At 71.2% G+C, this 57,085-nt stretch carries 50 protein-coding genes; 21 read left to right on the plus strand and 29 right to left on the minus strand.

Going from position 1 to position 57,085, the window contains the following annotated elements:
• Positions 1 to 45: 45 nt before the first annotated feature.
• The 6 genes from HKK74_RS16585 to HKK74_RS16610 form a co-directional block, all read right to left on the minus strand.
• Positions 46 to 1,206 carry a branched-chain amino acid ABC transporter substrate-binding protein gene (locus HKK74_RS16585; protein ID WP_187244122.1) on the minus strand — a complete coding sequence of 387 codons (1,161 nt, stop codon included), beginning with the start codon at positions 1,204 to 1,206 and terminating at the stop codon, positions 46 to 48.
• A 147-nt stretch (positions 1,207 to 1,353) separates the two neighbouring features.
• Complete coding sequence (locus HKK74_RS16590; protein ID WP_187244123.1) at positions 1,354 to 2,355, minus strand: proline racemase family protein; 1,002 nt, start codon at positions 2,353 to 2,355, stop codon at positions 1,354 to 1,356.
• Entirely contained in the window at positions 2,355 to 3,248 is an 894-nt protein-coding gene (locus tag HKK74_RS16595) for a dihydrodipicolinate synthase family protein (RefSeq protein ID WP_187244229.1), read from the minus strand. Before HKK74_RS16595 ends, HKK74_RS16590 begins: the two co-directional genes overlap by 1 nt.
• Positions 3,249 to 3,381: 133 nt before the next feature.
• The gene (locus HKK74_RS16600; RefSeq protein WP_187244124.1) at positions 3,382 to 4,875 is read right to left on the minus strand and encodes an FAD/NAD(P)-dependent oxidoreductase; all 1,494 of its coding nucleotides are present in this window, start codon (positions 4,873 to 4,875) and stop codon (positions 3,382 to 3,384) included.
• Entirely contained in the window at positions 4,865 to 5,179 is a 315-nt protein-coding gene (locus HKK74_RS16605; protein WP_312881534.1) for a (2Fe-2S)-binding protein, read from the minus strand. The genes HKK74_RS16600 and HKK74_RS16605 overlap by 11 nt, the downstream gene beginning before the upstream one ends.
• Positions 5,176 to 6,327: an NAD(P)/FAD-dependent oxidoreductase gene (locus HKK74_RS16610; RefSeq protein ID WP_312881535.1), complete on the minus strand. Its 1,152-nt coding sequence runs from the start codon at positions 6,325 to 6,327 to the stop codon at positions 5,176 to 5,178. Before HKK74_RS16610 ends, HKK74_RS16605 begins: the two co-directional genes overlap by 4 nt.
• Positions 6,328 to 6,399: 72 nt before the next feature.
• Here HKK74_RS16610 and xseA point away from each other — a divergent pair, with 72 nt between their 5' ends.
• Both xseA and HKK74_RS16620 read left to right on the plus strand, forming a co-directional pair.
• A complete protein-coding gene (gene xseA, locus HKK74_RS16615; RefSeq protein ID WP_187244125.1) occupies positions 6,400 to 7,608 on the plus strand; it encodes an exodeoxyribonuclease VII large subunit in 1,209 nt (402 codons plus the stop codon).
• Between the two features lie 9 nt (positions 7,609 to 7,617).
• The gene (locus HKK74_RS16620; RefSeq protein WP_187244126.1) at positions 7,618 to 7,848 is read left to right on the plus strand and encodes an exodeoxyribonuclease VII small subunit; all 231 of its coding nucleotides are present in this window, start codon (positions 7,618 to 7,620) and stop codon (positions 7,846 to 7,848) included.
• A 27-nt stretch (positions 7,849 to 7,875) separates the two neighbouring features.
• Here HKK74_RS16620 and HKK74_RS16625 read toward each other — a convergent pair whose 3' ends face one another.
• Together HKK74_RS16625 and HKK74_RS16630 are read right to left on the minus strand one after the other, a co-directional pair.
• Positions 7,876 to 8,523 carry a DUF4245 domain-containing protein gene (locus HKK74_RS16625; protein ID WP_312881536.1) on the minus strand — a complete coding sequence of 216 codons (648 nt, stop codon included), beginning with the start codon at positions 8,521 to 8,523 and terminating at the stop codon, positions 7,876 to 7,878.
• The gene (locus tag HKK74_RS16630) at positions 8,520 to 9,134 is read right to left on the minus strand and encodes a TetR/AcrR family transcriptional regulator (RefSeq protein ID WP_187244127.1); all 615 of its coding nucleotides are present in this window, start codon (positions 9,132 to 9,134) and stop codon (positions 8,520 to 8,522) included. The genes HKK74_RS16625 and HKK74_RS16630 overlap by 4 nt, the downstream gene beginning before the upstream one ends.
• 206 nt (positions 9,135 to 9,340) lie before the next feature.
• Between HKK74_RS16630 and glpX the strand changes: the two genes are divergently transcribed.
• Positions 9,341 to 10,375, plus strand: a complete 1,035-nt coding sequence (glpX, locus tag HKK74_RS16635) for a class II fructose-bisphosphatase (protein ID WP_187244128.1) — start codon at positions 9,341 to 9,343, stop codon at positions 10,373 to 10,375.
• A gap of 16 nt (positions 10,376 to 10,391) precedes the next feature.
• Here the strand turns inward: glpX and HKK74_RS16640 are convergent, their stop codons facing one another.
• Positions 10,392 to 11,000 (minus strand): DUF1707 SHOCT-like domain-containing protein, encoded by a 609-nt coding sequence (locus HKK74_RS16640; RefSeq protein WP_312881537.1) that lies wholly within the window; start codon positions 10,998 to 11,000, stop codon positions 10,392 to 10,394.
• Positions 11,001 to 11,077: 77 nt separating this feature from the next.
• Between HKK74_RS16640 and HKK74_RS16645 the strand changes: the two genes are divergently transcribed.
• The 3 genes from HKK74_RS16645 (at position 11,078) to HKK74_RS16655 (ending at position 14,141) form a co-directional block, all read left to right on the plus strand.
• Positions 11,078 to 12,037, plus strand: a complete 960-nt coding sequence (locus HKK74_RS16645) for an ABC transporter ATP-binding protein (protein WP_187244129.1) — start codon at positions 11,078 to 11,080, stop codon at positions 12,035 to 12,037.
• Positions 12,034 to 12,846 carry an ABC transporter permease gene (locus tag HKK74_RS16650; protein ID WP_187244130.1) on the plus strand — a complete coding sequence of 271 codons (813 nt, stop codon included), beginning with the start codon at positions 12,034 to 12,036 and terminating at the stop codon, positions 12,844 to 12,846. The genes HKK74_RS16645 and HKK74_RS16650 overlap by 4 nt, the downstream gene beginning before the upstream one ends.
• A 77-nt stretch (positions 12,847 to 12,923) precedes the next feature.
• The gene (locus HKK74_RS16655) at positions 12,924 to 14,141 is read left to right on the plus strand and encodes an MFS transporter (protein ID WP_187244131.1); all 1,218 of its coding nucleotides are present in this window, start codon (positions 12,924 to 12,926) and stop codon (positions 14,139 to 14,141) included.
• A 108-nt stretch (positions 14,142 to 14,249) separates the two neighbouring features.
• Here the strand turns inward: HKK74_RS16655 and HKK74_RS16660 are convergent, their stop codons facing one another.
• Together HKK74_RS16660 and pdxR are read right to left on the minus strand one after the other, a co-directional pair.
• Positions 14,250 to 14,477: a hypothetical protein gene (locus HKK74_RS16660; RefSeq protein WP_187244132.1), complete on the minus strand. Its 228-nt coding sequence runs from the start codon at positions 14,475 to 14,477 to the stop codon at positions 14,250 to 14,252.
• Between the two features lie 30 nt (positions 14,478 to 14,507).
• Positions 14,508 to 15,911: a MocR-like pyridoxine biosynthesis transcription factor PdxR gene (gene pdxR, locus HKK74_RS16665; RefSeq protein WP_187244133.1), complete on the minus strand. Its 1,404-nt coding sequence runs from the start codon at positions 15,909 to 15,911 to the stop codon at positions 14,508 to 14,510.
• A 132-nt stretch (positions 15,912 to 16,043) separates the two neighbouring features.
• On the opposite strand from pdxR, the gene HKK74_RS16670 reads away from it, so the two are divergent.
• On the plus strand, positions 16,044 to 17,057 hold the full coding sequence (locus HKK74_RS16670) for a DMT family transporter (protein ID WP_187244134.1): 1,014 nt from the start codon (positions 16,044 to 16,046) through the stop codon (positions 17,055 to 17,057).
• A gap of 267 nt (positions 17,058 to 17,324) precedes the next feature.
• Positions 17,325 to 18,983: a fumarate hydratase gene (locus HKK74_RS16675; RefSeq protein ID WP_187244135.1), complete on the plus strand. Its 1,659-nt coding sequence runs from the start codon at positions 17,325 to 17,327 to the stop codon at positions 18,981 to 18,983.
• 27 nt (positions 18,984 to 19,010) lie between these two features.
• Here HKK74_RS16675 and HKK74_RS16680 read toward each other — a convergent pair whose 3' ends face one another.
• Positions 19,011 to 20,447, minus strand: coding sequence for a serine/threonine-protein kinase (locus HKK74_RS16680; RefSeq protein WP_187244136.1), 1,437 nt, complete (start codon positions 20,445 to 20,447; stop codon positions 19,011 to 19,013).
• Positions 20,448 to 20,592: 145 nt separating this feature from the next.
• On the opposite strand from HKK74_RS16680, the gene HKK74_RS16685 reads away from it, so the two are divergent.
• Both HKK74_RS16685 and HKK74_RS16690 read left to right on the plus strand, forming a co-directional pair.
• Positions 20,593 to 21,873: a serine/threonine-protein kinase gene (locus tag HKK74_RS16685; protein ID WP_187244137.1), complete on the plus strand. Its 1,281-nt coding sequence runs from the start codon at positions 20,593 to 20,595 to the stop codon at positions 21,871 to 21,873.
• An 80-nt stretch (positions 21,874 to 21,953) separates the two neighbouring features.
• Positions 21,954 to 23,354 carry a class II fumarate hydratase gene (locus HKK74_RS16690; protein ID WP_187244138.1) on the plus strand — a complete coding sequence of 467 codons (1,401 nt, stop codon included), beginning with the start codon at positions 21,954 to 21,956 and terminating at the stop codon, positions 23,352 to 23,354.
• 76 nt (positions 23,355 to 23,430) lie between these two features.
• Here HKK74_RS16690 and HKK74_RS41430 read toward each other — a convergent pair whose 3' ends face one another.
• From HKK74_RS41430 to HKK74_RS16720, 6 genes are all read right to left on the minus strand, one after another.
• Positions 23,431 to 24,195, minus strand: coding sequence for an aggregation-promoting factor C-terminal-like domain-containing protein (locus tag HKK74_RS41430; RefSeq protein ID WP_187244139.1), 765 nt, complete (start codon positions 24,193 to 24,195; stop codon positions 23,431 to 23,433).
• A gap of 571 nt (positions 24,196 to 24,766) precedes the next feature.
• Entirely contained in the window at positions 24,767 to 26,122 is a 1,356-nt protein-coding gene (gene phoH2 / locus HKK74_RS16700; protein ID WP_187244140.1) for an RNA 5'-3' helicase PhoH2, read from the minus strand.
• A gap of 132 nt (positions 26,123 to 26,254) precedes the next feature.
• The gene (locus HKK74_RS16705; protein ID WP_187244141.1) at positions 26,255 to 27,058 is read right to left on the minus strand and encodes an isoprenyl transferase; all 804 of its coding nucleotides are present in this window, start codon (positions 27,056 to 27,058) and stop codon (positions 26,255 to 26,257) included.
• A gap of 146 nt (positions 27,059 to 27,204) precedes the next feature.
• Positions 27,205 to 27,726 carry an ATP-binding transcription factor AbmR gene (gene abmR / locus HKK74_RS16710; protein WP_187244142.1) on the minus strand — a complete coding sequence of 174 codons (522 nt, stop codon included), beginning with the start codon at positions 27,724 to 27,726 and terminating at the stop codon, positions 27,205 to 27,207.
• Between the two features lie 151 nt (positions 27,727 to 27,877).
• On the minus strand, positions 27,878 to 29,044 hold the full coding sequence (locus tag HKK74_RS41435; RefSeq protein WP_187244143.1) for a C40 family peptidase: 1,167 nt from the start codon (positions 29,042 to 29,044) through the stop codon (positions 27,878 to 27,880).
• A gap of 214 nt (positions 29,045 to 29,258) precedes the next feature.
• Entirely contained in the window at positions 29,259 to 31,253 is a 1,995-nt protein-coding gene (locus HKK74_RS16720; protein ID WP_187244144.1) for a thioredoxin domain-containing protein, read from the minus strand.
• A 92-nt stretch (positions 31,254 to 31,345) separates the two neighbouring features.
• Between HKK74_RS16720 and HKK74_RS16725 the strand changes: the two genes are divergently transcribed.
• On the plus strand, positions 31,346 to 32,533 hold the full coding sequence (locus HKK74_RS16725; protein WP_187244145.1) for an RNA-guided endonuclease InsQ/TnpB family protein: 1,188 nt from the start codon (positions 31,346 to 31,348) through the stop codon (positions 32,531 to 32,533).
• A gap of 46 nt (positions 32,534 to 32,579) precedes the next feature.
• On the opposite strand, the gene HKK74_RS16730 is transcribed toward HKK74_RS16725, so the two are convergent.
• Together HKK74_RS16730 and HKK74_RS16735 are read right to left on the minus strand one after the other, a co-directional pair.
• Complete coding sequence (locus HKK74_RS16730) at positions 32,580 to 33,458, minus strand: glycoside hydrolase family 16 protein (RefSeq protein ID WP_187244146.1); 879 nt, start codon at positions 33,456 to 33,458, stop codon at positions 32,580 to 32,582.
• Between the two features lie 122 nt (positions 33,459 to 33,580).
• Positions 33,581 to 34,519 (minus strand): ribonuclease Z, encoded by a 939-nt coding sequence (locus HKK74_RS16735; protein WP_187244147.1) that lies wholly within the window; start codon positions 34,517 to 34,519, stop codon positions 33,581 to 33,583.
• 144 nt (positions 34,520 to 34,663) lie between these two features.
• Between HKK74_RS16735 and HKK74_RS16740 the strand changes: the two genes are divergently transcribed.
• A complete protein-coding gene (locus HKK74_RS16740; protein ID WP_187244148.1) occupies positions 34,664 to 35,059 on the plus strand; it encodes a Het-E N-terminal domain-containing protein in 396 nt (131 codons plus the stop codon).
• 219 nt (positions 35,060 to 35,278) lie between these two features.
• Here the strand turns inward: HKK74_RS16740 and greA are convergent, their stop codons facing one another.
• Positions 35,279 to 35,779 (minus strand): transcription elongation factor GreA, encoded by a 501-nt coding sequence (gene greA, locus HKK74_RS16745; protein WP_187244149.1) that lies wholly within the window; start codon positions 35,777 to 35,779, stop codon positions 35,279 to 35,281.
• 112 nt (positions 35,780 to 35,891) lie between these two features.
• Positions 35,892 to 36,275 carry a DUF4307 domain-containing protein gene (locus HKK74_RS16750; protein WP_187244150.1) on the minus strand — a complete coding sequence of 128 codons (384 nt, stop codon included), beginning with the start codon at positions 36,273 to 36,275 and terminating at the stop codon, positions 35,892 to 35,894.
• A 282-nt stretch (positions 36,276 to 36,557) separates the two neighbouring features.
• Between HKK74_RS16750 and mca the strand changes: the two genes are divergently transcribed.
• Positions 36,558 to 37,412: a mycothiol conjugate amidase Mca gene (mca, locus tag HKK74_RS16755; protein ID WP_187244233.1), complete on the plus strand. Its 855-nt coding sequence runs from the start codon at positions 36,558 to 36,560 to the stop codon at positions 37,410 to 37,412.
• A complete protein-coding gene (locus HKK74_RS16760; RefSeq protein WP_312881539.1) occupies positions 37,412 to 37,699 on the plus strand; it encodes a hypothetical protein in 288 nt (95 codons plus the stop codon). The genes mca and HKK74_RS16760 overlap by 1 nt, the downstream gene beginning before the upstream one ends.
• A 28-nt stretch (positions 37,700 to 37,727) precedes the next feature.
• Here the strand turns inward: HKK74_RS16760 and HKK74_RS16765 are convergent, their stop codons facing one another.
• Positions 37,728 to 38,225, minus strand: coding sequence for an Lrp/AsnC family transcriptional regulator (locus HKK74_RS16765; RefSeq protein ID WP_246491640.1), 498 nt, complete (start codon positions 38,223 to 38,225; stop codon positions 37,728 to 37,730).
• Positions 38,226 to 38,453: 228 nt separating this feature from the next.
• Here HKK74_RS16765 and hppD point away from each other — a divergent pair, with 228 nt between their 5' ends.
• The 3 genes from hppD to HKK74_RS16780 all read left to right on the plus strand — a co-directional run bounded on the left by hppD (position 38,454) and on the right by HKK74_RS16780 (position 42,885).
• Positions 38,454 to 39,551 carry a 4-hydroxyphenylpyruvate dioxygenase gene (gene hppD, locus HKK74_RS16770; RefSeq protein ID WP_187244152.1) on the plus strand — a complete coding sequence of 366 codons (1,098 nt, stop codon included), beginning with the start codon at positions 38,454 to 38,456 and terminating at the stop codon, positions 39,549 to 39,551.
• 109 nt (positions 39,552 to 39,660) lie between these two features.
• Entirely contained in the window at positions 39,661 to 41,172 is a 1,512-nt protein-coding gene (locus HKK74_RS16775; protein ID WP_187244235.1) for a M1 family metallopeptidase, read from the plus strand.
• A gap of 159 nt (positions 41,173 to 41,331) precedes the next feature.
• Positions 41,332 to 42,885, plus strand: a complete 1,554-nt coding sequence (locus HKK74_RS16780) for a M1 family metallopeptidase (RefSeq protein WP_246491641.1) — start codon at positions 41,332 to 41,334, stop codon at positions 42,883 to 42,885.
• A 115-nt stretch (positions 42,886 to 43,000) separates the two neighbouring features.
• On the opposite strand, the gene ilvA is transcribed toward HKK74_RS16780, so the two are convergent.
• From ilvA to HKK74_RS16795, 3 genes are all read right to left on the minus strand, one after another.
• Entirely contained in the window at positions 43,001 to 44,215 is a 1,215-nt protein-coding gene (gene ilvA, locus HKK74_RS16785) for a threonine ammonia-lyase (protein ID WP_187244153.1), read from the minus strand.
• Positions 44,216 to 44,302: 87 nt separating this feature from the next.
• Complete coding sequence (locus tag HKK74_RS16790; protein WP_187244154.1) at positions 44,303 to 45,274, minus strand: ROK family protein; 972 nt, start codon at positions 45,272 to 45,274, stop codon at positions 44,303 to 44,305.
• Complete coding sequence (locus HKK74_RS16795) at positions 45,264 to 46,424, minus strand: FIST signal transduction protein (RefSeq protein ID WP_187244155.1); 1,161 nt, start codon at positions 46,422 to 46,424, stop codon at positions 45,264 to 45,266. Before HKK74_RS16795 ends, HKK74_RS16790 begins: the two co-directional genes overlap by 11 nt.
• A gap of 145 nt (positions 46,425 to 46,569) precedes the next feature.
• On the opposite strand from HKK74_RS16795, the gene HKK74_RS16800 reads away from it, so the two are divergent.
• From HKK74_RS16800 to HKK74_RS16810, 3 genes are all read left to right on the plus strand, one after another.
• Positions 46,570 to 47,982 carry a sigma 54-interacting transcriptional regulator gene (locus HKK74_RS16800; RefSeq protein ID WP_187244156.1) on the plus strand — a complete coding sequence of 471 codons (1,413 nt, stop codon included), beginning with the start codon at positions 46,570 to 46,572 and terminating at the stop codon, positions 47,980 to 47,982.
• A 49-nt stretch (positions 47,983 to 48,031) separates the two neighbouring features.
• Positions 48,032 to 49,981 (plus strand): vWA domain-containing protein, encoded by a 1,950-nt coding sequence (locus HKK74_RS16805; protein ID WP_187244157.1) that lies wholly within the window; start codon positions 48,032 to 48,034, stop codon positions 49,979 to 49,981.
• A gap of 95 nt (positions 49,982 to 50,076) precedes the next feature.
• Complete coding sequence (locus HKK74_RS16810) at positions 50,077 to 50,697, plus strand: hypothetical protein (protein WP_187244244.1); 621 nt, start codon at positions 50,077 to 50,079, stop codon at positions 50,695 to 50,697.
• A 9-nt stretch (positions 50,698 to 50,706) separates the two neighbouring features.
• Here HKK74_RS16810 and HKK74_RS39975 read toward each other — a convergent pair whose 3' ends face one another.
• Positions 50,707 to 51,732 carry an alpha/beta hydrolase gene (locus tag HKK74_RS39975; RefSeq protein ID WP_312881543.1) on the minus strand — a complete coding sequence of 342 codons (1,026 nt, stop codon included), beginning with the start codon at positions 51,730 to 51,732 and terminating at the stop codon, positions 50,707 to 50,709.
• Positions 51,733 to 51,916: 184 nt separating this feature from the next.
• The gene (locus HKK74_RS16820; RefSeq protein ID WP_187244158.1) at positions 51,917 to 53,071 is read right to left on the minus strand and encodes a cystathionine gamma-synthase; all 1,155 of its coding nucleotides are present in this window, start codon (positions 53,069 to 53,071) and stop codon (positions 51,917 to 51,919) included.
• A 153-nt stretch (positions 53,072 to 53,224) separates the two neighbouring features.
• Here HKK74_RS16820 and HKK74_RS16825 point away from each other — a divergent pair, with 153 nt between their 5' ends.
• The gene (locus tag HKK74_RS16825; protein WP_187244159.1) at positions 53,225 to 55,384 is read left to right on the plus strand and encodes an MMPL family transporter; all 2,160 of its coding nucleotides are present in this window, start codon (positions 53,225 to 53,227) and stop codon (positions 55,382 to 55,384) included.
• A gap of 94 nt (positions 55,385 to 55,478) precedes the next feature.
• On the opposite strand, the gene HKK74_RS16830 is transcribed toward HKK74_RS16825, so the two are convergent.
• Positions 55,479 to 56,858, minus strand: a complete 1,380-nt coding sequence (locus tag HKK74_RS16830) for a cystathionine beta-synthase (RefSeq protein WP_187244160.1) — start codon at positions 56,856 to 56,858, stop codon at positions 55,479 to 55,481.
• Positions 56,859 to 57,085: the final 227 nt, after the last annotated feature.

Genomic DNA, 57,085 nt, shown 5'->3' on the forward strand with positions numbered 1-57,085 from the left:
CGCCCGTGCGGGCGACCGCGAGGTCATGCGAGGAGTCGTGGACGGTTACTTGAGGGAGTCCTGCAGGGCGAACTTGCCGTCCTTCACCACGAGGATCACGAAGCCGCCCTCGGACAGACGGTGGTCGGGGGTGAACTTCAGCGGTCCGGAGAAGATCTGGAAGCCGTTGATCCCCTCCAGGGCCGTCACCACCTTGGCGCCGTCGGTGCTGCCGGCCTTGGTCATCGCCTCGGCGACGACGCGGACCGCGTCATAGGACTGCGGGGAGTAGGGGCCCGGGTCCGCGCTGAACTTCTGCTTGTACTTCGCGACCCAGTTCTGCGCCCCCTGGATGGTGTCGGGCATCTGGGTCATGGTCGCGTACAGGCCGTCGGCGTTCTCGCCCTGCGCGATCGAGATGATCTTCGGGTCGACGGCCCCGTCCGCGACCATGATCTTGCCTTTGTAGCCGGCCTGGCGGAGCTGGCGGGTGAGCAGCCCGCCCTCCTGGTAGTAGCCGGTCCAGTAGATGAAGTCGGGGCTCGTCTTGAGCACGGCCGTGACGTTGGCGCTGTAGTCGCTCTCACCCGGGTTGACCGTCTCGATACCGGCCTTGTCCGGGCCGCCCGGCTTGTCGAGCTCGGCCGCGGTGCGCACCGCGATGTCCTTGGCGTAGCTGGTGTTGTCGTGCATCACGGCGACCTTCTTGGCACCGCTCTTGACCAGCCAGGCCATCGCCGCGGTGGTCTGCTGGTCGCCGGTGCCGTTGATGAGGAAGACGTGCTTCAGCTTCTGCGCGACCAGGTCGGTCGAGTTCGCCGCCGGGATGACCATGGGGATCTTGGCCTTGTCGAACACCGGCAGGGTGGGCAGCGTGGCGCCGGAGCAGTATCCGCCGACCGACGCCTTCACCCCGGCCGCGACGAGCTTGTTGGCGGCGGCCGTCGCCATCTTCGGATCGCAGCCGTCGTCCTCGGCGCGCAGCTGCAGCTTGCGGCCGAGCACTCCGCCCTTGGCGTTGATCTCCTCGATCGCGAGCTGGGCGCCGTTCTCCATGTACGGGCCGATCTCGGCGCTGCTGCCCGACTTCGGCACGTTCATTCCGAGGACGATCGGGCCCTTGTCGTCGCCGCCCTCATCATCGCCGCCCAGTACACCCTGGCCGCATGCCGATGTGGCGGCGACGGCGGCCAGGGCGACGCCGAGAATGATCTTGGGACTCTTCATGCTGGGGGCTCGCTTTCTCGCGCACGACCCACGGGAGTGGCTCGGGGGACTCGATGGGCTTCGCCGTGACGGCGCTGGGCTCGGGGGGCTCGGATACGCGGATCGGATACGCGGACGGGGATCGGGAAGGCTTCCGGACATAGGGGACTACAACAGAAACCCCTCAGGGAACGGATCGTCCGGATCGAGAAGGTATTGTGCGGTGCCCGTGACCCAGGCACGGCCGGTGATGTCGGGCACGATCGCGGGCCGGCCGGCGACGGTCGTCTCCTCGGCGATCCGGCCGATGAACCGGGTGCCGATGAAGGACTCGTTGACGAACTCCTCGCCGGGGGCCGATTCGCCCCGCGCGTGCAGCTGGGCCAGCCGGGCCGACGTCCCGGTGCCGCATGGCGAGCGGTCGAACCAGCCGGGGTGGATGGCCATCGCGTGGCGGGAGTGCCGGGCCGTCGACCCGGGGGCGACGAACTGCACGTGGTGGCAGCCGCCGATGTCGGGGTTGCCCGGATGGACCGGGCGGTTCCGATCGTTGATCGCTTCCATGATCGCCAGCCCGGCGTCCAGGATGCGCTGCTTCTCGGCGCGGTCGAAGGCGATCCCCACCCGCTCGATCGGCAGGATCGCGTAGAAGTTGCCGCCGTAGGCCATGTCGTAGCCGACCTCGCCGAAACCGGGCACCGTCACGCTCTGGTCGAGGGCGTGCGAGAAGGACGGCACGTTGCGGATCGTCACCGACCTCGCGGCTCCCCCGGACACCGCCACCTCGGCCACCACCAGCCCGGCGGGCGTGTCCAGCCGGATCGTCGTGACCGGCTCGGTGACCTCGACCATCCCGGTCTCGACGAGTACGGTCGCCACGCCGATGGTGCCGTGCCCGCACATCGGCAGGCAGCCCGAGACCTCGATGTACAGCACGCCGTAGTCGGCGTCCGGCCGGGTCGGCGGCTGCAGGATCGCGCCGCTCATGGCGCTGTGCCCGCGCGGCTCGTACATCAGCAGGGTGCGGATGTGGTCCAGATGCTCGATGAAGTGCCGCCGGCGCTCGAACATCGTGGCACCCGGGATGACGCCGATCCCGCCCGTGATCACCCGGGTCGGCATCCCCTCGGTGTGCGAGTCCACGGCGTGGAACACATGCCTGGACCGCATCAGCGGTGTCCCTCGCCGAGGGCCTTCTCAGTGGCAGCGCGGATCGTCTTCTCCCGCTCCTCGCTCAGCGGCAGGCGCGGCGCCCGGCACGGGCCGCCGTACCGTCCGGCGATGTCCATCGACAGCTTGATGGCCTGCACGAACTCGACCTTGGAGTCCCAGCGCAGCAGCGGGTGCAGCGCCCGGTAGAGGGGCAGCGCCCGGTCCAGGTCCCCGTCGACCGCCGCGCGGTAGAGCTCCACCGACGACACCGGCAGCGCGTTCGGGTATCCGGCGATCCAGCCCTTGGCGCCGGCGAGGGCCAGCTCCAGCAGTACGTCGTCGGCGCCGGCGATGAGGTCCAGGCCGGGGGCGAGCTCGGCGAGCTCGTAGCCGCGCCGGACATCGCCGCTGAACTCCTTGACCGCGACGATGTGGCCGGCACCGTGCAGCCGGGCCAGCAGCGCCGGGGTCAGGTCGACCTTGGTGTCGTGCGGGTTGTTGTACGCCACGATCGGGATGCCGGCCTTGGCGACCTCCGCGTAGTGCGCCTCGACGATCGTCTCGTCGGCCCGGTAGGCGTTCGGCGGAAGCAACAGGACGCTGCCACATCCGGCCTCGGCCGCCTGCTCCGCCCAGCGCCGCGACTCCGCGGAGCCATAGGCACCGGCCCCCGGCATGACCCGGTCGCCGCCGACCGCGTCCACGGCCGTGCGGACGACCTGCGCGCGCTCATCGTCCGTCAGCGTCTGGTATTCGCCGAGCGAGCCGTTCGGCACGACCCCGTCGCAGCCCGACTCGACGAGCCAGCGGACGTGCTCGGCGTACCGCTCGTAGTCGACCGACAGGTCGTCGCGCAGCGGCAGCGCGGTGGCCACCATCACTCCGTGCCAGGGGGTGCGCGGTGCGGTCATCATTGATCTCCTCCAAGAGATGTGACATTTCACATTGCTTCGAGCCGCGACGTCAAGACCAGCGAATCGCCGCAATGTGACCGTTATGGATGACGAAGTACGAAGGATCGGCGCACCGATGAACGCTTCGGAATCAGCACGGCCCGCCCCCACCGGGGTCGGCGCCATCTGCGTCCTCGGCGCCGCCCGCCGCCGGATCCTCCGCGAGGTCGCCCAGGCGGACGGGCTGCGCGAGTGGGCGCCGGGCGAGACCGGTGAGGTCGGCGACGTCGGGGGCGCGCTTGCGGATCCGCGCGGTGAGGCAGGCCGTGGGGTAACCGCAGATCCGGCCCTGGCACCAGCCCATCCCGGCCCTGCTGATCAGCTTGGCCGCGCGCGGATCGATGGCGCCGAGTTCGCGTACGGCCTCGTCGAGCCGCCCGTACGGCACCTCCTCGCACCGGCAGACGAGGGTGTCCGGCCGCAGCCAGCCGGCCCAGCCCGGCCGTACGGCATAGGCGTCGTGCAACGTCGCGGCGAACGCCCGCAGGCGGGCGCGGCGCGCGAGCAGCCGTCGTGACGGCCTGGCCGGCGGGGCGCCCAGCGCGGCGGCCACGGCCTGCCCCGCGAGTCGGCCCTCGGTGAGGGCCAAGGGCGCTCCGCCCACGCCGGTGGTCTCCCCCGCCGCGTAGACGCCGGGCACGCTGGTGCGCTGCGCGGCGTCCACGACGACCACGAGGCTGCCGTCGGCGTCGACGCGGGTGGCGCAGCCGAGCTCGACCGGGATCTCCAGTTGCGGGGTGAAGCCGTAGCCGACCGCGACGGCATCGCACTCGATCACGCGCTCGCCACCGCGCACCGGCGTCCAGTCGCGGTCCAGCCGGGCGACGGTGACGGACTCGACCGCGTCGTCTCCGTGCGCGGCCACGATCGCGTGCCCCACCCGGTAGGGAACGCGGTGACGGAGCAGTACGGCGGCGTACCCCGCTCCTTCGGCGAGCTTCCCGGCGTTGCGGAGGACCCGGGCGCCGTGCCGGGCGAAGCGCCCTGGCCGGTTGGCCTCGAAGACGCCCTCGACCCGGGCGCCGGCCGAGGCCAGCCCGGCCGCGACCGGCAGCAGGAACGGCCCCGTCCCGGCCACGACGACGCGCCGCCCGGCCACGACCAGACTGCCCTTGAGCAGCGCCTGTGCGCCTCCGGCGGTGAGCACGCCCGGCAGGTCCCAGCCCGGGAAGGGCAGCGGCCGATCGTGCGCTCCGGCCGCGATCACCAGGGCCCGTGCCCGTACCTCTCGCACGGCGCCGGAACTCACCGCGACGGAGCCCGTCCCGCCCAGGTGCAGCGTGAACCGGGCGTCCGCCTCCTCCGAGTGCGCTTCGACGTGCCAGACGGCGTGGCCGGCCAGGTGGGTGATCCGGCCCGCCGCGACGTGCCCGGCCAGTTCGTCCCGGAGCCGCGCGAACTCGGCCCACCCGTGGCGCGCCGCGCCGCGCGGGCCCGCCAGGGTGTCCGGAGGGTGCCGGAAGTACTGCCCGCCGGGCCGGGCCCCCGCGTCGACGAGGACCACCCGCAGCCCGGTCGCCGCCGCCGTGACCGCGGCGGCGAGCCCTGCCGGACCCGCGCCGATCACCGCCAGATCACGCGTCATGGCCGCCGCCCTCCTGGGTCGTCACCACATCGCCGGGCCGTGCCTCGATCAGGCAGGCGCGCCGGGACGGGTCGCCGTTCACCGTCACGAGGCAGTCGAAGCAGACGCCGATCCCGCAGAACAGGCCGCGCGGCCGCCCGTTCTCGCGGGTCGTCCGCCAGGACCGGATACCGGAGGCGTGCAACGCCGCGCCCACGGTCTGTCCCGGCAGCACCGGAACGGGTCGCCCAGCGAAGATGATCTCGAATGGTTCCGGGTCCGGTCGCATCGCTCCGCTCGGTTCACGGCTCTGGGCGGTCGTCACGACGGGACCTCCGCGAAACGGTCGGGGCGGAACGGGGACAGGTCGAGGGCAGGGTCGGCACCGGTGAGGACCTGGGCGAGCAGGTGGCCGGTCGCCGCCGCCAGCCCGATGCCCGCCCCCTCGTGTCCGCACGCGTGCAGCAGTCCCGGCGCACGCGGGTCCGGTCCGATCACCGGCAGGTGGTCGGGACAGTACGGGCGGAACCCGCAGTACGTACGGATCGCCGCGACGTCGGCGAGCACGGGGAACAGCGCGATCGCCTGCGCGGCGAGCCTGCGCAGCACCACCGTCGACAGCGTCCGGTCGAAGCCGACCCGCTCCCGGCTCGCGCCGATGAGCACGGTGCCCGCCTTCGTCCCCTCGACGACCGGCGAGGTCTCCAGCCCGGCCGAATCGCTCGCGACGTCGCCGACGTACTCGGCCGCGTAGACCTTGTGCCGGATCATCGGCGGCAGCGGTTCGGTGACCAGGATGAAGCCCCGGCGCGGCAGCACGGGAACCCGCACTCCCGCCAGCGCGGCGATCTCACCGCCCCACGTTCCGGCGGCGTTCACGACCGCACCGGCCGCGATGTCGCCCCGGTCGGTGCGCACCCCGGTCACCCGATCTCCCGCGCGGGTGACGCCGGTGACGGTGACCCCGGTCCACAGCCGCGCGCCATGGCGGTCCCGCGCGGCCCGCAGCAGATGAGCGGCCGCCAGCATCGGCTGCACCTGGGCGTCCTGGGGGTAGAACATCCCTCCCGCGAGCCCGGGTGCGAGATGCGGCTCGAGATCGCGCAGATCGGTCGCCGCGACGACCTCGGCCCGCACTCCGGCGGCGCGCTGGTGCGCCGCGAGTCGCTCCAGCCCGGCCATGCCCGGTGCCGTCGCCGCCACGACCAGGCCGCCCTTGGCCTCGTACTCCACCTCGTCGCCGTGCTCGGCCGCCAGGTCCCGCCAGAGCCGGGCCGACAGCAGTGCCAGGTCGAGTTCGGCGCCGGGCTCCTTGTCGGAGACGAGCAGGTTGCCCTCGCCGGCACCGGTCGTACCACCGGCCACGGCACCGCGATCGACGACGGTGACGGTGAGGCCGGCCTTCGCAGCGTAGTAGGCACAGGCGGCGCCGACCACTCCCGCTCCGACGACCAGCAGGTCTCTCGTGGGCACGCGCAGTAAAATGTCACATTGCCGACGTCTCGCACAACCCCTCACCACGACGACTCCTCTAAGCTGCCCCGCATGGGGATGGAGACCTCGGCCGAGTCGCCCGTACCGGTCCGCACGGTCCTTCAGCTGGTCGGCGGGTGGATCACCCGGCTCGGCCGCATCTGGGTCGAGGGGCAGGTCACCGACCTCAACCGGCGCGGGGGCACCGTCTACCTGACGCTGCGCGACCCGGTCGCCAACATGTCCGTCCGGGTGGTCGGCCCGCGGGCGGTCTTCGACAATCCGGCGGTGGCCGACGGGGCCCGGGTGGTGATCCACGCCAAGCCGGACTTCTGGGTCAACCGCGGCACCTTCTCGCTCGCCGCCATCGAGATCCGCGCGGTCGGCCTCGGTGAGCTGCTCGCCCGGCTGGAGCACCTCAAGCGCGTGCTCTCGGCCGAGGGGCTGTTCCGCCCCGAGCGCAAGCGCCCGCTGCCCTTCCTGCCGCACCGGGTGGGGCTGATCTGCGGCCGCGACTCCGCCGCCGAGCGCGACGTCCTCGAGAACGCCCGCCGCCGTTGGCCCTCCGTCCGCTTCGCCGTCGAACCAGTCGCGGTCCAGGGCTCGTACGCCGTCGGCGAGGTCATGGCGGCACTCGAGAAGCTCGACGGCGACCCGGAGATCGACGTCATCATCGTCAGCCGCGGCGGCGGCTCGCTCGAGGACCTGCTGCCGTTCTCGGACGAGGCCCTGGTGCGTGCCGTGGCCGCGTGCCGCACGCCGGTGGTGAGCGCCATCGGGCACGAGCAGGACACCCCGATCCTGGACCTGGTCGCCGACGTGCGCGCCTCGACGCCCACCGACGCGGCCAAGCGGGTCGTCCCGGACGTACGGGAACAGCTCGAGCTCGTGCGGCAGCTGCGCGACCGCGGCCGGCGGTGCGTCGGCGGGCGGCTCGAGCGCGAGCAGGCGTGGCTCTCGGCGATTCGATCACGGCCCGCGCTGGCCGATCCGGTACGTGAGGTGGAGCGCAAGGCCGAGTCGGTCGTCGCTCTGCGCGATCGGTCCAGGCGCGCCTTGGACGGCGCGCTGACCCGGGCGGGCGGCGAGCTGGAGCACACGCGGGCCCGGCTGCTCGCGCTCTCACCGGCGGCGACGCTGAAGCGGGGCTACGCGATCGTCCAGCGCCCCGACGAGTCCGTCGTGCGTTCGGCCGATGACGTCGCCGAGAACGACACCCTCGCGATCCGGCTCTCCGACGGCCGGGTCACCGTCACGGTCACCGGCACCGGCAGCCACTAGGGTGAGCGCGTGGCCGAGGAGAAGAAGCTCTCGTACGAGCAGGCGCGAGATGAGCTCGCCGACGTCGTCCGGCGGCTGGAGACGGGCGGGCTCACCCTCGAGGAATCGCTGACCCTGTGGGAGCGCGGCGAGAAGCTCGCCGAGCTCTGCGCCGAGTGGCTCGAAGGGGCCCGCGCCCGGCTCGCCGCCTCGGTGCCCGACCGGACCGCCCCGGAGGGCGGCGACGAGACCCCCTTCTGAGCCCTTCCCCGATCCCGTTCTGGTCCCTCAGGTACTCGTGGGCCGCGGGGTCGGCGACGCCTTCTGGGGGCGCAGCGAGCCGGCCAGCACCGCGAGTTCCTCGTACGAGGCCGTGCCCGTGACGACCAGCGTGACGTCGGGCAGCCGGCGCGCCAGCGAGCGCTGCCTCTTGTCCTCGCGGAAGTATCGATCCCAACTCGCCCCGGCGATCTGCTGGGTGCCCACCCGCTGGTTCCGGTTGGTCATGCGGCCGATGAAGACGTCAGGACGCTCGTCGCTCTGCTCCAGCGCGGCGTACTCGTCAGTGGGCGTCACGAAGCCGAGATGCCAGGCGATCGGTTCCTTGCCCCGCTCTCCGGTGACCCGGGAACTGGTCGGCCGCCACCGCGCGGGCAGCCCCGACGGGACGTACGAGGTGTACGGCGCGGCGATGAGCAGGACGCGGGTGTGCGGCGCGTAGTCGACGGTCGGCAGCGTCTCCTTGTCGCTGCTGGGGGTGATCAGCACGATCACCCCGACCATCGCGAGGCAGGCAAGCATCGCCATGGAAAAGCCGCCGATCCCGGTGGTCAGCCGCTTGTACATGGCCGGACTCACCGGCGTGGGGGCCGGCTGCGGCGTCGCGCCGGGGCGCGTGCTCTGATCGGTCACCGTCTCAGGATCCCCCACGCTCACGCGCGCTCCGTACGGGGGTTCCTGATCGTTTCGATGATCGCCATGATGTCGCCCGCGAGCCTGCGGGACGCGTCGGCGTCGTCGCTGAGCGAGATCTCGGTGACCGCGGCCGCCATCGCGCCGGTGAGCACGATCACGAGCGGTTCGTCGACCCCGCCGTCGGCGGAGTGGAAGAGGGCGGCGTTGAGCCGCGCCCACCTGCGGAGCCGCTTCTGCATGACGCGGTCGAACCCGGGCGGGCCGTCGCCGGAGATGAACAGCCGGGAGACCTCGCGCTCGGCCAGGCAGCCGTCGATGTAGGCGGTGGCACCGGCGATGAAGAGCCGCATCGGATCGGACTCGCCGGCGTCCCGTACGGAGTGGATCGCCTCACGGGTGCGTTCCTGCTGGCGGTTCTGAAACTCCTCGAAGAGGGTCAGATAGAGATCGGCCTTGCCGTTGAAATGGTGGTAAAGGCTGCCGACGCTGGCCCCCGCCTTGGCGACGATGTCGGTCACCGCCGCCTGGGCGAAGCCGGCCTCGGCGAACACGTCGCGCGCGGCGGTCAGCAGCGCGCCTCTGGTGGCGGCCCCGCGATCGGACACCCGCACGGGCGGTTCGTCAATGCTCACGCTCGCGCTCCCCACTCCAAGTCACCGCTCATCTCTCACCCGGGCGTGGCGACCCGTCCGGGGCCGGAAGGAACGCCCTTCTCCTCCCTCGCAACCGTAGCCGCCCGCCCGCTGAGGCGGACAACAACACGTCCCGACGAGATTACGCCCTCCCAGGTGGGAACTACGATCCCATGCAAGTCCGACTATTGAAGGGCAGCCGCACTATGTCTGATGAAACGACCGTTTCCTCCCCACTTGCCACGGCTAAGGACGCGCCTGACCGTAACCTCGCCGTTGAGCTGGTCCGCGTCACCGAGGCCGCCGCGATGGCCGCTGCCCGGTGGGTCGGCCGCGGAGACAAGAACGGCGCGGACGGGGCCGCGGTCAACGCCATGCGCCAGCTGATCAACACCGTCTCGATGAAGGGCGTGGTGGTGATCGGCGAAGGTGAGAAGGACAACGCACCCATGCTCTACAACGGCGAGCAGGTCGGCGACGGCAGCGGAGCCGAGTGCGACGTCGCGGTCGACCCGATCGACGGGACGCGGTTGACGGCCCTCGGCATGAACAATGCGATCTCGGTGATCGCGGTGAGCGCGCGCGGGTCGATGTACGACCCGTCGGCCGTCTTCTACATGGAGAAGCTCGTCACCGGTCCCGAGGCCGCCGACGCCGTCGACATCCAGCGGCCGATCAGCGACAACATCCGCGCCGTGGCCAGGGCCAAAGGCTGTTCACCGCAGGACGTCACCGTGGTGATCCTCGACCGGCCGCGGCACGAGGACATCGTCAAGCAGATCCGCGAGGCCGGCGCACGGATCAAGTTCATCACCGACGGTGACGTGGCCGGCGCGATCATGGCCGCCCGCGAGGGCACCGGCGTCGACCTGCTCCTCGGCATCGGCGGCACCCCTGAGGGCATCATCGCGGCCTGTGCGATCAAGGCCCTCGGCGGCGTGATCCAGGGCAGGCTGTGGCCGCAGGACGACGCGGAACGGCAGAAGGCGATCGACGCGGGGCACGACCTCGGCCGGGTGCTGACCACCGACGACCTGGTGACCTCCGACGACGTGTTCTTCGCCGCCACCGGCATCACCGACGGGGAGCTCGCGAGCGGGGTGCGCTACCGCAAGGGCACGGCGTCCACCAGCTCGCTCGTCATGCGCTCGCGCAGCGGCACGATCCGCAACATCCAGAGTGAGCACCAGCTCAGCAAGCTGCGCGCCTACAGCGCGATCAACTTTGACACGGCCTCATAGCCGGCGCGCCCGGGCGTCAGCGCCCGCGGATGCGCTGACGCCACTTGCGCTTGGGCGTACGTGCCTGGATCGAGCCCAGCACCGCGGTGCCGCCGATCTCGATGACCGGCCCGGTGGGCTCGCCCGGCGGCGTCCGGATCTTGAGCTGCCGCGAGCTGATGATCATCCGGCTGGTGACGTCGACCCGTACGCCCTCGGGGATCAGCAGCCGGACCTGGCCACACACGATGTTCGCGTCGATGACGATGTGGCGGCGCGCCAGAATCGCCTCGCGCAGGTCCAGTTCCACCGTTCCGAACACGGCCGTCACCGGGAACCGCGCCGGTGCCACCCAGCGCCCGCCCCGGCGCTCGGAACCGAACAGCGCGTGCAACGGCCGGTCGTCGACGTGGATGGGCTGCTGCTCGGCCGGCAGCAGATCCAGGGTGAGCGCGGCGAGCTCCCCGAGCGTGCGGGCCGCGTAGGCCTGATGCACCCGGTCCTCGTGCTCCACCATGGTCAACCGGCCGTCGGCGAGCGCGTCGCCGAGCAGCGCCACCACCTTCTCCCGGTCGCTGTCGGATGCGCGCAGATCCCGTGGGGGAACGTCGCCCGCCCGGGTTGCGGGGCGCCAGGGGTTGTCCACACCCGCACCATAGCCGCGCTCGCGCGTGGGCGGGAAAACCCGATGAGAATGTCGTCCGTGCTGCCTATGGTGGCGCCATGACGACCGCACGCTCCCTCGCAGGCGCCTCGTCGTCGCCGAGCGGGGGCGGAGGGCCCGCGATCGCGCTGCGCGGCGTGGTCAAGCGATTCGGCGGGCTCGCGGCGGTGGACGGTCTCGACCTGGAGGTGCCGGCCGGGATCTGCCTCGGCCTGCTCGGGCCGAACGGCGCGGGCAAGTCCACCACGATGCGGATGCTGACGGCACAGGCGCTGGCCGACGAGGGCACGATCGAGGTGCTCGGGCATCCGATCCCGCGCGAGTCCAAGCGGGCCCGTGCCCAGATGGGGGTCGTGCCGCAGCAGGACAATCTCGACGAGGAGCTCACCGCCCGCGAGAACCTCGAGGTCTTCGCGCGTCTCTACCGCGTTCCGAGGGCCGGCCGCCGCGCCGCGGTCGACGCCGCGCTGGCGCTGGCCCATCTCACCGGGCGGCAGCACACCCGGGTCGACGACCTGTCCGGCGGCATGCGCCGGCGGTTGCTCATCGCGCGGGGCCTGGTGCACCGCCCCCGGCTGGTGCTTCTCGACGAGCCCACCGTGGGCCTGGATCCACAACTCCGCGCGGAGCTATGGGGGCTGATCGACGCGCTCAGGGCGGGCGGCACGACGGTGCTGATGTCGACCCACTACATCGAAGAGGCCGAGCGGCTCGCCGACGAGTGCGCCCTGATGTCGCACGGCCGGGTCACCGCCAGGGGAACCCCGGCCGATCTCATCGCGCGGCATGCCGGCAGCTCGGTGGTCGAGCACTACGGGCCGCCCGAGCGGCTCGCCGAGGTCGAGTCCCTCGCGCGCGCGGCCGGGCTGCCGACCCGCCGCACCGGGCCGTCGGTGTCGGTGCTGCGGGCCGAGTCGATCCCGGACTCGCTGGCCGACGCGCTCGGGCCGGACGGCGTCCGCCGGGCGGCCAATCTCGAGGACGTCTTCGTCGTCCTGACCGGGGAGCAGGTGGATTGACCGCCGTCGAACCCGCCGAGGCCGCCTCAGGTCCGCCTCCGCGCCACCGCATCGAGCTGGCGGCCCTGCAGGGCACGTGGCGGCACGAACTCGCGCTGTTCCGCCGGTACTGGCGCTCCCAGTCGTTCGCGTCGATGTTCGAGCCGACGTTCATGATGCTCGCGTTCGGATACGGGTTCGGCTCGCTCATGGCGGTGATCGGCGACTACCGCTACCTCGACTTCGTCGGCACGGGCATGGTCGGCACGGCCGCCCTGTTCACCTCCGTGTTCCCCGGGATGTTCAACGCCTACATCCGCCGGGTCTTCCAGCACACCTACGACGCGATGCTCGCGACCCCTCTGGACGTGCACGAGCTCGTCACCGGCGAGGTCACGTGGATCGCGGCGAAGTCGTCGGTCTACGGGTGCGCGCCATTGATCGTCGCAATGGCGTTCGGCCTCGACCCGAGCGCCGGGATGCTCCTCGTCCCCCTAATCGTGTTCGTGACCGCCCTGGGCTTCGGGCTGCTCGGCATGTGGACCTCGACGATCGTGCCGTCGATCAACTCCTTCGACTACGTGATCACCGGCGTGGTGACCCCGCTGTTCCTGGTGGCGGGGACGTTCTTCCCGATCAGCGCCCTGCCTGGATGGGTACACGTCGCCGCCCAGTTCAATCCTCTGCTGCACTGTGTCGAACTGGTCCGCCACGCCGTGTTCGGCGTCCGGCCGCTCGCCGACGCCGGTCATTTCGGCGTGCTCCTGCTCTTCGCCGCACTGATGTGGGTCCTGGCCGTTCGCGGCATGCGCCGCCGCCTGATCGGATAGTCGCCACCGGGCATTGACCCGGGCCGGCGGCCGTCCCTAGCCTGACGCGAGACTTCTTCATGTTGATGGAGATCGCCATGGCGACGGGCATCACCGATCGGAACCGTCAGGCGCGGGTCTCCGCCTATGCCGGCTTCGCGGTCCAGGGGCTGTGCTTCTCCACGCTGGTGACGCGGGTGCCCCGCATCCAGGATGCGCACGGGCTCAGCGACGGCCGGTTGGCCCTCGTGCTGCTCCTGGTGCCGGTGATCGCGGGGCTGGGCAGTGTGCTGGCCGGCGTCCTGTTCCGGCGGCGGGGCAGCGCCGCCGTGCTGCGGATCTCTCAGCCGGCGGTGTGCGTCACCATCGCGCTCGTCGGCCTGGTGGACGGCGTCATGGCACTGTACGGTGCCGTCGCGCTGTTCGGCCTGTTCATCGGTGCCGTCGACGCGTCCATGAACGCCCAGGCGGTGGCGGTGGAGCGCCGGTACGGGCTCAGCCTGGTCACGGGCTTCTACGCCGTGTGGAGCGTCGCCGGGATCGCCGGGGGGCTCTGGTCCGCGCTGGCGAACCGGCTGGAGGTGTCGCTGTTCGCCGGGTTCGCCGGGCCGGCCCTGGTGGGCGTCGCCGTGTCGCTGCTCACCGGCCCGCGGCTCCTGGGCAGATCAGAAGAGGGCCGGGCGCCCGGCTCGCGACGGCTCAAGGCCGCGGCCGAGCAGGTGCCCTGGCGGCCGGTGCTGATCGTCGGCACCGCGATGGCCTGCATGTACGTCGCGGACGCGGCGACATCGGGCTACAGCACCAAGTACCTCGAGGACGAGCTGGGCGGTTCGTCCACCGTCGCGCCGCTCGCGTACGTCGCCTACCAGGTCGCCATGGTGGCCGCACGTGCCGTCGCCGACCTGGGAGTGCGCCGGCTCGGCGCCGCCCAGGTCGTGCGGCTCGGCGGGCTGACCGGGCTGCTCGGCATGGTCGGCGTCGTCGCCGCCCCGAACGCGCCGGTCGCCATCGCCGCCTTCGCCGTGGTGGGCCTCGGCCTGTGCGTCGTGCCGCCCGTCGCGTTCTCGGCCGCGGACCGGGTCGACCCCACCGGGTTGGGGGTCGCGGTCGCCCGGGTGAACGTCTTCAACTACGTCGGATTCGTTCTGGGCGCGGCGGTCGTCGGAGCCATCGCGCCGACGAGCACCGACCACGGCCTGCGTCTCGCCTTCGCGGTGCCGGCCGTGCTCACCCTCGTGATCGTCCTGGCCGCCGGTGGATTCCAGCCCCGCCCCGTCCCGGCGGCGTCACCCGGCGATCACGCGGTCGCGCCCTGAACCGGTACGGCGCTCAAGGCAGGCGGAGCCCCCTGACCGAGCGGCTCTCCGTGGCTCACGCCGTGTGGGGCATGATCCACGGAGATTCACGCGGCTGCGCTCGAGACATCAGGGACGCAGTTCCTCGACGCTCTCGGGTTCCGCCGCCGGCACGGCTTCGCCCCGCTCCTCGGCCAGCGCGTAACGCAGCACCGTCTCGGCGGCGTCCGCCGCAGTGCGGGCCATGAGGGCGTGCGTGTGCGCACGGTCTATGTCGCCCAGCTCGACACAGTCGAACGCCACCTGGGCATCGTGGACGGCCAGTTGAAGCTGTCGGTTCGCCTCTTGCACGTTCATTTGACATGCCTCCTCATCTGACCGCGGGTCCTACCCGTCACTCCCAGGAGTAACCGCACTCCCCACCAGTGCCACGGCCCGGATCAACCGGGTGGTGGAGAGGCCGCCGTATCCCAGCACGAGCGCGGGCGTCGGCGCCGTACCCGACCACAGCGGGCTCGCGCCCTCGAGTGCCACGCCCGCCCGCGCGGCCGACTCGATGACGCTCCGCTCGCGCATGCCGGCGGGCAGCTCGACGTACACGTGCAGTCCGGCCGACACCCCGTGCACCCGGCTGCCCGGCAGGTGCGTGCGCAGTGCGTCCACCAGCGCGTCCCGGCGCAGACGGTACTGCCGGCGCATCACCCGCAGATGCCGGTCGTAACCCCCGGAGGCGATCAGCCCGGCGAGCGCGTGCTGCTCGATCACCGGGCCGCCGAGGTCGGTCCCGGCGCGGTACGACCGCACCCGCTCGGCCAGCGCCCTCGGCGCCACCACCCAGCCGAGCCGCAGTGCCGGCGCGAGGGACTTGCTGACCGAGCCGGTCAGCACGACCCGGTCGGGGGCGATGCCCTGCACGCACCCCACGGGCTCTCGGTCATAGCGGAACTCGGCGTCGTAGTCGTCCTCGATCACGATGCCGTCGACCGCGCGGGCCCACGAGACCAGCTCGGTGCGCCGCCGGGCGGACAGCACGACCCCGGTGGGGTACTGGTGGGCGGGGGTGACCAGCACGGCACGTGCCCCGGCCCGTGCCAGCGCCGCCACGTCGACGCCCTCCTCGTCCACGGGAACCCGTACGATCTCGACACCCGCCTCGGCCAGCAGCGGGAGCTGACGGGCGCTCGTCGGATCCTCCACCGCCAGCCGGCGGTGCCCGTCCTCGGCGAGCAGGCGCACGATCATCGCCAGTCCATGGGCCACCCCCTGGGTGACGACGAGCCGGTCGGGCGTGACGTGCGCTGCGCGTACGCGGCCGAGGTGGCCGGCGAGCTCGGCTCGCAGCACCGCCGCACCCGCCGGGTCCGGATAACCGAGTTCGTCGTTCGGCAGCGCGCGCAGCGCGTTGCGAACGGCGCTCATCCAGCGCGCCCGGGGAAAGGCCGCCAGATCGGGCAGCCCGGCCCGCAGGTCGTAGTCGACCGGACGCGAGCCGCCCGCGTCGCGGACGCAGCCGGGACGTGGCTCCGGCGGCGGGCTCTGGGCCACCGCCGAGGGGGCCACCCTGGTGCCGTCACCGCGCCGCGAGATGACGAAGCCCTCCGCGAGGAGCTGCTCGTAGGCCGACACCACGACGCCGCGTGACACGCCGAGATCTCGCGCCAGGTCGCGGGTGGACGGCAGCCGCGTGCCGGCCGGGAGCCGGCCGGCCCGGATCCCCGCGCGCAGTCCGGAGGCGACCTGACCGGACATCCGCCCGGTGGCCCGGTCGAAGTGAAGGTGCAGGTCGGTCATGTGATCGTCGTGAGCATGGCGGGAGGCATCGGTCCTGGGTCGGCGATCGGTCCTGGATGGCCATTGGTCCTGGTTACAGCATGTTGATTGGCTCTGTGACCGGACCAATCCGAAGCCCTAGCGTTTCACGCCATGAAGGGTTCCGCCAGCGTGAGGGGAATGGTGGGCGCCGCGAGCGCCATGTTCCTCGTCGGCACGCTCACGGGTGTGTCCGCGACGATCAACGACTATCCGATCTTCGGCGGGCAGGCTCTGCGCTATGCGCTCGCCGCGCTCGTCCTGTTCGCCGCCGCCGGCGTGCACGCCCGCCGCGCGCCGCGAGGGCGGACGATCGCGGGTCCCCACCGGGCCGGCCGGCGGCCGACCCCCCGTGAGGTCCTGCTGCTGCTCGCCCTGGCCGCGACCGGGCTCGCCGGGTTCAACGTCTTCGTCGTCATGGCCACCAGGCATGCGACCCCGTCGACCATCGGCACCGTGATCGCGACGGTTCCCGTGGTGCTGGCCCTGGTCGGACCGCTGCTCGAACGCAGGCGCCCGTCGCCGCTCACGGTGGCGGCGGCTCTCGTCGTCACGGCCGGCGCGGCGCTCGCCAACGGGCTCGGCGGTGGCGGCCTCACCGGCCTGCTGCTGTCCATGGGCGCGCTGGCGGGCGAGGTCGGGTTCTCGCTGCTGGCCCTGCCGCTACTGCCCGGACTCGGCCCGATCAGGGTGTCGGCGTACTCCGCGGCGTTCGCCGTGCCGATGCTGCTGATCGCCGGATTGGTCGCGGACGGCGCCGGGTTCTTGCGCGTTCCCACCGCGAGCGAGGCCGCGGCCCTGCTCTATCTCTCGGCGGTGGTCACCACGATCGCGTTCTTCCTGTGGTACGACGCCCTTCCCCGGCTCGGTACGGATCGGGCCGGGCTGTTCGCCGGGGTCATTCCGGTCAGCGCGGCCATCATCACGGTGGTACTGGGGCTCGGCCGGCCCGGCCCCGCCGAACTCGCCGGGGTGGGTCTCGTGGCCGTGGGGATCGTGGCGGGCCTGGCCCCGCGGCCGTTGCGGTCGCGTCCGCCGCACGCGACCCCCGCGATCCCCCCGCCTAGTGGCTGCGCCGTCGGCGCTCCTCCTCGTGGAGGTTGTGCAGCACCAACGCGATCAAGGTGACGAGGAGCGCGGTCACCACGGCCACGCCGACGATCATCAGCGCCACGTAACCCAGTTCCTGGTTCGGATCAGGCGGGGCGGAGAGATCCAATACGGAGAGATCCAATAGTTGCGATGCCCACATGACGGTCCCCGATCAGAGCGCTACCGGCTCCCCTCCACTCAATACCCGCCCGGCCGGTCGCGCAACAAACGCCCGGCCGGGGAGCCGGCACCCGGCAGGCCGTACTCTGAGCCCACCCCGCGGAATGAGGAGAGGCCTGCGCGATGCCCGAGTTCGCCCACACCGACCTGCTGCCACTCGGTCCCGACGAGACCGACTACCGCCTGCTCACCGCGGACGGAGTCAGCACTTTCGAAGCGGACGGCCGCGCCTTCCTGCGCATCGAGCCCGAGGTGCTCAGGCTGCTCACCGAGACGGCGATCCACGACATCTCCCATCAGCTGCGGCCCGCCCATCTCGCGCAGCTGCGCCGGATCCTCGACGACTCCGAGGCCTCGCCCAATGACAGGTTCGTCGCCCTCGACCTGCTCAAGAACGCCAACATCGCGGCCGCGGGCGTGCTGCCCATGTGCCAGGACACCGGCACCGCCATCGTCATGGGCAAGCGGGGGCAGCACGTCCTCACCGACGGCCGGGACGAAGAGCACATCTCCCGTGGCGTCTACGACGCCTACACCCGGCTCAACCTGCGCTACTCGCAGATGGCACCGGTGACCATGTGGGAGGAGCGCAACACCGGCAGCAACCTGCCCGCGCAGATCGAGCTGTACGCGACCGGCGGCGACCCGGCCACGAGCGGCGCCTACAAGTTCCTCTACATGGCCAAGGGCGGCGGCAGCGCCAACAAGTCCTTCCTGTACCAGGAGACCAAGGCGGTCCTGAACCCCAGGCGGATGCTCGCGTTCCTCGAGGAGAAGATCCGTTCGCTGGGCACGGCGGCCTGCCCGCCGTACCACCTGGCGATCGTGGTCGGCGGCACGAGCGCCGAGTACGCGCTGAAGACCGCCAAGTACGCCTCGGCGCACTACCTCGACGCCCTGCCGACCGCCGGATCGCCCACCGGGCACGGCTTCCGGGACCTGGAGCTCGAACAGCAGGTCTTCGAGCTCACCCAGCGGCTCGGCATCGGCGCCCAGTTCGGTGGCAAGTACTTCTGCCACGACGTCCGGGTGGTCCGGCTGCCCCGCCACGGGGCCTCGTGCCCGGTGGCCATCGCGGTGTCCTGCAGCGCCGACCGGCAGGCCCTCGCCAAGATCACTGCTGAGGGCGTTTTCCTGGAGCGGCTCGAGACCGATCCCGCGAAGTACCTGCCGGACACCACGGACGACGATCTGTCCGGCGACGTCGTGCGCGTCGATCTGAACCGGCCGATGGACGAGATCCGGGCCGAGCTGACCCGGTACCCGGTGAAGACCCGGCTGTCACTGACCGGCCCGCTCGTCGTGGCCCGCGACATCGCGCACGCCAAGATCAAGGAGCGGCTCGACGCGGGCGAGGCGATGCCCGCCTACCTGCGCGACCACGCGGTCTACTACGCGGGGCCGGCGAAGACGCCCGAGGGCTACGCGAGTGGCTCGTTCGGGCCGACCACGGCCGGGCGGATGGACTCGTACGTCGAGCAGTTCCAGGCCGCGGGCGGGTCGCTCGTGATGCTCGCGAAGGGCAACCGCTCCAAGCAGGTGACCGACGCGTGCGAGACGCACGGGGGCTTCTACCTGGGCTCCATCGGCGGTCCCGCCGCCCGGCTCGCCCAGGACTGCATCAAGAAGGTGGAGGTCCTGGAGTACGCCGAACTCGGCATGGAGGCGGTCTGGAAGATCGAGGTCGAGGACTTCCCCGCGTTCATCGTCGTCGACGACAAGGGCAACGACTTCTTCGGGGCCTCGGCGGACGGCCCGCTGCTGACCATCGGCCGCCGCTGACCGCGGCATCGGACCGCCGGCGGCCCGTCAGCGGCGGAGGGTCTTCAAGGGTACCGGCAGGGTCGGCTCGGACGTCGGGCTGACGCTGATCCCCGGTGTCCCGGTCCCCCCGAGAGACCGGCCGATCACCGATGGGCTCGACGCGGACGACGACCCGCCACCGGGGCGGCGCGGTCCCCCACGCGCCAGTGGCACGGCGTCCGGTGCCGACAGCACCGGGCCCCGCGGCACCGCGCCGGCCGGCCCGCCCGTGGCCGAGCCCGGCCGCGGGCGGCTGCGCAGGACGCGGGACGGCTGCTGCCGCTCGGTGCCGAGCGTCGGGGGCGGCGCCCCATCGGCCGGACGGTGCCCGGTTCCGCTCTCGATGCCGCCGACGACGGCGTAGACGGCGGCCGCCATGACCGCTCCGAGGGCCGTCCAGGCAACGGGCACGCCCACCCGCGCGCGAGCGGCGGCGGCCCAGGAACGGGCCCGGTCGGCGATCGGCTCAGCGACGCGGGCCGGCGGGCCGGCGCGCATGGCGTCACGGCCGGCCGTCGCCGTGCGCCCGGGCCCGCCCCGGAACGCGGCTCCGGCGCTCGCCGGGCGGGGCAGCGCGTCGTGCCGGCTCGCGAGCTCGTCGTGCCGGCCCGCGCGAAGCGCGCCGACGATCTCGATGGCGGCGGGTCGCCCGGCCGGGTCCCTGGCGAGCGCGGCGGCGACCAGTTCTCTCAGCGGCCCGGTGAGCGCGCCGAGGTCCGGCGTGCCGTTGACTATACGGTCGCCGACCTCGGCACCGGAACCGCCGCCGTACGGATGCCGGCCCGAGGCGGCGAATGCCACCAGGCAGCCCCAGCTGAAAACATCGGAGGCGGCTACAGCGGCATGGCCGAGGAGCCGTTCCGGCGCGATCCAGCCCGGACTGCCCATGACGATTCCGGCCTGGGTGTGTGCGCGGGCGGCATCGACCTCATGGGCGATGCCGAAATCGATCACTCGTGGCCCGCCGGGGCCGAGCAGCACATTTTCCGGCTTCAGGTCACGGTGCACGAGTCCGGCGCCGTGAATGGCGACCAGTGCGGTGGCGATTCCGGCGGCCACCTCGCGCAAACGGGCCTCGGGCAGCGGGCCGTCTCGCTCGACCACTCGCGACAGCGGAGGCCCCTGGATGAACTCGGTGACGATGTACGGACGCGGTCCGCCGGAGGCGTCCTCGATGACCTGCGCGGTGCCCGCCGTGACCCGGCGCGCCAACCGTGCCTCCTCGACGAAGCGCCTGCGCTGGTCGGCCACGTCGGTGTAGAGGGGGTGGAGCGTCTTGATCGCGACCGGGTCCGAGTCGCTGGAGCGCCCCAGGTAGACCACGCCCATGCCGCCGATGCCGATGCGTCCGAGCAGGCGATACCGCCCGACCATGGCCGGATCCTCGAGCGTGAGCGGCCGCACCCCGTCGGGCAGCCGAACCGGTGTGTCTCCTCCGCTCATCACGGCTCTCCCGGTAACAGACGGCTCAGTTTTCCCTGCCGCAGCAAGTCTCCCAATTTCCATGAATTTACACGCATTGATCGCTTTGTGAAGGAATTTACAGCGCATCCGGTGAGCCGCACCTCAATCCGGTATGTTTCTCGCCGTGGTGCAGTCACGAGGCGGCATTTCGGTGGCCAATCGCTATCGATTGCTGGCAGAGCTGGGCTACGGCCCCATGGGCACCGTCTGGCGCGCCCATGACGACCGCCTCGGCCGGGCTGTGGCGGTCAAGGAACTTCGGCTGCCCGTGACCGCGACCGAGGCCGATCCGGCGGTCTTCGTCGAACGCACGCTCCGCACCGCACGCGCGACGGCCCAGCTCGGGCACCCTTCGATCGCCGAGATCTACGACGTCATCGTCGAACACGGCCGGCCATGGGTCGTGATGGAGCTGGTGCCGGCCCCCAACCTGGCACAGGTGGTCGCACGGAGCGGCCCGCTCCCGCCGGACCGCGTCACCGACATCGCCCGCCGCCTGCTCGACGCACTGGGCGACGCGCACAACGCCGGGATACTGCACCGCGACATCAAGCCCAGCAACGTCCTGCTCGCCGAGGACGGCCGCGTGGTGCTGACCGACTTCGCCGTCGCCGATCCACCGGCCGTCCCCGGTGTCCCGGCGGCGTTCGGCCATATCGAGAGCCGCGTGCCGCCATCGGACCATGTCGCGCCCGAGGTCGCCCGGGGCGAGGCGTCGACCTCGAAGTCGGACCTGTGGTCGCTCGGTGCGATCCTCTACACCGCCGTCGAGGGGCACCCGCCCCACGAGCGGCGGGGCGCGGCGGCGGCTCCCCACGCGCCGTTCACCGACGAACCGCAGCCGCCGCGGCTGGCCGGGGCCACGCTCAGCTCCGTGATCATGGGGTTGCTCGAGCGGAATCCGGCGATGCGACTCACCCATGCCCGCGCGGCCGATCGGCTGGAACGCGCCACAGCCCCGCGATCACGACGGCGCGAGGCACACCGTCACCGGATGCTGGTCGCGATAGCCCTCACCGGCGCCACGTGCGCCATCGGCCTCATAGGTCTCGGCGGGCTGGTCCTCGGGATGGCGCGGGAACGCACGGACACCGTCTCGGCACCGGGCTCCGCGGCTCTCCCGCCCCCGGCGAGCGCGCCCGCTTCCGAGCCCGAAAGCGTACGGTCGAACGCCCTCGTCATCCGCGCCGACGGCGCGCCGTGCAAGATCTTCGTCGCCAGCCCGGGCAACACCGAGGTCGTCTTCGACGGCGTACTGGCCGCCGGTCAGGTCGGGCAGTACGACCTCCCCCGGCTCGACGCCGTGATCCACGACGCGGCCGCCTGTGAAGTGTGGATCCACGGCAGGCTGGAACCGAAGGGCCGCCCCGGCGAGCGCAAGAGATTCACCGTCGCCGAGGAGTGACACCGGCCACCGCTGATCGCCGGGCCTCGGCGGCCATGCTCCGATCCGTCCAGGTACGGTCGGATCAGGAGGTGTCGGCGATGGCCGAGCAGGAGTATCGGATCGAGCACGACTCGATGGGAGAGGTGCGAGTCCCGGCCGAAGCCCGATGGCGTGCGCAGACGCAGCGTGCCGTCGAGAACTTCCCCATCTCGGGCGCCACCCTGGAAAGATCGCACATAGCCGCGCTCGCGCAGATCAAGGCGGCGGCGGCGAAGGTGAACGCAGAGCTCGGCGTGCTCGACAAGGAACTCGCCGACGCGATCGCCGAGGCGGCCGGCGAGGTCGCCAACGGCACGTGGGACGGGCATTTCCCGATCGACGTGTTCCAGACCGGGTCCGGGACGTCGTCCAACATGAACGCCAACGAGGTGATCGCGACGCTCGCGGCCGAGCGGCTCGGGCGCGACGTGCATCCCAACGACCACGTCAACGCGTCCCAGTCGTCCAATGACGTGTTCCCGTCGTCGATCCACGTCGCGGCCACCGGAGGCGTGCTGCACGAGCTGATACCCGCGCTGCGCCACCTGGCGGCCGCCCTGGGCCGCAAGGCCGCCGAGTTCGGGTCGGTGGTGAAGGCCGGGCGCACCCACCTCATGGACGCCACCCCCGTGACCCTCGGCCAGGAGTTCGGCGGATACGCCGCCCAGACGCGGCTCGGAGTGGAGCGGCTCGAGGCCGCGCTGCCCCGGCTCGCGGAACTGCCGCTCGGCGGAACGGCCGTCGGCACCGGCCTCAACACCCCGCCCGGATTCGCCGCGCGGGTGATCGCAGAGCTCTCCCGGGCCACCGGGCTGCCGCTCACCGAGGCCCGTGACCACTTCGAGGCGCAGGGCGCCCGGGACGCGCTGGTCGAGACCAGCGGGGCCCTCCGCACGATCGCCGTCGGCCTGTACAAGATCGCCAATGACCTGCGGTGGATGTCCTCGGGACCGCGCGCCGGGCTCGCCGAGATCCACCTCCCCGACCTGCAGCCGGGCTCGTCGATCATGCCGGGCAAGGTGAATCCGGTGATCCCCGAGGCGGTCTGCCAGGTCGCCGGCCAGGTGATCGGCAATGACGCCGCGATCGCCTTCGGCGGCGCCGCCGGCAACTTCGAGCTGAACGTCATGCTGCCGATGCTGGGACGCAACCTGCTGGAGTCGATCCGGCTGCTGGCCAATGTGTCACGGCTGCTGGCCGACCGCTGCGTCGACGGCATCGAGGCCGACGTGGACCGCTGCCTGGAGTACGCCGCGTCGTCGCCGTCGATCGTCACGGCGCTGAACCGCTATCTGGGGTACGAGGAGGCCGCGAGCGTCGCCAAGCAGGCCCTGGCGGAGCGCAAGACGATCCGGGCGGTCGTGCTCGAGCGCGGGCACGTCGACCGCGGCACGCTCACCGACGAGCAGCTGGACGCCGCCCTGGATCTCCTGGCGATGACCCGTCCACAGCCCTCCTAGCCGACGGCACGGCTCCTCGGCCGCGGGTGGCGGCCGAGGAACGGCCGGGGCTCACGTGCCCGGGGACCGGGAGGGGTCAGTACCAGCCCTGGCGGTTGAAGGCCGCCCAGCCCCCGCACGGGGTGTCGTAGCGGGACTTGATGTAGCCGAGCCCCCACTTGATCTGGGTGGCCGCGCTGGTCCGCCAGTCGGCGCCGGCGGTCGCCATCTTGCTGCCCGGCAGGGCCTGCGGAATGCCGTACGCCCCCGAGGGGTTGGCGGCGGTCACCCGCCAGCCGCTCTCCTTGTCCCACAGCTTCACGAGGCAGCCGAACTGGGTCGCGGGGTTGAACCCGAACTCGGGCAGCATCGCCTTGGCGATCCGCTGCGCCTCGCCGGCCGGTACCGGGTTGCCGGCGGGCGGAGGGTCGCCCGCCGAGTCGCTCTCCGGTGTCTTCGACGGCAGCGGCGTGCCCTTGAGTGCCAGCGCCGGCCGCTTGACGGAGTCCTTGCGGGCGTCGCGGGAGGCGCGCTGCGCCGCGAGCTTGAGGCGCCTCTCCTCGGCGGCCTTCAACTCGGCCTCCGAGGGCTGGTTCCGCGCGGCGTCGGCGAGGGGTGCCGGGGCGACCGTGTCCTTGTCCGAGCCGCCCGTCATGGCCATGGCACCGGCGGTGCCACCGCCCACCACCACGACCGCGGCCGCGGCCACGGCGCCGATCTTTATGAGACGCCGGCGGCGCGAGCGGCCGCCGTCCGCGCCCGCCTCGGTGAGGGGCGCACCGGCGACCCGCACATCGACGTTGGGTGTGAGGTAACCCGGAGAGGCGGGGAGTTCTTCTCTGGGGCTGGACGTGAAGTCCACCTGCTGTTCGTACTGCCGACTGTCTCGCCTAGGGGATGACCCGGGATGGCCTCCGTACAAGGCGGTCCTTCCGACGGTCGAACGCGCATGGGCACGCGCACGAGTGCGGTCACCCCCGGCCGATCACACCCCGGATCCGCCGGGAGAGCGCCGTGCCTGCGATGCGGTGCGGCCCGTGGTCGCGGCGTTCTGGGGGACGGCCGCGCGGGACCACGCAACATCTAGGGGTGCTTACGGCGCCCCAGACTGCCCGACCCCTGGGGGGGCATCGCAACCGGAACATGGCGCGGAAGACAGCCGGCCGTTTTGTCAACCACCCAGGCAAACCGGCAAAACCGCAGGGAGAGCAGGGATTGGACCGCAGCAGTGGGCCTGGTGTGGCAATAGTCACATCATCGCGGACCGGGTTTGGCGCGGGACACACGGTGATCGATCAAAGAGACGGGCCGGCGGCCCCGGAGCCGGGGGAAGACGCGGAGGACCACGGACCGCGTCGGCGTGCCGCCCGAAGGCGCCCTCGCCGCTCGATCCGGCGACCCTCAGGGATCCCCGGCTCCGAGACCGCCGGCCGTCACGCCCCGACGTCGCCGAGAAGGTCGGTGACGAGAGCCGCGATGGGCGAGCGCTCGGACCGGGTCAACGTCACGTGGGCGAAGAGCGGATGCCCCTTCAGCTTCTCGACGACGGCCACGACGCCGTCATGCCGGCCGACCCTCAGGTTGTCGCGCTGCGCGACGTCGTGGGTCAGCACCACCCGTGAGCCGGCACCGATCCGGGAGAGCACCGTCAGCAGGACGCCGCGTTCGAGTGACTGCGCCTCGTCCACGATCACGAACGCGTCGTGCAGCGAGCGGCCACGGATGTGGGTCAGCGGCAGCACTTCGAGCATGCCCCGGTCGAGGACCTCCTCGATGACCTCCGGCGTCGTCACCGCCGACAGGGTGTCGAACACCGCCTGCGCCCAGGGCGACATCTTCTCGTTCTCCGAGCCGGGCAGGTAACCGAGATCCTGCCCGCCGACGGCGTAGAGCGGCCGGAAGACGACGACCTTGCGATGCTGCCGCCGTTCGAGCACCGCCTCAAGGCCCGCGCAGAGCGCCAGTGCCGACTTGCCGGTGCCCGCCCGGCCACCGAGCGACACGATGCCGACATCCTCGTCCGAGAGCAGGTCCAGCGCCACCCGCTGCTCGGCCGAACGGCCGCGCAACCCGAATACCTCACGGTCACCGCGGACGAGGCGCACCGACTTGTCGGGCATCATCCGGCCCAGCGCCGAGCCATTCGCGGACAGCAGCCGGAGACCCGTGTGGCAGGGCAGAGCACCGACGTCGGCGCCCCACGCCTCCCCCGCCTCGAGCCGCCCCGACTCGTACAGCAGCTCGACCTGCTCGGCGGTCACCTCCAGCTCGTGCATGCCGGTCCAGCCGGACTCGACGACGGCCAGTTCGGCGCGGTACTCCTCCGCGGCCAGCCCGACCGACGCGGCCTTCACCCGCAGCGGCAGATCCTTGGACACGAGCACGACATCGCGGCCCTCGACGGAGAGCCAGCGCGCCACCGACAGGATGCGGGTGTCGTTGTCACCCAGTCGGAAACCGTCGGGCAGCACACTCGGATCCGCGTGGTTGAGCTCCACCCGGACCGTGCCTCCCTGTTCGCCGACGGGAAGGGCCTCGTCGAGACGACCGTGCTCCATTCGCAGGTCGTCCAGCTTGCGCAGCGCCTCACGTGCGAAGTACCCCAGCTCGGGGTGGTGGCGCTTGGCCTCGAGTTCGGTGATGACGACGATGGGAAGTACGACCTCGTGCTCGGCGAACCGGGCTATCGCCCCCGGATCGGCGAGCAGGACGCTGGTGTCGAGGACGTACGTGCGCCGATCCGTGCCAGCAGGCTCGGGGGAGACACGGCGCGAGGAGGAAGTGACCACTCGCTCTCCTTCGGACGCCGCCGGACAGGTCCGGAACGCGGCGCCCCTACCTCGGGGAGGAAACCTGACTCCACGCTACGGCCGGTCCCCCCGATACGGACAGTGACACACGTCACAGTCCGCTCAAGGAGATCAGGAACCGTAACGCCTGTGCCGCGCGGCGTAGGAGCGGAGCGCGCGCAGGAAGTCCACCTTGCGGAAGTCGGGCCAATGCACTTCGCAGAAGTAGAACTCCGAGTGCGCGCTCTGCCAGAGCATGAAGCCGGAGAGGCGTTGCTCTCCCGACGTACGAATGACCAGGTCAGGATCGGGCTGGCCGCGCGTGTAGAGATGCTCCGCGATGTGCTCCACATCGAGGACCTCGGCGAGTTCCTCGATGCTGGTGCCTTTACTCGCCTGCTCGAAGAGCAGAGAGCGCACCGCATCAGCGATCTCACGTCTACCTCCATACCCAACCGCGACGTTCACAATCAGTCCAGGGGCGCCAGATGTGGCCTCACCGGCATCTTTAAGGACACGTGCGGTCTTGTCGGGCAGCAGATCGAGCGCGCCGACCGGTCTGACGTCCCACCCCGAGGCGGCGAGTTGCTGCACCGTGTTCTCGATGATCTCGAGCAGCGGATTGAGCTCGTTGACCGGCCGGGTCAGGTTGTCGGTCGAGAGCAGCCAGAGCGTCACCACCTCGACCCCGGCCTCGGTGCACCACTGCAGCAACTCCGAGATCTTGTCGGCGCCGCGCTGGTGCCCGGTGTTGACGTCGGCGAGCCCCATCGAGCGCGCCCACCGCCGGTTGCCGTCGAGGATGACTCCGACGTGACGTGGGGTGATGTCCGTGGGCAGCGACGTGCCGACCCGCCATTCGTACAGCCGGTAGAGGACATCTCGCACCGGCCCTCTGATCAGCGGTCCTCTCGGCGCATCCCGACCAAGACCCATGGACACTCCTCCGCGTAACGGCTCCCCATGAGAACGACAGCCAATTATCGCCCGGAACGTCCGGCACAGGGGCTGTGTTGGATGCTCTCGCTCCACTCGGCGGCACGTGAACCCCCCAGGTGCGGGACGAACAGCCCCTCCGCCGCTCACATGTGCGGGCCGGCGGCTCTCGCTCTCTCGACGTGCTGGAGTGCTTCGCGGAGCTCGGCCAGCCACTCGTCGGCGTTCTTGCCGACCAGGCGCACGCACCAGGCGAGCGCATCACTGCGGCTCCGCGCGACACCGGCCTCCACGAGGGTGTCGAGCACCCGCCGCTCGGACTGGCGGAGCCGGGTCATCACCGGCACCGACAAGGTGGTGAACATCTCACGCTCGTCACCGCACTCGGCGCCCCAGGAGACCCGGCGGCCGAATTTCTGCTCGGCCTCACGCGCGATCCCCATGCGCCGTTCCCGCGTCTCCTCGCGGAACCGCTGGATGCGGCCGGCCATCGCGGCGGACCGCTCCGCCTCCGGGAGGTCCGGGGCGAGATCCGGTACGGCCAGCCGCCCGATCACGCTGACCTCTTCCCGATCGAGGACGACCTCGGGTCCTCCCTCGAACCACTCCGCCGGCAGTCGCCCGGAGAACCAGCCGCGCAGCTCTTTGGTCGCTTCGTTCGTATTCACGTAATCATAATTACACCAATTACGACACGAGCCAAGGGCGCGCTCGGTCGTTTGACATGACATCCCCGACGGCTGTCCGCTCGGCGGCGCCCCGGAAGAATCCGTCTGACGAGAACGACCGCGCGGTGGATCGTCCGGCCGGCGCGGACGGTCAGCCCGCGTGGCGCGGGTTGATCCGGACCGCGCCCTTGAAGTTGTTGAAGTGCACCGGCGCGATCTTCACGACGTCGCCCGTACGCGGTGCCACGATCATCCGGCCGCCGCCGATGTAGAGGGCGATGTGCGAGATGTACCCGGGTGCGGTCGGATCGCTGGCCCAGATCAGCAGGTCGCCCGCCTGCGCCTTGCTGAACGGGATCACCCAGCCCGCGCGCGCCTGGTCGGCGGCCACGCGGGGCAGTCGCACGCCGGCGCGGGCGAAGGCGTACTGCAACAGGCCCGAGCAGTCATAGCCGCCCTCGGCGTCGGACTCGCCGCCCCAGACGTACGGCATGCCGAGCTTGGTCTGCGCGGCCTGGATCGCGACCATGATCTGGCTGCGCGTGAGCACCTGACCACGGGCCTTCGGCAGCGTGCCCGTTCCGGCGGGCAGCGAGTCGGCCTTCGGGTTGAGCTGGAGCATGCGCGCGTGCTTCGGCAGCGCGCGGCGCAGTTGCTTGGTGAGTCCGCCCAGGTCGGCCTTGGGCGCGCTGATCAGGATGGCGTTCGCGCCGGGAACGCCCAGCGACTGGGCGGTGGTCCGGGACACGACCGCGTCGATCTCGCTCATCCCCATGGTGGCGTAGGCGCCCACCCGGGTCTGCGTCTGACGCTGGCTGCCGCCGATCGGCACCTGAGTGCCGAGCCGCACGCCGCCGTCATTGCCCATCGTGAACGAGATGGCGACGTCGCCGGCGGCGACATTGCGCCACAGCGCATCGGACTCGGCGGTCGGCTTCGGCGTGAAGGCACGGAAGGTGGACGGCTCGACGCCGAGCAATCCCACCCGCTTGCCGGCGACGAGCGCCTGGGCGGCATCGACCACTTCGGCCGCGTTGACGCCCTTGAGGCGCCGCACCTTGGCGAGGGCGTCGGGAGGCAGGCTGGCAGGGGCCGCGACGAGCAGGTCCGGGGTCAGCCGCTTCTTGAGCGGTGCCACCGCGGACGGAGCGAGCCGCGAGCCGCTGGAGGTGGCGACGTAGTGCTCCTTGCCGTCCGCGCGGCCGGCCGAATCGGATTTCTGCGAGTGCGCGACGACCACGGCCACATTGGTCGCGAGGGTGGTCACCACGGAGACGCCGATGACCGTCGGAAGGACGCGGCGGCTCGGCCTTCGCACAGCAACACTCCCTGACAACTCTGTCGGACCGGCTCAACGACTATGACCTACATATGCGCTGACGTCCAGGCGCGGCGGGCGAACCTCCGGGTCGGCGTGCGTGCTTCCCACGGGCGATTCTCGTCTTCGCCCGCCACACGCTGTGCAACCATTGGTAACATCCGCGGCCCCTGGAGATCAAGGTCACTGGCGCCGCCAATTTCCCCGAAACCGGTCAGCCGCCGCGGCGGAGTTCCCGGGCGAGGTCCGCGGGCCGGGTGACGGGCAGCCGGCAGGTGAAACCACGGCACACGTACGCCGCGGGCGCGCCGTCGACGAGGCCACGGCCCTCCAGCAGCGGCACCTCCGGCCGGTCGGCCCCTGGCCGGCCGAGCGTGACCACCGCCCCGGCCGCGGCGGCCATCAGCGCGGTGGTGTGCAGCGCGCGGGTGCGCTCGTCGCCGGGATCCCCGACGACGGCTATCTCGAGCGGACCCGACAGCCGGGCCTCGGCCACGGCCAGCCCCCATCCCGCGAACCGGGCGTGCCGCTCGGCCAGCAGGGACACCGGTGCGAGCGCGGCGCCGGCCGCGTCCCGATGACGTGCCGAACCGGTCAGCGCGGCGTACGACAGCAGGGCGCCGGCGGCGGCGAACTGGCCCGAGGGGGTCGCGTTGTCGGTCGGGTCCTGAGGCCGCCGGAACAGCGCCTCGGCGTCGTCCGCCGTATCGAAGAACCCGCCGTCGCCGTCGCCGAAATGGTCCAGCACCGTGTCGAGCAGCCCGCCCGCCACGGCCACCCAGTGCGGGTCGCCGGTCACGCCATGCAGGGCGATGAGGCCCTCGGCCACGTCGGCGTAGTCCTCGAGCACGCCAGAGTTGGCGCCGGCGACCCCGTCGCGCGACGTGCGCACGAGCCGCCCACCGGACAAGTGGACGTTCTCTGTCAGCCGGGCAACGTCCTCGGCGGCCGCCACCAGATCCGGCCGGTCGAGCAGGGCACCGCATTCCGCCAGGGCGGCGGTCGCCAGGCCGTTCCAGCCGGCCACCACCTTGTCGTCCCTGGCCGGCGGCACCCTGAGGCCGCGCGCCGCCAGCAGCGCGGCCCGCATCTCTTCGTGGGCGTCGCGGTCGGCCGGATCCGCGGGGAGCCGCAGCACGGACGTTCCGTGCTCGAAGGTGCCGCTCTCGGTGACACCGAACAGGCGGGCCGCCTCGGCGCCGGCCTCGTCGCCCAGGACCTCGCGCAGCTCGGCGGGCGTCCACACGTAGTACCTGCCCTCCTCGCCCTCGCTGTCGGCGTCGAGCGCCGAGGCCAGACCGCCCTCGGCGGTGCGCAGGTCGCGCAGCATCCAGTCGCAGGTCTCCAGCGCGATCCGCTTGGCGAGGGGGGCTCCCGTCATCCGCCACCAGTGCGCGTACACCCGGGCGAGGAGCGCGTTATCATACAGCATCTTCTCGAAATGCGGCACGACCCAGCCGGCGTCGACGGAGTAGCGGGCGAACCCGCCGCCGAGCTGGTCGTAGATGCCGCCTCGCGCCATCGCCTCGAGCGTGTGCGACGCCATCTCGACGCCCTCGCCGTCCCCGGTGCGCGCCTCGTGGCGGAGCAGGAACTCCAGTGCCATCGACGGCGGGAACTTCGGGGCGTCGCCGAAGCCGCCTCGCGCCGCGTCGTAGCCCTGCCGCAGTACCCGTACCGCCTGGGTCAGCAGCTCGGGCGTCGGCGGCTCGCCGCCGGCCAGGGCCGGGCCGCGTGAGGTCAGCGCGGTCACCACCTGCCGCCCCTGCCGCACGACCTCGTCACGGCGCTCGGTCCACGCCTTCGTGACGCCGTCGAGCAGGGCCTGGAACTCCGGGCGCGGGAAGTAGGTGCCGCAGTAGAACGGATGACCGTCCGGGGTCATGAAGACCGTCATCGGCCAGCCGCCCTGCCCGGTCATCGCCTGAGTGGCCTCCATGTAGACCGCGTCGACGTCGGGCCGCTCCTCGCGGTCGACCTTGACGTTCACGAACCGGCGGTTCATCGCCTCGGCGGTCGTGGAGTCCTCGAAGGACTCGTGCGCCATGACGTGACACCAGTGGCAGGCCGCGTAACCCACGCTGAGCAGGATGGGCACGTCGCGCCGCCGCGCCTCCTCGAAGGCCTCGGCCGACCAGGGCCACCACTCCACGGGGTTGTCCGCGTGCTGAAGCAGGTATGGGCTCGTCGCGTCCTTCAGCCGGTTCATCGGATGTGCGGCGTGGAGACCTCGGCCTTCAGGCCGGGGAGGAAACGCCGCTCCCTCCTCAAGGTGTCGGTGGTGGTCGATAGCGTGTTCGCATGCGGTTCCGGCTTCAGCCGACATCCGCCCAGGAGGCGGCGCTGCTGGAACACTGTGCGCACGCCCGTTTTGTGTGGAATATGGCGGTGGAGCAGCACCGGCACTGGAAGCCCGGACGGGCGAGCGCGCCGGGCTATCTGGAACAGTGCCGTCAGCTGACCGAGGCCAGAAGAGAGTTCGGATGGCTGGCCGCTGGGTCGCAGACGGTGCAGCAACAGGCGTTGCGGGACTTCGCCCAGGCCATGAGCAACTTCTTCGCCGGGACGCATCGCCGGCCGACGTGGCGTAAAGCGGGCAGGCACGAGGGGTTCCGGATCGTGGGGCAGCGCGGCCGGCACTGGGATGTACGGCGGGTGTCCCGCAAGTCTGGTCAGGTGAGGATCCCGAAGGTCGGCTGGGTGGCCTTCCGCTGGTCCCGCGCAGTCCCCGGCGAGGTCAGATCGTTTCGGGTCACTCGTGATCGGGCGGGCCGCTGGCATGTCGCCTTCGCCGCCGTACCCGAACCGGTGCCCGGACCCGGCACGGGTGCGGTGGTCGGTGTGGACCGGGGGGTGGCCGTCTCGGCTGCCCTGTCCACCGGGGAACTGCTGTCGGTTCCCGGCTTGCGCGACAGCGAGGCCAGGCGGCTGCTGCGGCTGCAACGGAAGCTCGCGCGGGCCAAGCCCGGGTCGAACCGAAGGCGGCGCGTCAAGACCGCGATCGCCCGGATCAAGGCCCGCGAGAACGACCGCCGAAAAGACTGGGTCGAGAAGACCACCACCGACCTCGCCCGCCGCTTCGACGTGATCCGTATTGAGGACCTCAGGATCCGCGACATGGTTCGCTCCGGACGCGGCACCATCCAGATGCCCGGGAAGAACGTCCGGGCAAAGGCCGGGCTCAACCGGTCCATCCACGCGGCGGGCTGGGGCCAGCTGGTGACCCGGCTGCAGCACAAGGCTCCCGGCCGGGTGGAGAAGATCAATCCCGCGTACACCTCCCAGACCTGCAACGCCTGCGGGCACCGCGCAGCGAACAACCGTGAGAGCCAAGCGGTCTTTCGCTGCAGCGCCTGCGGGCACACAGATCACGCGGACGTGAACGCGGCCAAGAACATCGCCGTCGGGCGGACGGTGACCGCGCGGGGAGGCCAGGCATCGGCCCGGCCCGTGAACCGCGAACCTCACCTCGTTCCCTCCTCTACCTAGAGGGGCGGAGTGGAATCCCCCGCTTAACTTTAGGCGGAGGAGGACGTCAATATCCGGCCCGCCTCCAGCGTTCCGGCATCCGGTAGACGCGGACCCAGTCGACGTCCATGGTCACCCACCTGGGCGTCGTACGGTTCCGGCAGAAGCCCGGGCCGCGGTCGCACACCTGGTCGTTCTGCAGGGCGAGCCCCATCCGCGCCCGCCGGGGGATGAGCGGCCCCCGGTAGGTCCAGACCCGCCTGCCGTCCAGCCAGAAGGTCAGCCGGTCCGGCAGCCAGTCGACCGCGACGGTGTGCCAGCGGGTGAAGTCGGCGGCGATCAGGCGCCGCCGCTGGTCGTCGTCCGGACCGCGATGGACGAACAGCCCGACCGTGCGCCGCGTCGGATCGATGACCTCGGCGAAGTTGATCTCGGCGAACTCGGGGTCGCCGAACCGCTCCGGCCACAGCAGCGCGACGGCCGAATACCCGACTCCCCGTTCGGCCCGCATCCGCACCTCCCACCGGCCGTACCTCTGGTGAAAGTGCGACGCCACCCCGCCGGACAGGTCCCGGCCGCGATAGATCCCACCGGTCAGCCGCAGCTTCCCGCCGGACACCCGCGCCGCCGATCCGCTGCGAGGGTTCTCCCGCGCGCCCGGCGAGTGGTAGACCGCCCATTTCCGGGGGTCCGGCCGGTGGCCGTCGAAGTTCTCGGTGAGCACGGGCGCGCCCCAGGCGCCCGGGCCGGGCACACCGCGGATCCGGCCGGTCCCCCGGGCCTGCCGCCCGTCGCCCTGATCGGCCGCCCGTACGGCGGCGGACGGGGCGGGCGGCGGCCCTGCGGGCACCGGAGCGATGGTCGCGCAGGTCAGGGCGGCGCAGGTCAAGGCGGCGCAGGTCAGGGCCGGCAGCGCCGGCCCGCGTAACACGTCTGCGGAGGACATGGCCCCATGGAAACAGATCCAGTCCGCCGGCTCGGGGAAGGCGCGGGTTTTGTTGCGACGCCGCACCCGCCCCGGCGGCACGGGCCCTGCCCCGGCGACGTCACGTCACGGCGGCGGGGGGTTCACCTCGCGCGGCGGCGGGGCGGTACGTCGACCCGGTCCAGGTCCTGCACGAGAACGATGTCGCCGGAGTAGGCGGCGGCCGCCTGCTCGGCGAAGCGCGGCTCGTCCTCGGCCCCGTACCGCTCGGAGATGTGGGTCAGCACCAGGCGCCGCACACCGCAGTCGGCGGCGACCCGGCCGGCCTGGGCGGCGGTGAGGTGACCGTACTCGGAGGCGAGGGCGGAGTCCTCCGCGAGGAAGGTCGACTCGATGACCAGCAGGTCGACCTCGGCGGCGAGCTCGTGCACGGCGTCGCAGAGCCCGGTGTCCATCACGAAGGCCACCTTCTGCCCCGGCCGCGGCACGCTGCACTCCTCACGCGTGACCGTGCGGCCGTCCGGCGCCACAACCCGGCCCTCCTGCTGCAGGCGGCGCACGAGCGGCCCCTGGATCCCCCTGGCCGCCAGTTCCCCGCGGAGCATCGTGACGCCGTCCGGCTCCTCGAGCCGGTACCCGTAGGCCTCGACCGGGTGCGAGAGCCTGCGGGCCGTGAGCGTGAACGGCGCGTCGCCGGTGTCGAGCCGGGCGGCCGCACCGGTGATCGGCCGCTCCCGGATCACGTCGGTGTCGCGGAAGACGGCCGCGTGCCGGAGCCGCCGCCAGTACTCCGTGCCGCTCGCCGGAAAGGCCGCGTCGACCGGATGCGCGACGCCGTCCCTGGCGATGCGCTGGACGACGCCGGGAACGCCGAGACAGTGATCGCCGTGGAAGTGCGTGACACAGATCCAGTCGACGTCGTGGGCCGACACCCCGGCGTGCGCCATCTGCCGCTGGGTTCCCTCGCCCGGGTCGAACAGCAGCCCGCGCCCGTCCCAGCGCAGCAGGTACCCGTTGTGGTTGCGGGTCCGGGTGGGCACGGCACTTGCGGACCCGAGCACGACGAGTTCCCGTACGGACATCTCCCCATACTGCCGTGCCGATCGTTAGGCTGGCCGCGAGATGCCGTCATCGGCGGCCCGGCACCGGCGGTCTCCGTCGACGGCCCTATCGACGACTCGCCGTCGGCTCGCTCGAGGGCCCGTCGGCGACGCAGTGGAGGCCCGATGGACCCGATCACGACATCCGCGCTCGTGGCCGTGTTGACCAAGGTTTTCGACGGTGCGAGCGGCGAAGCCGGCCGGGCGACATGGTCGGCGCTCACAACCCTGGTGAGGAACGCCTTCGGAGGGCGCTCGGAGCCCGCGGAGGCCACCGGCGAACTCGAGCGGCAGCCCGGCGACCCGGCGCGGATCGAGGCCGTGGCCGCCTCGCTCGCCGCGCAGGCGCGCCTTGACCCCGAGTTCGCCGACGAGTTGCGGCACTGGCTCGAGGATGCGCAACGGCCCTCGAGCGCGGAAGGCGACACCATCAATGTCGTCGGCGGCTCGGCCGAGATCGGCGGCAACGTCGTCCAGGCGCGCGACATCTCCGGCGGGATCGGCTTCGGCGATCGCGCCTAAGAAATGTATTTATCCGACAAATGCGACAGAACACGCCAGCGGAATATCGTCGTCACCGCCGGCCGCACAACGCACAGCCGGGCATGGGCGGGTGGCCACATGCCCGGCTGCGTTGCATACGACCCGGCCGGTCGGATGTCGCGCCTCTGGTACGGGTCGGTGTCGACGGTCACGGCTGTCGGCTGTCGGCTCGGACCGGTTCCGCGTGTCGTGCGGCGATCAGACTCCGGCGTACGGCGTGGCGTCGATGATCTCAACGGCCATGCTGCGCCCGTTCGGGAGCGTGTACGACGCCGACTCGCCCACCTTCTTGCCGTTGATGGCGGCACCGAGGGGGGACTTCGGCGAGTACACGTCGATCGGGGAGCCGCTCTCCTCGCGAGAGGCCAGCAGGAAGGTGACCTCCTCGTCATCGCCGGCGAACGCGACGGTGACGGTCATGCCCGGGCCGACGACGCCTTCGGTGCGCGGCGCCTCGCCCACCCGGGCGTTCTCGAGGATGTGCCGGAGCTGGAGGATGCGGCCTTCGATCTTGCCCTGCTCCTCCTTGGCGGCGTGGTACCCGCCGTTCTCCCGCAGATCCCCTTCTTCCCTGGCGGCCTCGATCTTCTGAGCGATCTCGATGCGGCCGGATCCCGAGAGATGATCCAGCTCGTTCTTGAGCCGGTCGTACGCCTCCTGGGTGAGCCAGGAGACGTTGTCAGCACGGGTCTCGGTCACGGGTCCTCCACGTGAAATGCGGCCGGATTAAACCTCAAGCCTATCCGGTGTGTGAGGGTAAAGGTTCCCTCATATCCTCGGCCGCAACCAGCGAACTTCCACGCCAGAGGGTTTACCGGGCCACGCAGTCCTTGATCTGGGCGGCGGTCGCGCGCGCCGACGTCCGCAGCTGCCGGGTCGTGTGGAGCCGCTCGGTACCGCTGGGCACGACGACCTCCTCGCGAGCCACTTCGGCGAAGTCGGTGTCGACCGCGTGGACGACGCATCGCACGCTGCTGTCCCTGGGTTTGGTGACGCTGAAGTTGATCTCGACCTGGGAATCGCTGAGGACGCGGAAGGTGATCGTCTGGGCGACGATGCCGGGCGTCTGGTTCACGTTCGCCATGACGAAGGCCCAGCCGAACGCCGCGAGGGCCGCCACCAGGCCGATCACCAGATGGGCCGGGCCGAGGCGGCGGCGCGTGGGGGCACTGGCCTCGGTGTCACTCGTCGCCATGGCGGGAATCCCTCTGCGTGGTCGGTGCGTTGTCAGTGACAATTGTCGCCTGCGGGGCCGGACTCCCCGCACCAGGTCCCGAAAGTCGCGATCCGAGCCGCCGTGACGCGGCTCGGCGCGACCGCACGGGCTTCGTGCGAACGAGCCTCCGGACGACGCCCGATCGGTGGACGACACCCACGTCGATGCGGCATGTTCGCATCGACACGACATGGTTTGCAGAGGGAGATCCAGGTGCTTGAGTCACTGCCGGCGGCATCCGGTCCGGCCAAGCTGCGGCTGATGGCCGTACACGCGCATCCCGACGACGAGTCCAGCAAGGGGGCGGCCACCATGGCGCGCTATGTCGCCGAGGGAGTCGACGTCCTCGTCGTCACCTGCACCGGCGGCGAGCGCGGCGACATCCTGAACCCCGCGATGGACCGTCCCGAGATCAGGGCGGACATCGGCGCGGTGCGCGAGCGCGAGATGGCGGCGGCCAGAGAGATCCTCGGCGTCCAGCAGCGCTGGCTCGGCTTCGTCGACTCCGGCTTCCCCGAGGGCGACCCCCTGCCTCCGCTGCCCGAGGGCTGCTTCGCCCGGCAACCCCTCGAGGTGGCCGCCGAACCGCTCGTCCGCGCCGTACGCGAGTTCCGGCCGCACGTGATCCTCACCTACGACGAGAACGGCGGCTACCCTCACCCCGACCACGTCAAGACGCACGAGGTCTCGGTCGAGGCGTTCGAGGCGGCGGGCGACCCGGATCGCTACCCGGGAACCGGGGAACCGTGGCAGCCGCTGAAGCTCTACTACCACCTGACCTTCCACAAGGAGCGGTTCACCGCCGAGAACGACGCGATGATCGCCGCCGGCCTGGAGAGCCCCTACGCCGAGCTCCTCGCCTCGTGGGTGGACAAGCCGATCACCTGGGAGATCACCACTAAGGTCGCATGCGCGGACCACTTCGCGACGCGCGACCGCGCACTGCTCGCGCACGCGACGCAGATCGACCCGGACGGGCCGTGGTTCGCCTGCCCGCTGGAGGTCAAGCGCGAGGCCTGGCCCACCGAGGACTATCATTTGGCACGTTCGCTGGTGGACACCGAGCTGCCGGAGGATGATCTGTTCGCCGGTGTCCGAGAGAGGGTGTGTCTTTAGTGCTTGCCCCGCCACCCGGTGCGGTGCTCTTCGCGGCACCCTCGGGAATCGACGAGGATCTGGTCAGTCCGGGGGTCCTCGGGCTGCTCGTCGTCGTCGCCCTGGGCTTGGCGCTGGTCTTCCTGATCCGGTCGATGAACAAGCAGATCTCCCGGATCCAGGCACCCAGGGAAGCCGACCTCGACCAGGCCGAATGGGACCGGCGGCAGGCGAACGCACGCGCGGCGCGCGAGAGCGCCGGCGGTTCCGGGGACGCCGTGAAGGGCGAGGAAGGCCCGCGGGACTGATCGCCACGGGCTCCGTCAGCGCCCGGAGTCAGCGCCTGGGCGCCGAGTCCAGGTTGCCTCCTGCCGCCGAGCGTACGAGGGGCAGGGTCCGCTGGCGCACCGGGGTGGCGAGCGCGATCGTGGTCGATGCGCGCTCGACTCCCTGGACGTCCACGATCTGGTCGATCACCCGCTGCAGATCCTGGTTGCTGCGGGCCACGATGCGGCAGAGCATGTCGCCCGCCCCGGTGATGGTGTGCGCCTCGATCACCTCGGGGATCTCCGCCAGTCGTTCGGCGACCGGGTCGTGCCCGCGGACCTGCCGGATCTGCAGCGTCACGAACGCGGTCACGTCGTAGCCGAGCGCCGACGGGTCGATCTCCGGGCCGAACCCTCGGATCACGCCGCGCTCCGCCAGCCGGTCCAGCCTGGCCTGGACGGTCCCGCGGGCCACGCCCAGCCTCCGCGAGCATTCGAGGACCCCGATACGGGGCTCATCCGTGAGCAGCGCGATCAGCCGCCCGTCCAACTGGTCGATTCCGTTCAATTCCCCGGCCCGCCCTCTCTCCGCTCGCCGCGATCGATTCCGTGGGCGGGCCGTGGCCATGACCGCACGCAAGATCCTCTGAACCTTTCGATCATGGTCATCATGTACAGAACGCCCGCCAGGACGCCGCCATGACCGTACAGGTTGTTCAGTATATTTTGTCACTCTTGCGCACTCTGTAGATCATGGATCTGATTGAGGTATTAACCGCGCGAGGGAGCAGCAACCATGAGCGATCGGGACGATTTCCCCGTCAAAGGTATGGACGCCGTCGTCTTCGCCGTCGGCAATGCCAGGCAGGCGGCGCACTACTACTCGACGGCGTTCGGCATGCGCCGGGTCGCCTACCGGGGCCCCGAGAACGGCAGCCGGGACGAGGCGGCGTACGTCCTCGAGTCGGGCGGCGCCCGGTTCGTCGTACGGGGCCCGGTCCGGGCCGGCACCGATCTCGGCCGGCATGTCGCCGAGCACGGCGACGGCGTGGTCGACCTCGCCCTGGAGGTACCGGACGTCGAGTCGGCCTACAGGCACGCGGTCGCGCAGGGTGCCGTGGGCCTGGAGGAGCCGCACGCGATCGAGGACGAGTACGGCAAGGTCGTGATCGCCGCCATCGCCACGTACGGCGAGACCCGTCACTCCCTCGTCGACCGCTCCAACTACTCGGGTCCCTATCTCCCCGGGTATGTGGCCGCCGAGCCGATGACCGAGCCGGGGCCCCGGTTCTTCCAGGCCATCGACCACTGTGTCGGCAACGTCGAGCGCATGAACGAGTGGGCGGACTTCTACCACCGCGTCATGGGCTTCACCGACATGGCGGAGTTCATCGGCGACGACATCGCCACCGAGTACTCCGCGCTCATGTCCAAGGTCGTCGCGGACGGCAGCCGGAAGGTGAAGTTCCCGCTCAACGAGCCGGCGGAGAGCAAGCGCAAGTCCCAGATCGACGAGTACCTCGAGTTCTACGGCGGCCCGGGCGTGCAGCACATCGCGCTCGCCACCGGCGACATCCTGGCCTCGGTCGACCGGATGCGCGCGGCCGGCGTGGCGTTCCTCGACACCCCGGACTCCTACTACGAGGACCCGGAACTGCGGGCCCGCATCGGGAACGTACGGGTGCCCATCGAGGAACTGCAGAAGCGGAAGATCCTCGTGGACCGGGACGAGGACGGCTACCTGTTGCAGATCTTCACGCAGCCCGTACAGGACCGGCCCACCGTCTTCTACGAGCTGATCGAGCGGCACGGGTCGCTGGGATTCGGCAAGGGCAACTTCAAGGCCCTCTTCGAGGCGATCGAGCGCGAGCAGGAGCGCCGGGGCAACCTCTGATCCCCGAGGCGTGCGGGGGGCGCCCGGCCCGCACGCCACCCCCGGCCCGGCGTCGAGATCCGACCTGGGTTGCCCAGCCCGCCGGGCACCAGGCAGGCTGTGCGACGTGATGACGTCACGAAATTCGCGAAACGTCGCCCGGGTCGCCATGTTGCTCGCCGCCGCGAGCGCCGCGGCCGGGTGCTCCGTCGGGGCGGACCGGCCCGATGAGGGCGTCCCTGCCCGTCCGCCCTCGGCGCTTTCCGGCGACGGCGGGGCGTCCTCGGCCGGCGACTCCTACACCGACGGGGACGGCAACGGCGGATACGACGTCCAGCACTACGACCTCAGGTTGCGCATCGATCCGGCGAACCGCGCCAAGGCGCTCGACGGCGTCGCCGAGATCACCGCGAGGGCCACCCAGGAGATGTCGCGTTTCCATCTCGACCTGGCCGGTCTGAACGTCGCCGAGGTACGGGTGGACGACGCCGCCGCGCGACACGAGCGGCAGGACAGCGAACTGATCGTCTCACCGGCCGCTCCGCTGAAGCGGGGCGCGACCTTCAAGGTGCGGGTGCGCTACTCCGGTACGCCCAAGACCGTCGTCGACCCGATCCTGCAACGCTACGGGTGGATCCCCACCAGCGACGGCGTCTTCATCGCGTGCCAGCCGAGCGGCGCGCACAGCTGGTTCCCGGGCAACGACCACCCCACCGACAAGGCCACGTTCGACTTCCACATCACTGTGCCGAGCGGGCTGACCGCCATCGCCAACGGCGAGCAGACCGAAGGCCCCGCCACCGGCGGGGACGACCCGGCCGAGCCGCCGGGCACCGACCCGACGCCGCGGTTCAGCCAGATCGCCGCCCGCGCCGAGACGACGACCACGTGGCGGGTCAAGGAGCCGATGGCGACCTACCTCGCCACCGTCAACGTCGGCCGGTTCGACGTGCGCAAGGGCGAGACCCCCGGCGGGATCCCGATCCTGTCCGCCGTCGACCCGACGGTCATCACCACCGACGTGGACGAGTTCCACACCAAGAACGCTCAGATCACCGACGAGTGGGTGAAGCTCTTCGGCCCCTACCCGTTCTCGTCCACGGGCGGGATCGTCGACAACGCCGACGTGGGCTTCGCCCTGGAGACGCAGACCCGCCCGGTCTACGGATCGTTCGGCGCCCAGGAGACGATCGTGGCGCACGAGCTGGCGCACCAGTGGTTCGGTGACAGCGTCAGCGTCACCAGGTGGAAGGACATCTGGCTCAACGAGGGTTTCGCCACCTACGCCGAATGGCTGTGGGGTGAGCGGTCCGGCGGGGCTACCGCCCAGCAGGAGTTCGACAACCGGTACCGGCAACCCGGCAACCGGGAGATCTGGGACGTGCCGCCGGGCAATCCCGGGCGCGCCCAGATGTTCGGGCGGTCGGTGTACGACCGGGGCGGCATGACCCTGCACGCCCTGCGACGCAAGGTCGGCGACGCCACCTTCTTCACCATCCTGCGCACCTGGGCCAAGGAGCACCGGCACGGCAACGCGACGACCGCGCAGTTCATCGCGCTGGCCGAGCGGCTGTCCGACCAGGACCTCGACAGGTTCTTCCGGGTCTGGCTGTACGACCGAGGCCGACCGGCCAACTGGTGAGGCCCCAGCGAAGGGGCAACCCTCGGCAAGGTATCCGGAAAGGCCCGGCGGGCACCGCGACACCGCGCGGGCCGGGCCCACAGGGTATGGCGGGTGAACCGCCCTCTCGGACGAGCGACCAGACGATCTGACGAACACGCCACCAGGCGGGCGACCCGGATGACGGCCCGGCGGGCCGCCGTCCGGATGACCGCCGTGGCGACCGCCGCATGCGTGGTGATGACGATCAACGGCAGCGGCGTGACGGTACTGCGGTCGGCCCCCTGGCCGGCGGAGGCCCCGGCGCGGCCCGCCGCCTCGCCGAACGCCGCCACCCCCGTCACCGCCCCGGTGCGGCCGGCCGCCTCGGCCGGTCCGCCCGCCTCCGCGCCCGCCTCCGCGCCCGCCTCCGCGCCCGCCTCCGCGCCCGCCTCGGCGGGCCGGCCCGGCGTGCCCGGGCTGGGCGACAAGTACTTCCCCCGGGCCGGCAACGGCGGCTACGACGTCGGCGAGTACCAGGTCGATCTGCGCTACACACCCGCGGAACAGCGTGTCACCGCCACGGTGACGATCACCGCGCGGGCGACGCTGGACCTGTCCGGCTTCAACCTCGACTTCCGCGGCCCAGAGATCACCGAGCTCCTCGTCAACGGGCTGCCCGCGCCGTACGAGCGGCGAGGCCAGGAACTCGTCGTCAAACCGCCGAGGACGCTGCCGCGCGGCGGCACCTTCACGACGGTCGTCCGCTACTCCGGACGGCCGCGGCCGAGCCGCCACGCCACCCTGGGGACGTACGGATGGGTGCCGACGAAGGACGGTGCGGTCGTGGCCGCCGAGCCGGACGGCGCGCCCACCTGGCTCCCGGTGAACGACCATCCCCGCGACAAGGCGACGTACATCTTCCGGGTCACGGTGCCGAAGCACCTGCAGGTGCTGGCCAACGGCGATCCGCATCCCCCGGTGACCCGGGGGGCGACCACGACGTACGTGTGGACCGAACGCGATCCGATGGCGAGCTACCTCGCGATGATCGCCATCGGCCGGTTCTCGGTCCGGCGCGGCCGGGTCGCCGACATCCCGGTCATCACGGCCGTGGATCCGCAGTTCGCCTCGGCCGGCGAGCGCCTCCACACCACCACGATGGAGGTGCTCCGCTGGCAGATCCGGACGTTCGGCGACTACCCGTTCCAGACCGCCGGGGGCATCATCGACGATCCGCGGCTGGGCTACGCCCTGGAGACCCAGGAACGGCCGGTCTATCTCGGCTTCACGCCCGACGAGCGTTTCATCGTGCACGAGCTGGCGCACCAGTGGTTCGGTAACAGCGTCAGCCTGTGGCGCTGGCAGGACATCTGGCTCAACGAGGGTTTCGCCACCTATGCCGAGTGGCTGTGGAGTGAGCACACCGGGCGGGAGACGACCGCGAAGATCTTCGAGCGGCACTATCGCCAGCCGCCCAAGTCACCGATCTTCAATCCGCCCGTGGGCGACCCTGGAGTGGACGGCCTGTTCAGTTCCTCGATCTACGTGCGGGGCGCCATGTGCCTGCAGGCCCTGCGCGCCAAGGTGGGCGACGAGAAGTTCTTCACCATCCTGCGCGAGTGGGCGGCGGCGCACCGGCACGGGACCGCCAGCGTCCCCGAGTTCGTCGCCTTCGCCGAGCGGACGTCCGGCATGCGGCTCGACCGGCTCTTCCAGACCTGGCTCTTCGAGAAGGGCAAGCCCAAGCGATGAGCGGTGCTCCGTGCCGCCCGCGACCGGGGGGCTGCGAACAACTGCATGATCACGGCAGGGGATCTTCTGGCGTGATCATGCAATTGTTCGCGACCCCTCGAGCCGGAATCGCCGTTCAGCTGAAGGTGAGCACGTAGCCCTTGGCCCTGAGCCGCCCCAGCACCTCGTCACAGTGGTCGGGGCCCCTGGTCTCCAGGTGCATGAGGACCTCGGCGTCCTCGACGTGCAGCCGGGCGGCGACCCGCTCGTGCATCACGTCGAGCACGTTCACGCCGAGCTCGGCCAGCTCGCCCAGCAGCGTGACCAGCGCGCCGGGCCGGTCCTGAACCCGGCAGCGGACGACGAGGTAGCGACCGGCGACCGCCAGCCCGTGGCGCAGCACCTTGGCGAGCAGCACCGGGTCGATGTTGCCGCCCGACAGCACCGCCACCACTGGCGGGTTGAAGGCGTAGGCGTGTTCGAGCATCGCGGCGACGCCCGCGGCGCCGGCGGGTTCGACGACCTGCTTCGAACGCTCGAGGCAGAGCAGGAGCGCCTGCGAGAGCGACTCCTCGGACACCGTGACGACGGCGTCGACGAGCTTGGACACCAGCTCGAAGGTCAGCTCCCCGGGCTTGCCCACCGCGATGCCGTCCGCCATCGTCGGGCCGATGTCGACCCGGGTCGGGTGGGCGGTGGCCAGCGACGGAGGAAAGGCGGCGGCCCTCTTGGCCTGCACACCGATCACCTTGACGTCCTGCCTGAGCTCCTTGACCGCCGTGGCGATCCCCGCCACCAGCCCGCCCCCGCCGGTCGCGGTGACGATCGTCCGCACGTCGGGTCGCTGCTCGAGGATCTCCAGCCCGATGGTGCCCTGCCCGGCGACCACATCCGGGTGGTCGAACGGGTGGATGAAGATCGCCCCGTGTTCCTCCGCGTACGCCTCGGCGGCGACCAGGCAGTCGTCCACGGTCGGCCCTGGGAACAGCACCTCCGCGCCGTACGCCTTCGTCGCGGCCACTTTCGGCAGCGGCGCGCCCTCGGGCATGAAGACGGTGGCCTTGCACCCCAGCAGCGAGGCGGCGAGGGCGACGCCCTGGGCGTGATTGCCGGCGCTCGCCGCGACGACGCCGCCGGCCCGCTCGGCCTCGCTCAGCCGGGCGATCCGCACGTACGCCCCACGGATCTTGAACGAGCCGGTGCGCTGCAGGTTCTCGCACTTGAGGTACACCGGCCCGCCCACCATCTCGGACAGGTAGCGGGAGTGCAGCAGTGGTGTGGATACGGCGACATCGCGCAGCAGCTCACCGGCCGCGCGGATCTCACGAACGCCCACGGAATCCCGAGTCATCCCCCGAGTCTCCCACCTTCGGCCCCGATCTCACGGTGCCTGCCCGCCCTCCGCGACCAGGCCCGATGGCGTGTCGCGCGCACCGGCTCAGTCGGCGTTCCAGTAGCGGTCCCCGGCGAACACCAGGGCGGCGGCACCGATGAGGCCCGCGGGCTGGCCCAGGGCGGCCGGCACGACGCGCACCTCCCTCGCGTAGTCCATGCGCGCATGCACCCGCAGCGCCTCTTCGAGCGGGTCGAACAGCAGCGGGCCGGCCTGGGACAGCCCGCCACCGATGGCGATCACCTCGAGATCGCACAGGTGCGTCGCCGAGGCGAGGGCGATGCCCAGCGCCCGGCCGGCCCGCCGCAGCGCCGTGGTCGCGATGGGGTGGCCACGTGCCGCGTCGTCGGCCAGGTCCTTGGCGGTGGTCTCGGACCGTCCCGGCCGCCAGCCCTGTTCCCGCGCCCAGGCGGCCAGCGCGGGCCCCCGCGCGATCGCCTCGAGGCAGCCCCGGCCGCCGCAGCCGCACGGCGGCCCGTCCGGGTCGACGATCACATGACCGATGTGCCCTGCATTGCCCCGCGCACCGTCGATCAGCCGCCCGCCGAGGATCAACCCGCCGCCGACCCCGGTGGACACCACCATGCCGAGCATGTTGCCCCGGCCCCTGCCCGCTCCCCGCCAGTGCTCGGCGACCGCCACGCAGACGGCGTCGTTGTGCACCCGTACCGGCAGGCCGGGATGGCGGGCGCGCAGCCGGTCCCTCAGCGGGAAGTCCCGCCAGGCCGGGATGTTCAGCGGCGACACCTCCCCGGCCGGCCAGGTCATCGGCCCGCCGCAACCGACTCCGACGCCCGCGATCGAGGGGGCACCGCTGTCGGCGAGGACCTTGTCGAGCAGCGCCTCCAGGGTGCGCCAGAGGACCTCGGCGTCCAGGTCCGGCTCGTTGGGCGTCTCCACCCGGTCGTACGCGGCGATCCGGCCACCGGGTTCCACCAGGCCGACGGCCAGCTTGGTGCCGCCGATGTCGATCGCGAGGACCGGGCCCGGCCCGGGTCCGCCAGGGTCAGGCGTCATCGCCCGCTCCGAAGGCCAGGATCGAGGCGGTGAAGCCGTGCACGTGGTTACGGCCGCCGACAGGGCCGATCTCACCGGCGGCGAAGAAGCCGCCGACGCCCGCCGGGCCGAAGGTCCGGCGCAGCGTCCGTATGTCGTGGTCCGAGCTCGGGAACATCGCCCTGCCCCGGCCGTTGCACGAGAACAGCAGCGCTCCCTCGACCGGTGCGAGGTCGAACCGTTCGAGCAGCTCGGACAGGTCCTCGTCGGCGGCCCCGGCGTCGCGCACCTGGAACCGCACAGTGCGGCCCACCTCGACGACGTCGCCGATCGCGATCGCCCCGTTGTCGGTGTCGGCCCCCACGACGCCGCGGACGAGGAAGTCGCCCTGCTCGTACTCGTCGGCGTACTCGTCCATCGCCACCCCGATCAGCAGTCCCGAGGCGGCCAGTTCCTGCTCGTCGGCCGGGAGCACAGTGATGATCTGCTCGAGCTTGTCGAGCGCGGGCGCGCCCGCCAGCTCGTACAGCACGTTGTCCTCGGCCTTGGTCACGGCCATCGGAGGGCCGATCGGCCGCGCGCCCTGGCTCACCACGGTCGCGGCGGTGATCGGCCCGCCGAGGACGACGCCGACGGCGCCGGTCTCGATGACCTCGTCGTCGACGAACAGCCGCGTGGATCCCCGTACCTCTCCGCCGGCGAGCCCGCCGACCAGCGGCAGGCCCGGCAGCACGTCACCCGACCGCTCGACGAACGCGTCCACCGGGAAGCTGTACGGGTCGGCCAGCAGCACACCGACCACGTCGTCGTCGCGGCCCTCGGGCATGCCCAGGACGACCAGCCGGTCGTCGGTGCGCAGGGTCTCGAGCCGGAACGGCTCGATCCGCGCCTGGGGCAGGATCGCGGCCCACGCGCTGACGGCGCTCGTCTCCTCCACGCCCCTGTTTCCGCCGATCACTCCGCTGGCGCTGCAGCCGATGATCGTACGGGCGTTCGCGACCTCCATGGCCCGTCTGGCCGCGGCCTCGACCAGGTCCGGGTCTTCGCCGGTGATGAAAACGCACATGAGATCCGCGCGCCCGGTCAGCGGTTCCATGGCCTGCCGGACGGCGGATTCCGCTGAACTCATAAGATCGGGTCCGAGGGCAAGCCCGTCGCCGAAGCGCGCCACTGGGTCCACCTCCCTCGTACGGTCTCGGGGTGTAGACCGATTCTCCCCGGTTCTTCGGCCACGTACCAAAACCAGCGGGTCTGGGCGGGCGGCGGGTTCGGGACCGGGGTGCGAGTACTCACTTCCGCGACGTAGTGTCGATCTCGTGCGTGATTCCACACCGCGCGAGACCACCCTGGGTGAACTCCGCGCAAACGGCCACGTCCATCGCCCGGTGAAGGCCGAGCTCCGAAATAACCTGCTGGCCAGGCTCCGATCCGGCGAGCCCAGGTTTCCGGGGATCGTCGGGTTCGACGACACCGTGCTCCCCCATCTCGAGCGCGCCCTGCTGGCAGGGCACGATCTCGTGCTGCTGGGCGAGCGCGGACAGGGCAAGACCCGGCTGATCCGCACCCTGGTGGGGCTGCTGGACGAGTGGACCCCGGTCATCGACGGCTGCGAGATCAACGATCACCCGTACGAGCCGGTGTGCGTGCGCTGCCGCAGGCTCGCCGCCGAACTCGGGGACGGGCTGCCCATCGCCTGGCGGCACCGTGACGAGCGGTTCGGCGAGAAGCTGGCCACGCCCGACACGAGCGTGGGCGACCTGATCGGCGACATCGATCCGATCAAGGTCGCCGAGGGCCGTACGCTGGGCGATCCCGAGACGGTGCACTTCGGCCTGGTGCCGCGCACCAACCGTGGGATCTTCTCCATCAACGAGCTGCCCGACCTGGCCGAGCGCATCCAGGTGGCGCTGCTCAACGTGCTCGAGGAACGCGACATCCAGGTGCGCGGCTACGCCCTGCGACTGCCGCTCGACGTTCTCCTCGTCGCCAGCGCCAACCCCGAGGACTACACCAACCGGGGACGGATCATCACCCCGCTGAAGGACCGCTTCGGCGCCGAGATCCGCACCCACTATCCCCTGGCCCTGGAGGACGAGCTCGACCTCGTCCGGCAAGAGGCGGATCTCGCCGACCTCGGCGCCGAGGTACCCGGCCATCTGATCGAGGTGATCGGCCGGTTCACCCGGCTCGTCCGTGACTCGACCGCGGTCGACTCGCGGTCCGGCGTCTCGGCGCGGTTCGCCATCGCCGGCGCCGAGACGGTGGCGGCGGGCGCCCTTCGCCGCGCCGCGCTCACCGGCGAGCAGCAGCCCGTCGCGCGTGTGTGCGACCTGCCGGCGGTGGTGCCCACGCTGCTCGGCAAGGTGGAGTTCGAGGTCAGCGAAGAGGGGCGTGAGCAGGAGGTGCTCGAGCATCTGCTGCGTCGGGCCACCGCCGAGACCTACCGGCGCTCGCTCGGGCCGGCCGATCTGTCCGGGCTGCTGGACAGGTTCGACGCCGGTGAGAGCGTCGACTCCGGAGAGCTCGTCCCGGCCACCGAGCTGCTCAAGCGGGTGGGCCAGGTGCCCGGCCTGGCCAAGATCATGGAGCGGCTGGGAATGTCCGGTGAGTCACCCGGCCAGGCCGCCGCGGCACTCGAGTTCGCGCTGGAAGGGCTCTTCCTGACCCGCCGGCTGTCCAAGGAGGTCTCCTCGCCCGGTCCCGACGGCACCGCGACCTACCGAACATGACGGCCCCCGCGGTCGCGGACGTCCGCGCGCGCACGAGGAGGGAGAGCCGATGAGCCGTTACCGGTACGGCGCCTACCACGACGGGCCCGATCCGCTCGCGCCGCCCTATGACGTGCGCTCCGCGCTCGACGCCATGGGCGACTCGGTGCTCGAGGGCACCGATCCGGCCGAGGCGCTGCGCGAGCTGCTCCGCCGCGGCCTGCCCGATTCACCGCGCGGCCGAGGCCTGGACGATCTGCTCCGCCAGGTCAGGAACCGCCGGCGGGACCTGCGCGGCCAGGGACGGCTGGACGGCACCCTGGAGCAGGCACGGGCGCTGCTCGACAAGGCGATCGGCCAGGAGCGGGCGGCGCTGTTCCCCGACCCCGATGACGAGGCCAGGTTGCGCGAGGCGGAGCTCGACACGCTCCCGGCCGACACGGCGCAGGCCATCACCCGGCTCAGGGACTACGACTGGCGCTCGCCGGACGCGCGCGCGACGTTCGAGGAGCTCAAGCACCTGCTGAGGCGGGATGTGCTCGACTCGCAGTTCCGCGGGATGAAGCAGGCGCTGGAGCAGCAGGACCCTGCGGCGATGCAGCGGGTCAAGGACATGATGGCCGAGCTCAACGAGATGCTCGAGAAGGACGCCCGCGGTGAGCACACCGAGGAGGACTTCGAGCGTTTCATGGGGAAGTACGGAGATCTGTTCCCCGACGCGCCGCGCACGCTGGAGGAGCTGGTCGACTCGCTGGCCAGGCGGGCGGCGGCGATGAACCGCCTGCTCGCCTCGCTCACGCCCGAGCAGCGGGCCGAGCTGGCGGGCCTGATGGCACAGGCTCTCGAGGATGCCGGACTGGCCATGGAGATGTCCCGGCTGTCCGACGCGCTGCGCGCCCGCCGGCCCGATCTGGACTGGGGCGGATCGGAGCGGATGACCGGCGACGATCCCCTGGGCATGGGCGACGCGACCACCGCGCTCGAGGAACTGGCCGATCTCGCCGAGCTCGAGGCGGCGCTGCGGCAGGACTACCCCGGGGCGCGGATGGACGACATCGACGAGGAGGCGGTCCGCCGGGCCCTGGGCCGCCGGGCGGTCGACGACCTCGCCGAGCTGCGCCGGATCGAGGCCGAGCTGGAGCGCCAGGGATACCTGCGCCGCCGTAGCGGTTCGCTGGAGCTGACCGCGAAGGCCGTGCGGCGGCTCGGTGAGACGGCGCTGCGCCGGGTGTTCTCCCAGCTCGAGGCGGCCCGCCGCGGGGATCACGACCAGGACGGCGCGGGCCAGGCCGGAGAGCTGACGGGGGCGAGCCGGGAGTGGCGGTTCGGCGACGAACAGCCGCTCGACGTGGTGCGCACCCTCGGCAACGCCGTGCGAAGGTCCGGCGCGCACCGGCCCGTCCGGCTGCACGCCGGCGACTTCGAGGTGCTCGAGACAGAGCGCCGCAGCGCCGCCGCCGTGTGCCTGCTCGTGGACCTGTCCTACTCGATGGTGCTGCGCGGTACCTGGGGGGTGGCCAAGCAGACGGCGCTCGCGCTGCACTCGCTCGTGACGACGAAGTACCCGCAGGACGCGATCCAGATCATCGGCTTCTCCAACTACGCCCGGGTGCTGCAGTCCACCGAGATGGCGGGGCTCGACTGGGACATGGTGCAGGGCACGAACCTCCACCACGCGCTGCTCATCGCCGGGCGTCATCTCGACCGGCATCCGGACTTCGAGCCGATCGTGCTGGTGGTCACCGACGGTGAGCCGACCGCGCATCTGCGCCGTGACGGCCGCTCCGTCTTCGACTACCCACCGTCTCCCGAGACCCTGGTGCTGACGATGGCCGAGGTGGACAAGATGACGCGGCGGGGGGCGACCCTCAACGTCTTCATGCTCGCCGACGACCAGCGTCTGGTGTCCTTCGTCGAGGAGGTCGCACGGCGCAACGGAGGGCGGGTCCTCGCCCCCACGCCGGATCGGCTCGGGGAGTACCTGGTGAGCGACTACCTGCGCGCCCGCCGCCGCGCGTGACCCTCGACCGGCCGGGCACGCGGCCGTGCCGGCGGTGTGGCGGTCGCTCGCGTGGGCACCCCGATGGGCGGAGCGGGTTCGGATAAGGTCGCGTCATGTCGAGTTCCGATCGCCTGCTGTTGATCCTGCACATCGGATTCGCGATCTTCACGCTGGGCCCGCTGACCGCGGCGACGATGGCCTCGCCCCGCTACATCCGCCTGCGCCAGGCCGCCGTCCTGCGCTACCTGAACCGGGCGACCCGGATCTACGGGCTGCTCGCGCTGGGGATCTTCCTGTTCGGCCTGCTCCTGGCGGACGGCAACTTCTCGCAGGTATGGCTGACGGTCTCCATGACGCTGTTCATCGTGGCGCTCGCCCTGCTGCTCATCGTGGAGCGCGACCAGCGCAAGGCGGTGCACGCGCTCGAACTCGCCGCAGCCGGACGCGCGCCCGCCGCGCCGGAGCCGACCACCACCGGTGCTCCCGAGGACAAGGCCACCGGGCCCGGCGCGCCCGCCGAGGAGCCCCCCGCGAACGGAACGCCGGCCGAGCGGGCCGCCGGAGCCAAGGGCATGGACGCGCGGGCCGCCGAAGCGCAGGAGCGGGCGGCCAAGGCAGAGCCGGCCGGCCCGCCCATCGCCCAGGTCGAGCAGGGCCGGATCGCCGCGATCTCCGGGGTCATCGCGCTGCTGTGGCTCGTGATCTTGTTCTTGATGGTCTGGTACGGCCGGTGACGAGCCCGGTCAGCCGGCCGGCTTCTTGGCGATCGAATCGATCCAGGTGATGAGGGTCCGCCAGGCCGCCGGGTCCTTGATGATCGTCATGGCGTGGCCGGTACCGGGCACTTCCTTCAGCGTGACCGGCACCCCGTAGCCCTTCAGCTCCGCGACGAGCTCCGTGCTGTGCGCGGTGGGCACGAACTCGTCCGCCGAGTGCATGATCAGCATCGGCGCGTCACCACGGTCGGCGTGGGTGGCCGGCGCGACGTCTTCGATCCGCTGCCAGCACGTCGTGTCGATCTCCTGCGGGGTACAGCCGATCAGTTGCTCCACCGCCCCTCGCAGCTTCACCGCCGTACTCGAGGCGCCGGGCAGCGCACCGTCGAGATACGCGAGATAGGGCGAGTTCACCGGCGACAGGGCGACCACCCCGCTGACCTTCTGGGCCCCGGCGCCGTAGGTGCCCAGCATCGTCGCGAGCTGACCGCCCGCCGACGAACCGATGACGACGACTCGCGCCGGGTCGACCTTGAACCGCTCCGCGTGGCGCTTGATGAACGCCAGTGCGGCTTCGGCGTCATCGCGCTGCGCCGGCCACGGCGCCTCTCCGCTCAGCCGGTAGTCCGCCGAGAACACGGCGTAGCCGTCCGCGGCCAGCCGGTGTGCGACGCGCCGCCACGAGGACTTGTCCCCCGTGAGCCAGGACCCGCCGTGCAGCAGCAGGACGGCCGGCTGCGTTCCCTCGGCGGGGCTCCGCAGGTAGGCGTCGATCTGCTGATCGGCGTCGGGCCCGTAGGAGTATCTCGCGGTCCGCAGTCGGGGCAGCGTGACGATGAAGGCCTGTGCCGTCTCGACCTGGCTGCCCGCGGTGATCTTGGTGGCCTCCTGGGGTGCCTCCGGCGTGGCGCTCACCGGCTCCTGCGTGGTGGTGGTCGGCGTGGGGCCGACCGGCTCGGCCGGAGCCGCCGCCGCCTCGACGCCCGGGGATACGACCGCCGCCGACGCGCACGCCGCAGCCACGGCCGCACTGAGCACCAGTACCTTGCGCACCCAATGCCCCTCTCGTGGTGGAATCTGGCGGTCATCATAGATCACCGGAATGGGGCGTTGTGCGAGGATCCCCGCCCGGGCGGTCGACCGTGTCGGCACGACCGCCCGGGCGCAGGCGGCCGTCGTGGCCCGCGAGGCGTCGCCGGGCCGGCCCGGGCGGGCCGGCCGAGGCTCAGGACGAGGCTCAGGACAGAGCCTGCTCCAGATCCTGCAGCAGGTCATCGCGGTCTTCGATGCCGACCGACAGCCGGACGAGGTCGGCGGGCACCTCGAGCGGCGATCCCGACGCGGACGCGTGCGTCATGCGGGCCGGGTGCTCGATCAGCGACTCGACCCCGCCGAGCGACTCGCCGAGGATGAAGAGCCTCGTGCTCTCGCACACCCGTACGGCCGCGTCCTCTCCGTCGGTGAGCCGGAACGAGACCATGCCGCCGAAGGCGCGCATCTGCTTCGCGGCGACGTCGTGCCCTGGGTGTCCGGGCAGCCCGGGGTACCTGACCTCGGCCACCCGCGGATGCCGTACGAGCATCTCCGCGACGGCGGTGGCGTTGGCGCAGTGCCGATCCATGCGCACCCCGAGGGTCTTGATGCCGCGCATCGTCAGCCAGGCGTCGAACGGCCCGCAGATCGAGCCCATCGCGTTCTGGTGGAACTGGAGCCGCTCGCCCAGCGCGGGGTCGGCGACGACGAGCGCCCCGCCCACCACGTCGGAGTGGCCGCCGAGGTACTTCGTGGTCGAGTGCACGACGACGTCCGCCCCGAGGGTGAGCGGCTGCTGCAGGTAGGGGGAGGCGAAGGTGTTGTCCACCACGAGCAGGGCGCCCGCCGCGTGGGCCACCTGCGCCAGCGCCGCGATGTCGGCGATGCCCAGCAGCGGATTGGTCGGGGTCTCCACCCAGATCGCGATCGTCTCGGGGCGCACGGCCGCGCGCACGGCCGCGATGTCGGCGAGTTGCACCGGATCGAAGGCCACCCCCCACCGCTCCAGGACCTTGGCGAAGAGCCGGTAGGTGCCGCCGTACGCGTCGCCGGGGATCAGAACGTGGTCGCCGGGCTTGCATATCGTGCGCAGCAGAGTGTCCTCCGCCGCGAGTCCCGACGCGAAGGCCAGTCCGCGGGTGCCCGCCTCGATGGCCGCCAGGCATTCCTCCAGGGCGGTGCGGGTCGGGTTGGCCGAGCGGCTGTACTCGTAGCCGCCGCGTAGACCGCCGATGCCGTCCTGCTTGTACGTCGATACCTGGTAGATGGGCGGTACGACCGCCCCCGTGGCGGGATCGGGCGCCTGGCCTGCGTGGATGGCCAAGGTCTCGAAACCGGCTGCGTCAGTGAAACGATCCATTCCCCGAGGTTAACGGGCCCCCGCCCTCCTCCAGGAGGAGGGACTCCCCCGCAGGTACTAGGGCGGATTTCGCCGTACGGGCCGACTCGGACCGCGCATTCGACCCGTACCGTTCAAGGGTAATCACCGAACCCCCCAATCTAAGGAAGACCGATGTTCGCTGCCCTGGCACGCGTTGTCGTAAGGCACCCGTGGTGGACGATCGCGGCCTGGGTGCTCGCCGCGTTTGTCATCATCTGGCAGTCCCCCAACCTTGAAACCACATCCGACCAGGGCGACTTCCTGCCCTCCAAGTACGAGTCCGTCCAGGCCGCACAGCTGGCCGAGAAGGCGTTTCCGCAGCAGGCGGATCTGACCGCGCTCATCGTGGTGCAGCGGACCGACGGCGGGCAGATCACGCCCGCCGATACCGCCAAGGTGACGCAGGCCGCCGGCAACCTGACCACCAAGAAGTACCCGACCGTTCAGGGCTTCGTGACCGGCCCGCAGGCGGTGGCCCCCAACAAGGCCGTCCAGCTGATCAGCGTGCCGATGCAGGCGGTGACCGGGGAGGCCGCCAAGGACCAGAGCCAGGCCATCAAGGACATCCGCGCCGAGCTGCCCAAGGAGCTCGGCAGTGGGCTGGAGGCCAAGGTCGGCGGCGAGGTCGCGGCATTCGTCGACAACGAGGACTCCTTCACCCAGTCTTTCGCGATCATCTCCATCGCCACCTTCGCGCTGATCATCGGGCTGATCCTGCTGATCTTCCGGGCGCCGCTGGCGGCGGTGCTGCCGATCCTGGTGATCTTCGCCACCGAGATGGTGTCGATGAAGCTGATCGGCGCCGCCTCCAAGCTTCTGGACTTCTCCGGTGACGACAGCCTGCAGATCATCCTGACCATCGTGCTCTTCGGCGTCGGCGCCGACTACTACCTGTTCCTGCTGTTCCGCTACCGGGAGCGGCTGCGCGCCGGGGACGACAAGAAGACCGCGCTGATCGTCGCGGCGGAGCGGGTCGGCGAGGTCATCACCTCCGCCGCTGCGGCCATCGCGGTCACCTTCCTGGTGCTGATGCTGGCCTCCTTCGGCATCTTCGCCGCCTGGGGCCCGTCGCTGGCCATAGGCGTGCTTGTGATGGGCGTCACCTCGTTGACGCTGTTCCCGGCCATCCTGTCGCTGCTGGGTCCCGCGGTCTTCTGGCCGTCCAAGGCGTGGAAGAAGCAGCCCAAGGCCACCGTCTCGGCACGGCTGGGCGGCATGGTCGGCAAGCGCCCGGCCCTGGTCGCCCTCGGCGCCGGCGCCCTGATGGTCGCGCTGGCCGCCGGGGCGGTCGGCTTCAAGTCCGACTACGACTTCCAGTCCAGCTTCCCGCAGGACACCGAGTCCGCGCAGGCCGCCAAGGACATGCGCAAGGGCTTCCCGGCCGGGCAGACCACCCCCGTCCAGGTGATGGTCCAGTCCACCGACGGGCAACCGCTGAACAAGGCGGAACTGGACGCGTTCGGGCAGCGATCCAGGTCACTGCCGGGCATCGGCGGCGTACAGCCCGCCGAGATGGGCAAAGACCCCACGGTCGCCCGCGTCAACCTGGTGCTCAACGGCAACCCGGTGGACAACGACTCCATCACCCTGGTCAAGGAGGAACTCACGCCGGCCGTCCACAAGATCGCGCCACAGGGCACCAAGGTGCTGGTGGGCGGCGAGACCGCGATCTACAGCGACATCAACAAGGTCGTCAACCGGGACCTGTCGGTGATCCTGCCGGTCGCCGGGGTGCTGATCGCGCTGATCCTTCTCGCGCTACTGCGTTCGGTGGTCGCCCCGCTGTACCTGGTCCCGGCGGTGCTGCTCGGCTTCGCCGCCACCCTGGGCTCCGCGGTGTACGTCTTCCAGGGCGTGATGGGCAAGCCTGGTGAGATCTTCCACCTGCCGATCATGCTGTATCTGTTCGTGCTGGCAATCGGCACCGACTACAACATCCTGATGACCGCGCGGCTGCGCGAGGAGGCCAAGGAGGGCCACGAGCCGCGTCGGGCCGCAGCGTTGGCAGTCGAGCACGGCGGCCCGACGGTCGCCGCCGCCGGGCTGATCCTCGCCGGCACGTTCTCGGTGATGCTGCTGGCCAAGGTCTCGATGCTGCAGCAGATGGGCTTCTCCATCGCGCTGGGCATCGCGCTGTCGGCTTTCGTGATGTCGATCTTCCTGGTGCCGGGCATCACCGCGCTGCTCGGCCGCGCCGCCTGGTGGCCAGGGCACGGGGACAGGCCCGTGAAGGGGAACGACTCCGACCGGGTCGACGACGACCGGCTCGCCCCGGTCGGCACCGGCCACTGACGAGACGATCACTGTGGGCCCGCCCGTTACCTCGTGGAGCGGGCGGGCCCAAGGACTTGCGCGACCGAGGGATTCCCAGCGCGCCCGGCGCCGCTCAGGCGCTCGGCGCGCTCGCGAGGAAGGCCAGGAGGTCCTGGCGGGTGATGAGACCGGCCGGCTTGCCGTCGACGAGCACGACCGCGGCACCGGCCTTCTCCAGCACGCCGACGGCCTTGCTCACCGGTTCACCAGAACCGATCATCGGCAGTGCGGGCGACATGTGCCCCGCGATCTGCTCGTCCAGCCGCGCCCTGCCGTGTACGAGGGCGTCCAGCAGATCCCGTTCGACGATGGAGCCGACCACCTCGGCGGCCATGACCGGCGGCTCCTCCTTCATCACCGGGAGCTGCGACACGTTGTACTCCCGCATCACCGCGATCGCCGTCTCGACCGCCTCATCGGGGTGCACGTGCACGAACTCCGGCATGCCGGGGGTCTTGCGAGCCAGTACCTCGCCGACCTGTGCCTCCTCGGAGGGCGTCGACAGGAACCCGTAGTCGGCCATCCACTCGTCGTTGAAGATCTTCGAGAGGTACCCACGGCCGCCGTCCGGCAACAGCACCACGATGACGTCCTCGGGCGCGGCGGTCTCGGCCACCCGCAGCGCGGCGACGACGGCCAGCCCGCAGGAGCCGCCGACCAGCAGCGCCTCCTCCCTGGCGAGCCGTCGCGTCATGACGAACGAATCGCGGTCGCTGACCGCGATGACGCGGTCGCAGATGTCCCGGTCATAGGTCTGCGGCCAGATGTCCTCGCCGACGCCCTCGACGAGGTACGGGCGCCCGGCGCCGCCGGAGTAGACCGACCCCTCGGGGTCGGCCCCGATGACCTGGACCCGGCCGCCGGAGATCTCCTTGAGATAGCGGCCGGTGCCCGAGACGGTGCCGCCGGTCCCGATGCCGGTCACGAAGTGCGTGATACGCCCTTCGGTCTGCTCCCAGATCTCCGGGCCCGTGCTCTCGTAGTGCGACTGCGGGTTGCCCGGGTTGACGTACTGGTCGGGCTTCCACGCACCCGGGATCTCGGCCGCGAGCCGATCCGACACCGAGTAATAGGACTCCGGGTGGTCGGGTGCCACGGCCGTCGGGCAGATGACGACCTCGGCGCCGTACGCCCGCAGCACGTTGATCTTGTCGCCGCCCACCTTGTCCGGGCAGATGAAGACACAGCGATAGCCCCGCTCCTGCGCGACGATCGCGAGCCCCACGCCGGTGTTACCGGAGGTCGGCTCCACGATCGTGCCGCCCGGGCGAAGCGCGCCGGACACCTCGGCGGCATCGACCATTCGCACGGCGATGCGATCCTTCACCGAGCCACCGGGGTTGAAGTATTCGACCTTGGCCAGCACTTGTGGCGCCAGCCCGGAGGTCACTTTGCGTAGCCGGACGAGCGGCGTGTTCCCGATCAGTTCGACCAGCGAATCGTGTACTTGCACGGCGACATCCTTGTCAGCTCTGCCGTTGACGGATCCGTGCGGCCGGCGGTCCGGCGGCGCACGGATCCGAGTCCTCTTTCATCGTATTTTCCAAGCGCGGGTCCTAAAGCTCCGGCTCGGAGACGTGGCCCTCGGCCCATTCGAACGTATGCGTGATATCGTCCCCGTCCCGGCCGCGATGACCAGGCCACCCGGTAAGTATGACCGTCCGCTGACCGTAATCCACC

This window comes from Actinomadura alba (assembly GCF_014323705.1).
In the GTDB taxonomy this organism is placed as follows: domain Bacteria; phylum Actinomycetota; class Actinomycetes; order Streptosporangiales; family Streptosporangiaceae; genus Actinomadura_C; species Actinomadura_C alba.

Excerpts from the sequence above, each read along its gene's own strand:
- HKK74_RS16585 (WP_187244122.1), bottom strand. The coding sequence starts at position 1,206 with ATGAAGAGTCCCAAGATCATTCTCGGCGTCGCCCTGGCCGCCGTCGCC.
- HKK74_RS16590 (WP_187244123.1), bottom strand. The coding sequence starts at position 2,355 with ATGCGGTCCAGGCATGTGTTCCACGCCGTGGACTCGCACACCGAGGGG.
- HKK74_RS16595 (WP_187244229.1), bottom strand. The coding sequence starts at position 3,248 with ATGACCGCACCGCGCACCCCCTGGCACGGAGTGATGGTGGCCACCGCG.
- HKK74_RS16600 (WP_187244124.1), bottom strand. The coding sequence starts at position 4,875 with ATGACGCGTGATCTGGCGGTGATCGGCGCGGGTCCGGCAGGGCTCGCC.
- xseA (WP_187244125.1), top strand. The coding sequence starts at position 6,400 with ATGGGGATGGAGACCTCGGCCGAGTCGCCCGTACCGGTCCGCACGGTC.
- glpX (WP_187244128.1), top strand. The coding sequence starts at position 9,341 with ATGTCTGATGAAACGACCGTTTCCTCCCCACTTGCCACGGCTAAGGAC.
- HKK74_RS16645 (WP_187244129.1), top strand. The coding sequence starts at position 11,078 with ATGACGACCGCACGCTCCCTCGCAGGCGCCTCGTCGTCGCCGAGCGGG.
- HKK74_RS16655 (WP_187244131.1), top strand. The coding sequence starts at position 12,924 with ATGGCGACGGGCATCACCGATCGGAACCGTCAGGCGCGGGTCTCCGCC.
- HKK74_RS16660 (WP_187244132.1), bottom strand. The coding sequence starts at position 14,477 with ATGAACGTGCAAGAGGCGAACCGACAGCTTCAACTGGCCGTCCACGAT.
- pdxR (WP_187244133.1), bottom strand. The coding sequence starts at position 15,911 with ATGACCGACCTGCACCTTCACTTCGACCGGGCCACCGGGCGGATGTCC.
- HKK74_RS16670 (WP_187244134.1), top strand. The coding sequence starts at position 16,044 with ATGAAGGGTTCCGCCAGCGTGAGGGGAATGGTGGGCGCCGCGAGCGCC.
- HKK74_RS16675 (WP_187244135.1), top strand. The coding sequence starts at position 17,325 with ATGCCCGAGTTCGCCCACACCGACCTGCTGCCACTCGGTCCCGACGAG.
- HKK74_RS16680 (WP_187244136.1), bottom strand. The coding sequence starts at position 20,447 with ATGAGCGGAGGAGACACACCGGTTCGGCTGCCCGACGGGGTGCGGCCG.
- HKK74_RS16690 (WP_187244138.1), top strand. The coding sequence starts at position 21,954 with ATGGCCGAGCAGGAGTATCGGATCGAGCACGACTCGATGGGAGAGGTG.
- HKK74_RS16705 (WP_187244141.1), bottom strand. The coding sequence starts at position 27,058 with ATGGGTCTTGGTCGGGATGCGCCGAGAGGACCGCTGATCAGAGGGCCG.
- HKK74_RS16720 (WP_187244144.1), bottom strand. The coding sequence starts at position 31,253 with ATGAACCGGCTGAAGGACGCGACGAGCCCATACCTGCTTCAGCACGCG.
- HKK74_RS16725 (WP_187244145.1), top strand. The coding sequence starts at position 31,346 with ATGCGGTTCCGGCTTCAGCCGACATCCGCCCAGGAGGCGGCGCTGCTG.
- HKK74_RS16730 (WP_187244146.1), bottom strand. The coding sequence starts at position 33,458 with ATGTCCTCCGCAGACGTGTTACGCGGGCCGGCGCTGCCGGCCCTGACC.
- HKK74_RS16735 (WP_187244147.1), bottom strand. The coding sequence starts at position 34,519 with ATGTCCGTACGGGAACTCGTCGTGCTCGGGTCCGCAAGTGCCGTGCCC.
- HKK74_RS16740 (WP_187244148.1), top strand. The coding sequence starts at position 34,664 with ATGGACCCGATCACGACATCCGCGCTCGTGGCCGTGTTGACCAAGGTT.
- HKK74_RS16750 (WP_187244150.1), bottom strand. The coding sequence starts at position 36,275 with ATGGCGACGAGTGACACCGAGGCCAGTGCCCCCACGCGCCGCCGCCTC.
- mca (WP_187244233.1), top strand. The coding sequence starts at position 36,558 with ATGGCCGTACACGCGCATCCCGACGACGAGTCCAGCAAGGGGGCGGCC.
- hppD (WP_187244152.1), top strand. The coding sequence starts at position 38,454 with ATGAGCGATCGGGACGATTTCCCCGTCAAAGGTATGGACGCCGTCGTC.
- HKK74_RS16775 (WP_187244235.1), top strand. The coding sequence starts at position 39,661 with ATGACGTCACGAAATTCGCGAAACGTCGCCCGGGTCGCCATGTTGCTC.
- HKK74_RS16780 (WP_246491641.1), top strand. The coding sequence starts at position 41,332 with ATGACGGCCCGGCGGGCCGCCGTCCGGATGACCGCCGTGGCGACCGCC.
- ilvA (WP_187244153.1), bottom strand. The coding sequence starts at position 44,215 with ATGACTCGGGATTCCGTGGGCGTTCGTGAGATCCGCGCGGCCGGTGAG.
- HKK74_RS16790 (WP_187244154.1), bottom strand. The coding sequence starts at position 45,274 with ATGACGCCTGACCCTGGCGGACCCGGGCCGGGCCCGGTCCTCGCGATC.
- HKK74_RS16805 (WP_187244157.1), top strand. The coding sequence starts at position 48,032 with ATGAGCCGTTACCGGTACGGCGCCTACCACGACGGGCCCGATCCGCTC.
- HKK74_RS16810 (WP_187244244.1), top strand. The coding sequence starts at position 50,077 with ATGTCGAGTTCCGATCGCCTGCTGTTGATCCTGCACATCGGATTCGCG.
- HKK74_RS16820 (WP_187244158.1), bottom strand. The coding sequence starts at position 53,071 with ATGGATCGTTTCACTGACGCAGCCGGTTTCGAGACCTTGGCCATCCAC.
- HKK74_RS16825 (WP_187244159.1), top strand. The coding sequence starts at position 53,225 with ATGTTCGCTGCCCTGGCACGCGTTGTCGTAAGGCACCCGTGGTGGACG.